This is a genomic window from Cupriavidus phytohabitans (genome assembly GCF_000426345.1).
In the GTDB taxonomy this organism is placed as follows: domain Bacteria; phylum Pseudomonadota; class Gammaproteobacteria; order Burkholderiales; family Burkholderiaceae; genus Cupriavidus.
In genome coordinates this window covers 1-56004 of record NZ_AUFE01000019.1, presented here as the reverse complement: position 1 = coordinate 56004, position 56004 = coordinate 1, and the positions used below count along the sequence as shown (strand labels likewise).

Sequence of the window (56004 nt, the reverse complement as noted above, 5' to 3'; positions counted from 1 at the left end):
TCGCGTCCATGCCCATGCGGCAGGTGCCCACGGGATGGTAGATGGTGTCGGCATGCGCGCGGATCATCTCGCGCACGTCGGCATCGTCGCTGCCATCGGCACGCAGGTGCGCGGAGTACAGCTCGCGCCCGCCGAAGCTGGCCAGCTGCGGCTGCGCGAAGATCCGGCGCACGATGCGCACGCCGGCCACCATGTCGTCGAGGTCGCGCACATCGCTGAGGTAGCGCGGATCGATCAGCGGCGCCTCGCGGATATCGGCCGATGCCAGGCGCACCTCGCCGCGGCTGCGCGGACGCAGCACGCACACATGGCAGGAATAGCCGTGGCCGAAGTTGAGCCGGCGCATGTGATTGTCGGCCATGCCAACGACGAAATGCAGCTGCAGGTCGGGCTCGGCCAGCTCTGGGCGGCTGCGGATAAAGCCACCGGCCTCGGCGAAGTTGCTCGACAGCATGCCGGTGCGTTCGCGCCGGTAGCGCAGGATTTCCGAGAGCAGGGTCATCAATCCGCTAAACGACACGCCGAACAACTCCGGCGCCGCCACGCGCTTGTGCAGGATGACGTCGAGATGGTCCTGCAGGTTGGCGCCTACGCCGGGCAGGTCGTGGACCACGTCGATGCCAAGCTCGCGCAGCTGCGCCGCGGGACCCACGCCCGACACCAGCAGCAATTGCGGCGAGCCGAAGGTGCCGGCGCAGACGATCACGTCGCGTCGTGCGCGCAGGAGCTGCTGGCGGCCGTCGCGCGCGACCAGCACACCGGCCGCATGGCGGCCCTCGAAGACGATGCGCAGCGCCTGCGTGCCGGTCAGCACCTGCAGGCGCGCGCGCCCGCCGTTGCAGGCCTTGTCGCGCGTATTGCCGCCGTGCAGGTAGGCGCGCGCCGCGTTCCAGCGCTCGCCCGCATGCTGCGTGACCTGATACCAGCCCACGCCTTCCTGCTCTTCGCCGTTGAAGTCGTCGTTGCGCAGGTAGCCCGCCTGCTGCGCCGCCTCGATAAAGCGCTCGGCGAAAGGATTGGGGGTGCGCAGGTCCGACACATGGAGCGGGCCATTGCCGCCATGCAGCGGGTCGTCTTCGCTGCCGGCCAGGCGTTCATTGCATTCCGCGCGGCGGAAATAAGGCAGCACGTCGTCCCATGACCAGCCGTCGCAGCCGGCGGCAGCCCAGTCGTCGTAATCGGCGGGCCGTCCGCGCGTGTAGATCATCGCGTTGATCGACGAGGAGCCGCCCAGTCCGCGCCCGCGCGGCTGGTAGCCCCGGCGTCCGTTCAGTCCCGGCTGTGGCACGGTCTCGTAAGCATAGTTGCGTGCGCCGGCGCGCGGCAGCATGGCGGCGCACGCGGCGGGTGTGCGTACCAGCACATGGTGGTCGTGCTGGCCGGCCTCGAGCAGGGCAATGGTGTCGTCCCCGCTGTCGGCCAGCCGTCCGGCCAGCGCACAGCCCGCCGATCCCGCGCCGACGATGACGTAGTCGTAGGTGGTTTCCATCTGTCTCCCCGCGTGTCCGCAGGCGGCGAGAGTCAGCCGGGCCAGCGGATGGCAAGCCGTGAAATTCAGTGTAGGCGCTAGCCTGAGCAGGGGTGAAGGGTTGCGGAGTGCCGGCGTGGACGGTCCAGGCGGGTTGGTTGAAATGCCGATGGGGAAGACGTCTTACATGGCCTCGGCCGGCATGCCGCTCTGCCGTGCGCGGGGATGGGCAGGTCTGGCGTGGTCCTGGGGCCGACGACCACCGCTGCCTCCCATGTGATGCGTGCGGCAGCCGGCGTACCTAACCGATGCGGGGGGATGACGCGATCGCTGCGCTACTGGCCTGCGGGTCAGGACACCAGCATCGGCCGCCCGAGCATGCGCGACAGCACGGCCTCGGGCGAGTGGGTGTGATCGGAGATCGCCTGCGGCTCGAGATAGATGGTCTGCTCCATCATCGCGCGCCCGCGCATGGCGGCGTGCAGCAACTGGTCGCTGAACACGATCCAGGTCGAACCGGGCGGAAAGTGGAACTCCTGTTGCGGCACGTCGCGCTGGTAGTCCAGATCGGCCTTGGCCAGGTCGTGCAGCTGCAGCATGCGGTGGTCGTATTCCGAGCGCTTGCGCTTGGTGATATGCAGCAGCTTCATCAGCGCCGCCTGTCCTGGCCACATGCCGTGCGTCTTCGGCACGAACTTCCGCGCAAAATCACCGAACGGCTCGCCCACGCGCCATACGCGCGGCGCGGCGGGGTCGATGTTGTGGAACACGCGCAGCAGGCGCTTGCCCAGCATCGGGTTGGACGGGAATGAATCGACGTGCAGCCGGGTGTCGTCCTTGCGCCAGCTGACCGGGCGGCCGGCGATTTCGCTCGGGCGCAGCGAGGTGCCGGCGCGGGTCATATGGGGGATGTATTCCGGGAACAGCGTGCGGATCAGCGACTCGCTGTTGTCGGCATAGCGGCGGATCAGGGTGTACAGGTCGGACAGGTCCTGCTGGGTGCCCTGGGCGCCGCGCACCGCGGTGTCGTTGGCGCGGAGGTTGATGTTCTTGGATTTGCCGTCGGAATAACGGGCATCCAGGAAGCGGTCCTCGCCGGGTTCGAAGTGGAATTTCAGGTTGGGGAAGTACAGTACTGCGCCTTGCTCCAGCTCGCGGCGAAGGGTGGCGCGTTCCTCGGGGGAGACCTGCGGTGCCCAGGAGGTGTAGGGCTGCGGGCGGATCAGGTCGAGGTTGCCTCCGGCCGCGGAGCGGGTCGACGCGGTGGCATTGGAAATGGCTGATGCTGCGGGCATGGCAGTCCTCTGGGGACGGGCCCCATAAAGGAAATTTGTGGTGGTTGGGATTTTACTACCTGGGTGTTTGGGTGGCGATTGGGGCGCAGGGGTAGGGGTTTTGCGTGGCGGGGTTCTGCTGGTGACATGCCGTCGGGTTTTGAAGCTGCTTTATCGCCGTTGGTGACATGCTGTCGGCCGTTGAACCGCCTGGTTCCGCCCTCCTGGGCGGGTCACTTTTTGTCCGAGCGACAAAAAGTAACCAAAAAGCGCGTCGCCTGAGCGGCTGGCTATCAAGTTGGCGGTGCGGGTGGTTCGGGCGGTGGTGATTTCCGTTCGATGTGGCTAGTGGTTCGAACCTGCTACGCCAGGTGAGTTTGGGATAGTGGCTGCGTCGACCCACTATTGAACGATCCCCATGCCGGGCGTAGGCCGCCTGCTGCCGGCGTCAACGCAGGAACGCCTGCGGCTGCGCTGCGCGCCGGCGGTATCCAGGATTTAGGGCTCGGGCACGGAGTGCGTCGCTGCGCTCGCACAGCGTTATCGCTTGCGATGCCGGACGTCAGCGCGGGCAGAATGTCGTGGCCGGTCCTGTCACGTTAGGGCCGGCGCGCAGCGCAGCCGTAGGCGTTCCTACCATGCCGCCAGCAGTAGGGGCCACCCACAGCTCTGGGCTCGTTCAAACATCGCGTCTATCCCCAGCCACGGTGGCGCACCACGGCGTCAGGCAGTCCTGCCCCGCAACGAAGCGGAGCCCCGTACGAAAGCCCCCGCCCACTACGATAAGAGTGGCCGCCCGCAGGGCCGTAAACGCGCTTTTTGGTTACTTTTTGCCGCTCGGGCAAAAAGTGACCCGCCCAGGAGGGCGGAACCAGGCGGTTCAACGGCCGACAGCATGTCATCAGCAGCGACAACGCAGCTTCAACAGCCGATAGCATGTCACCACCAGCCACCAGCGACCAACCACCAGAACAAAAACCCCACCAACCCTTGCGGGCCAGCGGGGCTTGCCGAAGTCAGAAGTGCCGGAGTCCAGGGCCTCTGAAGTACCGCTTACAGCCCAGCCGCAGCCCGCAGTGCAGCCGCCTTATCCGTAGCCTCCCACGAAAACTCAGGCTCTTCACGCCCAAAGTGGCCATAGGCCGCAGTCTTTTCATAGATAGGCCGCAGCAGATCCAGCATCTGCACAATCCCCTTCGGCCGCAGGTCAAAATGCTCCTGCACCAGCTCTGCAATCTTGGCATCCGGAATCTTGCCGGTACCTTCGGTGTAGACCGTCACGTTGATCGGACGCGCCACGCCGATGGCATAGCTCACCTGCACCTGGCACTGCCGCGCCAGGCCCGAAGCCACCACGTTCTTGGCCACGTAGCGCGCCGCATACGCAGCCGAGCGATCGACCTTGGACGGATCCTTGCCCGAGAACGCACCGCCACCATGCGGCGAAGCGCCACCATAGGTATCGACGATGATCTTGCGCCCGGTCAGACCGCAGTCGCCCTGGGGGCCGCCGATCACGAAACGCCCGGTCGGGTTCACCAGATACTTGGTTTCCTTCAGCATCTCGGCCGGCAGCACCGGCTTGATGATCTCTTCGATCACCGCTTCACGGATCTGCGCCTGGGTGATATCCGGCGAATGCTGCGTCGACAGCACCACGGTATCCACGCTGTGCGGCTTGCCGTCGACATAACGCACCGTCACCTGCGACTTGGCGTCCGGACGCAGCCAGGGCAGGCGGCCGTCGCGGCGCAGCAGCGACTGGCGTTCAACCAGGCGGTGCGCGTAATAGATCGGGAACGGCATCAGCTCCGGCGTCTCGTCGCAGGCGTAGCCAAACATCAGGCCCTGGTCGCCGGCGCCCTGGTTCAGGTAGTCGTCCGAGGCGCGGTCCACGCCCTGGGCGATGTCCGGGGACTGCTTGTCATAGGCCACCAGCACGGCGCAGCCCTTGTAATCGATGCCGTATTCAGTGTTGTCGTAACCGATGCGCTTGATCGTGTCGCGCGCGATCTGGATGTAGTCGACGTTGGCGGTCGTGGTGATTTCCCCTGCCAGCACCACCAGGCCGGTGTTGCAAAGCGTCTCGGCAGCCACACGCGCGTACTTGTCCTGCGCCAGGATGGCGTCCAGGACGGCGTCGGAAATCTGGTCGGCGACCTTGTCGGGATGGCCTTCGGAAACGGATTCCGAAGTAAAAAGGAAGTCGTTTGCCACGAACTTATTCTCCAGGTTGGCTATTGCGTGCCACCCGGTCGGGTTCATGGCGGCGACGCTTTAGCGGTATTTAAAACGGCCCGGTTAAAGCCGCATCGCCCCGCAAGTTGTCAGTTAACTCGGCGATACACGCTATTATACGCGCCTGCCGGGCTCGTTGCAGCGCGCCAAAGGCGCCGACGCAACAGCCGACGCAACACGCTGCCGCCACGGCATGCCGTTTGCCCGGATTACGGCAAGCCGGCGCGGAACTGAATTCCACGCCGGAGAAAAATGCGCCGGTTTTGACCTGTTGCAGCCCGGACTGCAATCCACGCCCGATGACCTTTCTTTTCTGGCTGATCTCCCGTTTCCCCCTGCGCGCGCTGCAGGCCGCAGGCGGCGCGCTCGGACTGCTGGCAGCACGGCTGCCCGGCCGCTATGGCCAGCGCCTGAACGAAAATTTCCGCCTGGCATTCCCCGACGCCACGCAGGCAATGATCGATGAAGCCGCCCGCTCCGCCGGGCGCATGATGATCGAGATGCCCTATTTCTGGAGCCGCAAGGAGATCGGCGCGCGGCTGCATGGCTTCGACGACTACATGTGGCCCGAATTGGCAAAGCTGCAGGCCCGCGGCAAAGGTCTCATCATCCTGACGCCCCACCTGGGCTGCTTTGAAGTGCTGCCGCAGTCCCACGCGCTGGTGCGCCCGGTCACGGCGCTGTTCAAGCCGCCGCACCAGCCCTGGCTGCGCGACTGGATCGAAAAGATGCGCACCCGGCCCAACATGCACATGGCGCCGGCCACGCCGCGCGGCGTGCGCATGCTGGTCAAGGCACTCAAGCGCGGCCAGGCGGTGGGCATCCTGCCGGACCAGGTACCCAGCGGCGGCGAGGGCAACTGGGCGCCGTTCTTCGGCAAACCGGCCTACACGATGGCGCTGGTGCACCGGCTGCAGCAGCTGACCAGCGCGCCGGTGGTTGCGGTCTTTGCGGAGCGGCTGCCGAAAGGCGCGGGCTATCGCGCCCACCTGCATGTGCTCAACGAGGGCGGCATGCTGCCGGACGACCCCGCCGAAGCGGCCGCGGTGATCAACCAGGCCGTCGAGACCCTGGTGAGACAGTGCCCCACGCAGTACCTGTGGGGGTACAGCCGCTACAAGGGGCCTGCCGCTGCCCCCAGCCGCAGTACCGAGCCGACCACTGACCAATCGATTTCATGAGCCGCGTGTTCACCTGGCTCGGCATCGGCCTGCTGACGGTGCTGGGCAAATTGCCATATCCGTTCGTTGCGCGCTTCGGCGAAGGGCTGGGCAGCCTGCTCTACCTGATCCCCAGCGAACGCCGCCGCGTGGTGCAGGCCAACCTGCGCCTGTGCTTCCCGGACAAGACCGAGGCCGAGATCGACGAACTGTCGCGCCAGAGCTTCCGCACCGTGTTCCGCAGCTTTGCCGAGCGCGGCATCTTCTGGACCGGCAGCGAAGCGCAGATGCGCCGCTGGGTGCGGATCGACGACCAGGCCGACCTGGCATCGCTGGATGGCACGCCGCACATCCTGGTCACGCTGCATCTGTCGGGCGTCGAGGCCGGCGCGATCCGGCTGACCATCCACCTGCGCGAGCACGTGGGACGTTCCGGCGCCTCGCTGTACACGAAACAGAAGAACGACCTGTTCGATGGCTTCCTCAAGCACGCGCGCGGCCGCTTCGGCGCCAACATGATTTCGCGCAACGACAGCGCGCGCGACATCCTGCGCTGCCTGAAGAAGGGCGAAGCGCTGCAGCTGATCGCCGACATGGACTTCGGCGAACGCGATTCGGAATTCGTGGCGTTCTTCGGCGTGCAGGCGCTGACGCTGACCTCGGTGTCGCGGCTGGCGCGCCTGACCGGGGCCAAGGTGGTGCCGATCTACACCGAGATGCTGCCCGACTACCAGGGCTACGTGCTGCGCATCCTGCCTGCCTGGGACAACTACCCAGGCGAGAGCGTCACCGACGACACGCGCCGCATGAACGCCTTCTTCGAGGACTGCATTCGCCCGCGCGTGCCTGAGTATTACTGGGTGCACAAGCGCTTCAAGCATCGCCTGCCGGGCGAACCCGAGATCTATTGAGCCTCCGCCGACGGCGGCAGCAACTTGCGCGAGCCGCGGCTACAATCCCCACCATGAAACTCCAGTTCACCAAGATGCATGGGGCCGGCAACGACTTTGTCGTGCTTGACGGCATCCACCAGCAGATCGACCTGACTCCCGCGCAATGGCGCGCGCTCGCCAGCCGGCATTTCGGCGTGGGCGCCGACCAGATGCTGGTGGTCGAGAAACCGTCGCGCAGCGATGTCGACTTCCGCTACCGCATCTTCAATGCCGACGGCAGCGAGGTCGAGCACTGCGGCAACGGCGCGCGCTGCTTCGTGCGTTTTGTCAGCGACAAGGGCATGACCGACAAGCGCTCGGTGCGCGTGGAGGTGATGAAGGGCGTGATCACGCTGACGCTGCAGGACGACGGCCAGGTTACCGTCGACATGGGCGCGCCCGAGCTGGCACCGGCCCAGGTGCCGTTCCGTGCCGAAGGCCTGCCGACCCGGGCTGAAGGCGTGGATACAACCTACGGCCTGGAGGTCAACGGCCGCACCGCATGGATCTCGGCCGTGTCGATGGGCAACCCGCACGCGGTGCAGGTGGTCGAGGACGTCGAGAACTTCCCGGTGCTGCAGGACGGTCCGGTGATCGAGCAGCACGCCGCCTTCCCCAACCGCGTCAATGCAGGCTTCATGCAGGTGCAGGATCGCAATACCATCCGCCTGCGCGTCTACGAGCGCGGTGCCGGCGAAACGCTGGCCTGCGGCACCGGCGCCTGCGCGGCGGTGGTCGCCGGCATCCGGCGCGGCCTGCTGGATTCGCCGGTCAGGGTGCATACCCACGGCGGCGACCTGACCATTGCCTGGGACGGCGGCGCCGAACCGGTGCGCATGACCGGCCCGGCGACCACGGTGTTCGAAGGCACCATTGACCTGGCGACCCTGCCGGCCTGACCATAGGGCCAGCGCGCCCCACGACGCAGCCCGCATCCGTTCCGGCCCAGGCGGGGCGCCCACTCCCTGATCTTGCAGGTCATACCGATGGAGCGCCCATGCCGCTGGACGATTTCCGCATCACGACGGGCAAGCGATTCCGCCTTGCCGACTTCCCCCCCGGCAGCAAGCCGCTGTCGCGCGGCAACAAGGCCGAGGACCTGGCTCTCATCGCCGAGTTGAGCGAGGGGCTGGACGCACAACAGGACATCTTCTACGCCGGGCACCGCCGCAAGCTGCTGGTCGTGCTGCAGGGCATGGATACCAGCGGCAAGGACGGCACGGTGCGCGGGGTGTTCCGCAGCTTCGATCCGCTCGGCATCCGCGTGGTCGGCTTCAAGGCGCCCACTGCCGATGAACTGGCGCACGACTACCTGTGGCGCATTCACCGGCAGGTGCCCAAGGCCGGCGAGATCGTGGTATTCAACCGCAGCCACTATGAAGACGTCCTGATCACCCGCGTGCACGGCTGGATCGACAATGCCGAAGCCGAACGCCGTTTCCGCCAGATCCGCGACTTCGAGGCAATGCTGACCGAGACCGGCACCACCATCGTCAAATGCTTCCTGCATATTTCGCGCGACGAGCAGAAGGCGCGGCTGGAGGCGCGGCTGGCAGACCCGGAAAAGCACTGGAAATTCGACACCACCGACCTCGCCGAGCGCAAGCACTGGAAGGCCTACATGGATGCGTACGAGGCCGCGATCATGGCGACCAGCACGCCGGAATGCCCGTGGTACGTGGTGCCGGCCGATTCCAAGACGCACCGCAATCTGATGGTGGCGGAGATCCTGACGCGGGTGTTCGAGGACCTGAAGCCCGCCTACCCGCCGCCCAAGCCCGAACTGGCGAAGGTCAGGGTCGAGTAGCGCGCTGGCAGACGGCTGGCCGCCCGCTCAGCCGCCGTTGCCGCGATGCACGTCGTGCGTGACGAACGGGTGCTCGCGGGTGGGCATCGCCAGCCATTGCGGATGGCGCAGCGTCTGGCGGATATCGTCCAGGCCGCTGGTCCAGTGCTCGTTCATGGTCAGCAGGCCGAACTGGTAGTCCTTGGCCATGTTTTCAAACGATTTGTCGCGGTAGATCAGCTGGATCACGTTACGGCGCGCGTCGCAGGCCTGTTCGGCGGCGCGCCGGTACCACTCGCTGTTGCGCTTTGACTGCGGCACCAGCGCCATCACCTCGTTGAGCATGCGGCGCATGTTCTGCTGCTCGCGCATGTAGTCCGTAATGGCGCGGGTGCGGCTGGAATAGCGGATCTCCTTCTCGCGCTCGGCGACGTCGACCAGGTCGTGCGGCAGCTTGCCGCGCGCGCTCCACAGGTCAACCTGGAAGATCAGCGCGTCGCGCCGCGGCTGCGCGGTCAGCACCTCGGCCAGCGGGGTGTTGGACACCAGGCCGCCATCCCAGTAGTACTCGCCGTCGATCTCCACCGCCGGAAAGCCCGGCGGCAGCGCGCCCGAGGCCATGAAATGCTCGGGGCAGAGCTTGTCGCGGGTGTTGTCGAAATAGGCGAAATTGCCCGTGCGCACATTGACCGCGCCCACCGACACCCGCATCAGGTCGGGGCGATGGTTGATCAGGTCGAAGTCGGCGAAGCGCTCCAGCGTCGCCTTCAGCGGTGAAGTGTCGTAGAAACTGGCGCGGGCGGGATCGGCATAGCGCATCACCAGCTCCGGCCAGCTGCGCGGCTGGAAGAAGCCGCGCTGGCCTTCGACCATGGCGCGCGTGGCATGCAGGCCGTCGAACCAGACGCGCAGCGGCTCGGGCCAGCTCTCGGCGCTATCGGTCAGCCAGTTGGGCGACAGGCTGGGCAGCCACGGCTGCGCGCAGATGTGTTCCCAGAACGCGCGCAACTGTTCGATGCGGCGCTCGGGCGGATTGCCGGCAATCACCGCGGCATTGAGCGCGCCGATGGAAATGCCCGCGACCCAGTTCGGGTAGATCCCGCCTTCGGCCAGGCCCTGGTATACGCCGGCCTGGTAGGCGCCAAGCGCACCGCCGCCCTGCAGCACCAGCGCGCGCACGGCATACGCTTCATGCGCGGGCCGGTCGGGCGCCTTGGCGTCCTGGCGCACAGGCTTGCGCGGGCGCACCTGCGCGCCGCGCTCGGCCAGCGAATCGCCGTTGCCGTTGGCCTTATTTGTTCCCCTTTGCGTTTCCTTCGCTGCCGTCGATGCGGGCTGCCGCCCTGCCCGTTCCTGCCGCTCTTTCGCCGCCACGCCACCGCCCCCCGCCGATTGGATAGTCCGCCTGCCCTGGATCGTTGCCGCGCCCGGCGCATGCGCGCGCGGGCGCAAGGCGCCGTCAGACGCCGTAACGCTGCCGGTACGCCGACACGGCCTCGCGCGAAGCCGCCAGCGACTGGTCCTGCGACGCGTCGAGGTAGGCCAGCAGGTCCTTCAGGCTGGCGATAGCAATCACGGGGATGCCGAATTCGCGCTGCACGTCCTGCACGGCCGAATGCGTGCCGACGTGGTCGGCGGTGCCGCTCTTTTCCATGCGGTCCAGCGCGATCAGCACGGCTGCCGGCTCGGCGCCGGCGGCGCGGATCAGGTTGACCGATTCACGCACCGAGGTGCCGGCGGAAATGACGTCGTCGACGATGACGACCTTGCCCTGCAGCCTGGCGCCGACCAGCGTGCCGCCTTCGCCATGGTCCTTGGCTTCCTTGCGGTTGTAGGCGAAGCCGACGTCACGTCCCATGCCGGCCAGTGCCACTGCCGTGGCAGAAGCCAGCGTGATGCCCTTGTAGGCCGGCCCGAACAGCACGTCGAACTGCACGCCCGAGGCCAGCAGGGTTTTGGCATAGAATTGCGCCACCTCGCCGAGCATCGCGCCCTGGTTGAACAGGCCCGCGTTGAAGAAATACGGCGACTTGCGGCCCGCCTTGGTGACGAATTCGCCGAACGACAGGACGCCGGCATCGAGCGCAAAGCGGATAAAGGTCTGGCTCAGGTCGGTGCCCTGCATGTGCTGGGGCACTGCGGCCGGCGTGTTCTGCTGCGTCATCATTTCTCTCTGAATTCAAAATTTCCCCGAATGTTACGGATTATCAGCGCCAACCTCAACGGCATCCGCTCCGCGTCCAAGAAGGGCTTTTTCGACTGGATGGGCAAGCAGGACGCAGACATGGTCTGCGTGCAGGAACTGAAGGCACAGGCCGCGGACATGACCGAAGCGTTCCTGGCGCCACATGGCTACCATGGCTTCTTCCACTTCGCGGAGAAGAAAGGCTACAGCGGCGTGGGCCTGTACACGCGACACAAGCCTGAGCGGGTCATCACCGGCTTCGGCAACGCGGAGTTCGACGGCGAAGGCCGCTATGTGGAAGTGCAGTACCCGCACCTGGCCGTGATCTCGGTGTACGTGCCCTCCGGTTCCAGCGGTGAGGAACGCCAGCTGGCCAAGTTCCGCTTCATGGAGGCCTTCCTGCCCCACCTGCTGCAGCTGAAGGCCAGCGGGCGCGAGATCGTGCTGTGCGGCGACGTCAACATCGCGCACAAGGAAATCGACATCAAGAACTGGAAGGGCAACCTGAAGAACTCCGGCTTCCTGCCGGAAGAACGCGCCTGGATCGGCGAGCTGTTCGAGGTCCATGGCTACGTCGATGTGTTCCGCAAGCTCGACCCGCGCCCGGACCAGTACACGTGGTGGAGCAACCGCGGCCAGGCCTATGCCAAGAACGTAGGGTGGCGTATCGATTACCACCTGGCAACGCCGAAGATCGCCGACACGGCACAGCTGTGCTCGATCTACAAGGATGAGAAGTTCAGCGACCATGCGCCGCTGTCGATCGATTACGACTATCCGCTCTGAGCCGTGGTAGTCAGACCACCCGGACTTCTTCGAGCAGTTCCGGGTGGCGATCGAGCAATTTCAGCAGCTTGACCATCGCCAGCGGGGGCCGCGAACCGTGCCAAACCGCAAGAATCCAATCGGTACAAACCCCTGCGACCGACCCCCATCCCCGCTACAATGCAGGTTCGCCCCTGCGCCCGGCAGGAGACGTTTCGCATTCCCCCGCATTTCATAGAGCGAGTCCGCCATGGTTTTCAAAGTGTTCGTCGATGGTCAGGAAGGCACGACCGGTCTCCGGCTGCTTGACTATCTTTCCGGTCGTTCCGACGTAGAACTGCTGCGTATTGCCGATGACAAGCGCAAGGATCCGGCCGAGCGAGCACGCTTCCTGAACGCCGCCGACGTCGCCTTCCTGTGCCTGCCCGACGTGGCCTCGCGCGAGGCGGTGTCGCTGGTGACCAACCCGGACACCTGCGTGATCGACGCCAGCACGGCGTTCCGCACTGCCGACAACTGGGCCTATGGCCTGCCGGAACTGGTGCGCGGCCAGCGCGAGAAGATCCGTGCGAGCAAGCGCATCGCCGTGCCGGGCTGCCACGCCAGCGCCTTCGTGCTGGCGGTGCGTCCGCTGGTGGATGCCGGCGTGCTGCCGCGCGACTACCCCGTGTCGGCGTTCTCGCTGACCGGCTACAGCGGCGGCGGCAAGAAGATGATTGCCGACTTCGAGGCCGGCGGTAACCCGAAGCTGAACAGCCCGCGTCCGTACGCGCTGGGGCTGCAGCACAAGCACCTGCCCGAGATGCGCGTGCAGGGCGGCCTGTCGTCGGACCCGATCTTCAACCCGATCGTCGGCAACTTCCTGAAGGGCCTGGCGGTGACGGTGCCAGTGTTCGCGGATCGGCTGGCGCGCAAGGTGAGCCCGGAGCAGATCGTCGACATCTACCGCAAGCACTATGAAGGCGAGCAGTTCGTGCGCGTGATGTCGTACAACAGCGACGACAACCTCGACGACGGTTTCTTCGACGTGCAGGCCAACAACGACACCAACCGGGTCGACCTGTTCGTGTTCGGCACGCCCGAGCGCCTGAACCTGGTCGCGCGCCTGGACAACCTGGGCAAGGGCGCGGCCGGCGCGGCGGTGCAATGCATGAACGTGCATGTCGGCGCCGACGAAGCCACCGGGCTGCAGGCCTGACAGCGCTGCTTCCTGGACACAAGAAAGCCGGCACTGCCGGCTTTTTTGTTGGACACCGGAAACCGGCGCGGCTTATACGCGCTGCAGCGCCCGCAACGCATCCACCAGTCCCGCTCCCTGGAATGCGCGCTCGCGCCCGAGGTCCATGGCCGCGTCGCACAGGATGGCCTTGACGGTCTCGGGCTGGCCCATCAGCTCATTGTTGCGCGACAGCAGCAGCGCGGCCACGCCGGACACATGCGGCGCGGCCATGCTGGTGCCATCCATCGACGCCAGCGTGCCGCCGGGCACGGTGGAGGTGATCTTCTCCCCGGGCGCCACCAGGTCGGGCTTGATGCGGCCATCGCCGGTGGGGCCGTGGCTGGAAAAATAAGAGATGCCATACCGGTAGGGATCGGTACGATGGGTCGCTCCCACCGTGATCACGGCGCGCGCATTGCCAGGATCGGTGATGGTCTGGCCGCGAAAGCCCGCTCCCATGTGCGCGGCCGCGTATTGCTCGTCATAGCCGTAGTTGCCAGCCGCCGCCACCACGATCACGCCGTTGGCCACCAGCCGGTCGCACTCGACGCACACCGGCGTGCTGCCGCAGGCGTAGTTGCGCACGTCGTGGTGCAGCGCCACGCTGAGGTTGACGCCGTGCACGTATTGCCGGTCGCGGCTCTGGTTGAGCCAGCGCACGTATTGCAGCGCGCCCAGGATGCCGAACTCGTCGCCCCTGCCCTGCGCATCGAAGATGCGCAGGTCCAGCAACTCGATGCACGGGCAGATGCCGCTGACATCGCCGCTTTCGGCAAGCTCGGGCGGCAGCGGCATGGGCTCCGGCCGCGCCAGGTAGGCTGACGACGGCCAGCCGGCGCCGATGATGCCGGCCACATGCGTGCCGTGGCTGCCGCCCGGCGGCACGTACTGCGCCGGGTCTTCCTGGCTGATCTCCAGCAGCGGCTCGATCACGGACCAGTCGATGATGCGGCCGTTGGCGAGATCGTCGGCGATCGTTGCGATGCGCGCCCTGAGCTCGGCCTCGCCGGGGCCGCGCTTGCCCTTGGGCATGGGCGGCAGGCGGCCGCTGGTGATGGCCGACAGGCGGGTGAAGTCCAGCGTCCTGACCACGCGCGACAGGCGCGGCGCGATCAGGCCGTCGCGAACCGGCAGCGCTCCCTCCAGCCTGGCGGGATCGAAGAACGCCGGATGGCGCGCATCGATGCCGGAATCGATCACCGCCCAGCGCACGCCCTGACCGCCGGTATCGAACACGCGGATGGCCGCATCCGCCTTCACGGTCTTGCGCGAGGCAAACACGGCGTGCTCGGCCGGCCGGTTGACGGAAATGCGCCATAGCGGCGCCACCGCCGCCACCTTCGCCGCATCCGCTGCACCGGCCGATCCTGCCGCCCGCGCCGCCTCGGCACCCTGCGGCGCCGCATGGTCGTCCTGCAGGCAGGCCCACAGCGTTTCAAGCACCTGCCGGCTCGCCTGCCGGATGCGCCGGGTCAGGCCGCCGGGTGGGAAGCTGTCGTCGTCCAGCCCGAGCAACGTCAGGGCAACATACTGCGCGGCGACATTGACCAGCCGTCCCAGCGCCTGGCCGGCCGGTGCCGCGATGCCGCCGAAGCGCGTCCGGGAAGCGGTGTAGCCGATGTCCATGAACCTCGCAATGGCTGTCTCGCTCGACACATGGGCCAGCACCGACTCGCCCAGCCAGCGCACGAAGGCGTCGCCCGTGAGGCTGCGCTCGAGCGCGTGGCGCGCGGCGCTTGACCAGCTGACGCCGGCCATCGGCAGCCGTACCTCCCGGTGCCACCATGCAGTCAGCGGCAGCAGCCTGAGCATGTCGAAGAAATCGATCTGCGCGAGCAGGTGCGATTCATTGGCCGCCAGGAAGCGCTGGCCGGCCGCCGCCGATGCCGGCTCGGCCAGCGCCGGCAGGCGCCGCAGGACCGCCGTGCGCAGGGCGGCAATGCCCGCGGCGTGGTGCGGGGTCAGCAACAGCCCGCGCGGCACCTCGAACGATTCTCCCGACGCATACAGCAGCCAGACTTCGGAGCTGACCGGCAGGTCGCTGGTAAAGCGGCCGGGCTCGGCCTCGCAGCCAGCGAAGATCAGCATATAGGCGGCCCGTTGCTCCGACGGGCTCATGCGGTTCAGGCTCATGCGGGTTCCCCTGCGGTTGTCGCATTGTCCTTCGATCCGGTGGCGGGGCCACCCTGATTGCCGGCGCCAGGCGACAGGAAACAGCCTAGCGCTTCAGCGGCTTGCTTCTGTCTTCGTCGCCCGCGTCGACGGGCGCATCGCCCAGTCCCGCCATATTGGCGCGGTACGGCGGCAACCTGTCGACCGGCGTATTGATCGCGCGTGCGTAGAGCGGCAGCACCTCGGGCATGTGCTTTTCCAGGTCGGCAATGCGGCTGCGCCCGGACGGGTGCGTCGACAGGAATTCAGTGCCCGACTGCGACACCTTGCCCATCTTCTGCCACAGCGTCACCGCGGCGCGCGGATCGAAGCCGGCGCGCGCGGCGACATCCATGCCGATCAGGTCGGCCTCGGTCTCGTCGGCCCGCGAGAAGCGCAGCGTCAGCAGGTGCGCGCCGGTGCCGAGCGCCATGTTGCCCAGGTTGCCGAAGCCGAACAGCTGCGAAATCACATTGGCGCCCAGGTTGGTGATCTCGGACTTGGCGGCGCGTTCGCGCGCATGCTCTTGCAGCGCATGCGCGATCTCGTGACCCATCACCATCGCGACCTCGTCGTCGGTCAGCTTGAGCTGGTCGAGCAAGCCCGTGTAGATGGCGATCTTGCCGCCCGGCATGCAGAACGCATTGACCTGCTTCGAGCCGATCAGGTTGATCTCCCACGGCCAGTTGCGCGCGCGCTCGTTCCAGCGCACGGTCTGCGGCAGCAGCCGCTTGCCGATCGCGCGCAGCCGCCTGAGCTGCGGGTTGTCGTCGCCTGCCAGCGCGCGCTTGGCGATGGCTTCCTGCTTGAGCTGCTCGTACTCCTGCGCGGCCTGCTGTTCGATCGCCTCGGCCGGCACGATGTTGCGCACCGCCGAGCCGCCGCGCTGGATGTTGATGCCGCCGGGCTCGCTGCCCTGCCCCTGCCCCTGCGCATGGGCAGGCATGCCCGGCGCGGCCAGCAACGCCGCCGCCAGCGCGAGCGCGCGGGCAAGCCGGACACGAATCGGATGCTGGAGACGTTGCTGGGGGCGGAGCATTTGCGGTTCCTCGGGCGCAGTAGATGGATCTTGGCCGCGGGCCGGAGCGATCCGCGGCAACGCTGCCGCAGCACAAGTGGCGGGGCGGCAAACGGGTGATGCAATAATACACGGCGCCCGCGCAGCCGCGCGGCGCTCCATCCCCCGCGCATCCATGACTTTCCAGGCCTATCTCGATATCTTCCGCAACCGTCGCATCGGCGCCATGCTGACCCTGGGCTTTGCCTCCGGGCTGCCGCTGGCGCTGACCTCCGGCACGCTGCAGGCCTGGATGACGGTCGAGGGCCTGGATATCAAGACCATCGGCTTTTTCTCGCTGGTGGGCCAGGCCTATATCTTCAAGTTCTTGTGGGCACCGCTGATGGACCGCTACACGCCGCCGCTGCTGGGCCGGCGCCGCGGCTGGCTGCTGGTGACGCAGCTGGGGCTGGTGGCGGGCATCGCCGCGATGGCGTTCTGCCCGCCGCGCGAGGCGCTGTGGACGCTGGCGGCGCTGGCCACGCTGGTGGCCTTCCTGTCGGCCTCGCAGGACATTGTCTTCGACGCCTACAGCACCGACGTGCTGCGCCCGCCCGAGCGCGGTGCCGGCGCGGCGGTCAAGGTGCTGGGCTACCGGCTGGCGATGCTGGTTTCCGGCGGCCTGGCGCTGTGGCTGGCCGACCGCGTGCTCGGCTGGCAGCAGACCTACCTGCTGATGGCGGCGCTGATGGGCGTGGGCATCCTGACCCTGCTGTGGGCGCCCGAGCCCGACATGCCCGCGCGCGCGCCGCGCTCGCTGGAAGAGGCCGTGGTCGGCCCGCTGCGCGATTTCTTCGCGCGGCCCGGCGCATGGTGGCTGCTGCTGTTGATCGTGCTGTACAAGCTGGGCGACGCCTTTGCCGGCAGCCTGTCGACCACCTTCCTGATCCGCGGCGTGGGCTTCTCGGCCGGCGAGGTCGGCATCGTCAACAAGACGCTGGGGCTGGCCGCCACCATCATCGGCGCGCTGTTCGGCGGCACGCTGATGGTGCGGCTGGGGCTGTACCGTTCGCTGATGGTGTTCGGCGTGCTGCAGGCGGTATCGAACCTGGGCTACTGGATCCTCGCCGTGACGCCCGCTCACCTGTGGACCATGGGCGCCACCATCGCGGTGGAAAACCTGTGCGGCGGCATGGGCACCGCGGCCTTCGTGGCGCTGCTGATGACGCTGTGCAACCGCTCGTTCTCGGCCACGCAGTACGCGCTGCTGTCGGCGCTGGCGTCGGTGGGCCGGGTCTACGTGGGGCCGACCTCGGGCTATATGGTCGAAGCCTGGGGCTGGGCACCGTTCTACCTCGGCACCGTGGTGGTGGCGCTGCCCGGCGTGATGCTGCTCTGGGTGATGCGCAACACCGTGCACCGATACGAAGCCCAGGCGCGCGAAGCGATCGCCTGAGCCCCGCCTGCGCTTATTCCTTGTAGTAGACGATCTGGTGCGAGCTGGCCAGCAGCCGTCCATCCGGGCTCCACAGCTGCGCGCGCTGGTCGAAATACCCCTGCCGGAACACCTGCGCCTGCGCGCTGGCCAGCACGTGGCGGTCGCCCAGCGCCGCCAGCGTAGGTGCATCGGCGTGGAAGTACGTCGTCATCGACACCGTGCCGGCCGGCACGAAGCCGGCGCGCTTGAGGAAGATGCGCGGGTAGAAGCTGTCCGCCCATGAAGCCACCGCGGCAAAGTCCGGCGTGCGCGCCGGCGCGTCGCGCAGCCAGAACTGGGTCAGGCTGTCGGGGTGCTCGGTGCCGGCCTCGGCGGTCGGCTTGGCGCCGCGCACCGGGCGCATGTCATAGGACTTGAGCCAGCGCACCGGCGCGAAGCCGCCCATCGCCGGCAGCGTGTCGGCACCCGGCACCTCGGGCATCACCGCCTCGCCGCAGGCCCAGGTCTCGCGCCGCACCGCGAACACGGCGGTGGCGGTGGTGGCCACGGCATCGCCCTGGCGCAGCGTCAGGTTCCAGTGCTGGGTCGAGCGGTTGGTCCGCACCGGCAGTGCCTCGATCTCGAACGGGCCTTCGGCGATCGGGCCGGCAAAGTTGACCGACAGCGCGATCGGGTCGCCCAGCCGTTGGGGGTGCAGCAGTGCCGCCTGCAGCAGCGTGGCAGCGGTGATGCCGCCGAACGGGCCGATCATGTTCCAGTAGGCCGGCGTGGTGCGGCCCAGGAAACGATGTTCGCCGGCCGCCTCCAGGGCGATGGCATCGTCGAACGCATGCAGCGCGACGGGAGCGGAGGCGGACAGGGCAGCAGCGGTAGCAGTCATGGCGAGGAAGCAAATAGAACGGTCGTTCGATAGCTGCCTACACTAACCGTAGTCAGGAGTTCGGTCAACCAGTCCTGTAGGCAAGCGGCCCGGACGGCACATCAGCCTTGTGCCCGGCGCCGCCATGGCAGGCTCCAGCCGAGCTGGTTGGCGACCACGCCCAGCAGCACCAGCAGCATGCCCGCGACCTGCAGCGGCCCGAGCACGACGCCGAACACCATCACGTCGATGACGATCGCCACCAGCGGATAGACAAACGACAGCGTCGCGATCGACACCACGCTCAGGCGCTGGAAGGCGCCATAAAGCAGGGTGTACATGACGCCGGTATGGACCAGCCCCAGCGCCAGCAGCGCGGCCCAGGTGCCGCTGTGATAGCTGCCGGCCGCGGGATGCGCCAGCGGTGCCAGCATCACCACACCAAGCACCATCTGCAAGCCGGCGATCTGTCCGGGCGGAATCGCCTGCAGCCGGCGCGTGGCCATGGTCGTGACCGCATACAGCAGTGCCGCCAGCAGCGCCAGGCCGATCCCGGCCAGCATCGCGGCGCCGGTGGCGCCGTGCTCAAGCCCGGTGATCAGCATCACGCCGGCAAAGGCCAGAACCAGCCACGGCAGCCTGGCGAACGGAAGCGGCTCGCGCTGCATCGCAGACGTCAGCAGCAGCAGGAAAAACGGCTGGGTATGGTAGACCACCGTGGCAATGGCAATGCCGCTGTAGGCATAGGCCGAGAACAGCGCCAGCCAGTTGAGCACCAGCGTGACCCCGCCCAGCGCCAGCCAGCACAGCTGCGCGCGGCTCATGCGCACCCAGCCACGCTGCAGCGTCAGCGTGCCCAACAGCGCGGCGTCGCCAAAGATGCAGCGGAAGAACACGACGTCCAGCGGCGGCTGCCCGCTGGTGACGACAAACCAGCCGATGGTGCCTGACAGCACCATGGCCGCGACCATGCGCCAGACGCCGCCGGGCAGGGATTGGGGGGAAGGCATGGGCACTCCGGAGATGCAATGGCGGCATTGTTCCACCTTGCCATCCACTCAACAATCCCGCCTAAGCTCAATTAGTATTTGAGTTGCAATCAAAGACCGGAGACGCTGCATGTCGGATACACCACTCAACGCGATGGCCGTCTTCGCCCGCGTGGTCGAATGCGGCAGCTTCTCCGCCGCGGCGCAGGATCTCGGCATGACGCCGTCGGGCGTCAGCCGGCACGTGTCGCGGCTGGAAGCGACGCTCGGCGCCAGCCTGCTGCAGCGGACCACGCGCGCCTTCGCACTCACCGAGCTGGGCCAGTCGGTCTACGCCGCCTGCGCGCGCATGACCGCCGCCGCGCGCGAGGTCACCGCGCTGGCCGGCGAGCACGGCGGCACGCCCCATGGCGTGCTGCGCGTCAGCGCGCCGGTCTCGTTCGGGCAGGCCTGGCTGGCGCCTCGCCTGCCGGCGCTGCTGAATAAATATCCTGGCCTCGACCTGCAGCTGACGCTGGCAGACCGCATGGTCGACCTGGTCGAGGAAGGCCTGGATGTGGCCGTGCGCATCGCGCGCGAGCTGGCGCCCGGCCTGGCGGCGCGGCCGCTGCGCGAGGTGCGCTACCGGCTGGTGGCCTCGCCGCGCTACCTGGCGCGGCACGGCACGCCCGCTGCGCCGGCCGACCTGCCGGCAGCGCGCTGCCTGTACCTGGGCTATGGCAACTTCGGCGAGCGCTGGACGCTGCGCCACCATGCCGGCGGCGAGGCCGTGGTGGTGCGCATCCCGCCGCGGCTGACGCTGAACAACAGCCTGGCGATCATGGCGATGGTGGAGCGCGACGCCGGCATCGGGCTGGTGCCGGACTTCTCGTTCGGCAGCGCGCTGGACGAGGGCCGCGTTGTCACCGTTCTGCCGGAGTGGGACATCCTGGAGCCCTATATCGGCACGGCCTACGCCGTGTACACGCCGACGCGCCACGTACCGCCAAAGGTGCGTGCCTTTGTAGACCACCTGGCCGCCACCGCCAACGAGCCGCCGGCCAGTGCCGGCGCGCTGCCGCAATAATGCAGCCGGCGGGCACCGTACACCGCGCGAGTTCAGGCCGCGCAGACCCGGTACACCGCCAGGCTGCCGCGCCAGTTGACGCCCCAGTTCACGGTAATGCCCTCGTGCATCACCACGCGGTCGATCACGCGCAAGCCGACCGTGGGCGCCAGTTCCTCGAAATCGCTGATGGTCAGCACGCGCACGTTGGGCGTGTTGTACCACTGGTAAGGCAGCGATTCCGACACCGGCATGCGCCCGCGGAACACCGACAGCCGGTGCGGCCAGTAGCCGAAGTTCGGGAACGACACAATGCACTCGCGCCCCACCCGCAGCGTGTCGCGCAGCACCTGCGCGGTGTTGTGGATGGTCTGCAGCGTCTGCGACAGGATCACCGTGTCGAAGCTCTTGTCCTCGAACAGCGCGAGCCCGCCCTCCAGGTCCTGCTGGATGACATGCACGCCCTTCTGCGCGCACGCCAGCACGCCTTCATCGCGGATCTCGATGCCGTAGGCCTGCACGTCGAGCTCGTCCTGCAGCACGCGCAGCAGGCTGCCGTCGCCGCAACCAAGGTCGAGCACGGTGGAGTTGGGTTCGATCCAGCGCGCAATCGCGCGAAAGTCGGGGCGCAGCGCCAGGATATTGGGATTGGCCAGGGCGTTCATGCGCCGATCTCCTCTGCGATGCGGTCGTAGTAGGCGCGCATCAGGTTGTGGTAGCGCGGGTCGTCGAGCAGGAAGGCATCGTGGCCGTGCGGCGCGTCGATCTCGGCGTATGAGACCGGGCGCTTGTTGTCCAGCAGCGCCTTGACCAGCTCGCGGCTGCGGCTGGGCGCGAAGCGCCAGTCGGTGCTGAAGCTCGCCACCAGGAAGCTCGCCTGCGTCTGCGCGATGGCGCGGGTCAGGTCCCCGCCGTAGGCCAGCGCCGGGTCGAAATAGTCCAGCGCGCGCGTGATCAGCAGGTAGGTGTTGGCGTCGAAGTACTCGGCGAACTTGTCGCCCTGGTAGCGCAGGTAGCTTTCCACCTGGAACTCGACGTCGAACGAGAAGCGGATATCGTCGGTCTTCAGCTCGCGGCCGAATTTCTCCGCCATGTCCTCGTCCGACAAGTAGGTGATATGGCCGATCATGCGCGCCACGCGCAGGCCGCGCTTGGGCTTGACGCCATGCGCATAGTAGTTGCCGCCGTGGAAGTCCGGATCGGACAGGATGGCGCTGCGCGCCACCTCGTTGAAGGCGATGTTCTGCGCCGACAGCTTGGGCGTCGATGCGACCACGATGCAGTGGCGCAGCCGGTCCGGGTACATCAGGCTCCAGGCCAGCGCCTGCATGCCGCCGAGGCTGCCGCCCATCACCGCGGCGAATTGCGTGATGCCGAACGCGTCGGCCACGCGCGCCTGCGCGTTGACCCAGTCCTCCACCGTCACCACCGGGAATGCCGCGCCATAAGGCTGGCCGGTCGCCGGGCTCACGCTCATTGGCCCGGTCGAGCCGAAACACGAGCCCAGGTTGTTCACGCCGATGACAAAGAAGCGGTTGGTATCGAGAGCCTTGCCGGGGCCGACCATGTTGTCCCACCAGCCCACGTCGCGCGGGTCGTCGGCATAGACACCGGCGACATGGTGCGAGGCATTGAGCGCGTGGCACACCAGCACCGCATTGGAACGCGCCGCGTTGAGCGTGCCGTAGGTCTCGACCATCAGGTCGTAGCCGGCGAGGGACGAGCCGTTGCGCAGCTTCAGCGGCTCGGCAAAATGCATGCGCTGCGGCGTGACCACGCCGACCGAATCGGGCGGCAAAGCGAGCGCTGTAGGCGAGTTAGGCGCGGCAGACGGCAGGGCGACATCAGTCATGGAATCCGGGCCCGCGGCGAACGGGCGTAAAAAAACCCGACCGGCATTTGCGTGGAAAAGCATCGCAGCCAAGTCGGGGATTCCGCGGGATTCCGCGTGCCGGCGCCAATCATTGTCGTGGTGACATGGGGCGCCGACCCAACCTCTTTAGCCGCATTTATAGTGGCAGCCCGGGCCGTGGTCCCTTGGCTGCCGCGCGCCCGCAAGCCAGTCATCAAATCGGCGCGACCGGGCAATTATAGAGCAATCGGCCCGGCGTGTCGGATTCAACCCAGCAGCACGCGCAAATGCGCCTCGGCATGGTCCGACGGCGACTTGCGGAAACCGCTCTTGGCATAGCGGTGCCACTGGCCCTGCACCGTCGCCATGATGAGCGCCGCACGCGCCGGGATATCGGCATCCGCCGGGAATTCAGCCTGCGTCACCGCCACCTTCAGGCACTGGCGCAGCGAAGCCTCGATGCGGTCCACCACCTGGTTGATGCGTTCCTGCAGCCGCTCGTGCTCGCCCACCAGTGCCTCGCCGGTCAGCACGCGCGTCATGCCAGGGTTCTTCTCGGCAAACGACAGCAGCATGCGCACGATCGCATGCGCCTGGCGCAGGCCGTGCTCTTCCTTGTCCGCGATCTGGTTGATCAGGCCGAACACGGTCTGCTCGATAAAGCCGATCAGGCCCTCGTACATCTGCGCCTTGCTGGCGAAGTGGCGGTACAGCGCCGCCTCGGACACGCTCAGGCGCGCGGCGAGCGCGGCCGTGGTGATCTTTTCCCCGCGCGGTTGCTCGAGCATGGTCGCCAGCGTCTGCAGGATCTGGATGCGGCGCTCGCCCGGGCGCGGGCGCTTGCGCGCCGGCGCGGCAGGCGCCGCGGTCGTGTCCGCGGGTGTGTCCGCGGGTGTGTCCGCGGGTGTGTCCGCGGGTGTGTCCATATCGTCGGCCCCGCCTGCAATGACTGCCTCCGGCTGGTCCCCGTTGCTTTGCGTCATGACCCGTTTCTCCGCATTCGTCGTTGGAGTTGATGCATCGATTGTACTTTTATGTCCACATAAGCCGGCCGGTTCGGCACGCGGGCCCGCACGAGCGGCACGTTGCCGGGCTGCGCCTGCGGTGCCTGCGGAGCCTGTGATTCCGCGGCCACCAGCGTGACCGAATGCTCCTGCGCGGCGTGGCCGGCGCGGCGGTCTTCTTCCGCCTCAAGCGTCGAGCGGACCGCCGCATCGCGCCGGCTGCCGTCGTCTTGCGCCGAAGCGGGCACGCCAGCCACATCATGCGGGCGCGACGGCGCCATGGTGCGCAGATAGCCGGTCACCCAGGCGGTGCGGATGCCGGTGCCGGCATAGCGCTTGAGGTGCGACACGGTATCTTCCACCAGCACCGCGCGATGCGGCGCCACACGTGCCTGCACCAGCAGCCGGCGCAGCATGCGGCGGTCCGGCTTGGGCCGCAGGTGGCCATGCACCCACATCTGCTCGATCGCCACCACGCGCTCGAAGCAGTGGCCGATGCCGGCGATTTCCAGCACCGCGCGCGCGTAGTCCTGCGGCGCGTTGGTGACCAGGAGCTTGCGCCCCGGCAGGCGCCGCAGGTGCGCCGCCAGCCCGCGCCGCACGCGCACCATCCCGGGCAGCGCCGGGAATTCATGCGCCGCGCGCAGGAAGTCGGCGGGATCGACGCCATGGTGCCGGATCATGCCGAGCAGCGTCGCGCCGTAGCGCTGCCAGTAGTCGACGCGCACGCGGCTGGCGGTGGCCTCGTCGCAATTGAGCACGCGCGCCACGTAGGCGGTCATCAGCCGGTTGATCGCCGGGAAGATCGCGTGCGAGGCGTCATGCAGAGTGTTGTCGAGGTCGAACAGCCAGACCGTGCGCCCCGAGTTGTCCCCGGCGGGACGGCGGCACAGGCGAGCGCGGACACGGCGCGGAGGAGGAAGACTGGAAGGCACGCCGGGCAGCTCGGAAGATGATGGGGGATGCCGGGGCGGCTGGTTCAAGCCTGCGCCGCCCCGGCGGCTCCGCTCAGTGCGAGCGGATCATGGTGCCGAACGCCTGCTCGGTCAGGATTTCCAGCAGCAGCGAATGCTCGATGCGGCCGTCGACGATGTGCACCGAATGGACGCCGCTCTTGGCCGCGTCCAGCGCCGACGAGATCTTCGGCAGCATGCCGCCGGAGATGGTGCCGTCGGCGAACAGCTCTTCGATCTCGCGCGCGGTCAGGTCGGTCAGCAGGTTGCCCTTCTTGTCCATCACGCCGGGGATGTTGGTCATCATCACCAGCTTCTCGGCCTTCAGGATCTCGGCCATCTTGCCGGCGACCACGTCGGCGTTGATGTTGTAGGCCTGGCCGTCGTCGGAGAAGCCGATCGGCGAGATCACCGGGATAAAGGCGTCGTCCTGCAGCGCCTTGACCACCGCCGGATTGATCGCCTCGATATCGCCCACGTAGCCGATATCGATGAAGGCGCCAGGGTTTTCGCGATCGGGCATCTGCAGGCGCTTGGCGCGGATCAGGCCGCCGTCCTTGCCGGTCAGGCCCACGGCCTGGCCGCCGTACTGGTTGATCAGCATCACGATGTCCTGCTGGACTTCGCCGCCCAGCACCCACTCGACCACTTCCATGGTCTCTTCGTCGGTGACGCGCATGCCTTGCACGAAGGTGCCGACCTTGCCGACCTTCTTCAGCGCTTCATCGATCTGCGGGCCGCCGCCGTGCACCACCACCGGGTTCATGCCGACCAGCTTCAGCAGGATCACGTCACGCGCGAAGCCATGCTTGAGCTTCTCTTCGGTCATGGCATTGCCGCCGTACTTGACCACGATGGTCTTGCCGTGGAACTTGCGGATATACGGCAGCGCCTCGGCGAGGATCTCGGCTTTCAGTGCGGGAGCGATGGCGGCCACCGCAGTCGCGGCAGGCCCGGGGTTGTCGGCGTTCATGGGGGACATCCGTGAGATTCAACAGGTATGATGGCTAACAGCCGCGTAGCCGGGGGCAAAGGCAACATTGCGCAACAGGGATCGCCCGAAAGTGCGCCATCCGGCTATGGCAGGCGCCGATTTTACAAGAAACCGCGCAGGGCGCGAGTTCCGCGGCCCGGGCAGGTCCGGCCATCCGCCGGCAAGCGCCGCACGGGGCACCACGGCGGCCCACCGGCGTCCCGTCCGCGCAACAGCTCGGGCAGGTCTTTGCCGTTTGTCCTGTCTCCGCCGTACCAGTTCCCGCCGTACCAGTTCCCGCCGCACCATGACCGATCCCGCCACCGTCCTGACCGGCCGGCTTCGCCCCGTCGAGCATTGCAGCCAATGCGGCGCCAGCTTCGTCTGCGGCTACGTCGCAGGGCTGCGCGAGTGCTGGTGCGCCAGCCAGCCGCTGCTGCCGGCACGGCGCATCGTGCCCGGCCAGCACTGCCTCTGTCCCGACTGCCTGGCGGCGCGCCAGCGCGACAATCAGGCGCCGGAGCCCGCCGAGGGCTGAATCGCCGGCACAGCGCCGGACGACGCGCCGGCGCTGCCCCACTGCATCACCAGCATCCCCGCCACGATCAGCGCGGCGCCCCCCAGCCGCGCCGGCGTCATGGTCCGCACCGCAAACCCGGCCAGGCCGAACTGGTCGACCGCCAGCGCGGCCAGCACCTGCCCCGCCACGACCGCGGCGATAAAGCCGGCCGCGCCCAGCTTCGGCGCCATCACCAGGGCTGCCGAAATATAGAACACGCCCAGCACCCCGCCGATCCAGGTCCACGCCGGCGCGCGCGCCAGCACCGACGCGGCGGGCATCGGGACGCGCAGCAGCCACAGCAGTGGCAGCAACGCCGCCAGGCTGACCAGCAGCGACACCAGCGTCGCCGCCAGCGGATGTCCCAGCGTACGCCCCAGCGTGGCGTTGGCACCCGCCTGGAACGGGATCACGGCACCTGCCAGCACGGCCGTCGCGAGGGGCAACAGCAAGGAAATCGGGAAGGAATTCGGCAATTGGATGCCTGACATGTCACGCTCCGTAGGGCAAACTGCGATGCCTGACAGTTTGAAATATCGCAAAGCGAATTCCCAATTCTGCTTTCATACGTTTAATATTCGCCGAATGAATAGCCTACGCGGAATCGACCTTAACCTGCTGGTGGTGCTTGAAGCACTGCTTGCCGAGCGCCACATTTCACGCGCCGCGCTGCGCCTGCACCTTAGCCAGCCGGCGGTCAGCCATGCGCTGGGGCGGCTGCGGCAGCTGCTCGACGATCCCATCCTGGTGCGCGGCAAGGGCGGGCTGGTGCTGAGCGCTCGCGCCCATGAACTGTCCGGCCCGCTGGCCGAAGCGCTGTCGCAGGTGCGCATCCTGCTGGGCCCGAGCGGCTTCCAGCCCGCCACGGCACGACGGACCTTCCGCCTCGCAATGTCCGACTACGGTGCGCTGGTAGTGCTGCCGCGGCTGCTGCGCGCCCTGCGCAAGGCCGCGCCCAATATTGACCTGGTGGTGTCGCAGGCGAGCCGCGAAGGCATGACCGCGCAGGTGGCCGATGGCGAGATCGACATGGCGCTGGGCGTGTTCAGCTACCAGCCCGAAGGCGTGCAGTCGGCCGAGTTGTTCCGGGAAAGCTATGCCTGCGCGGTGGATGCGGCCACGGTGCGGGACACGGGCCGGCTCGACCAGGTGGCCTACCTGGCACGTTCGCATGTGCTGGTGGCCACGCACAGCGAACGCATGGACGCGATCGATGCCGCGGTCGCCAGGCTCGGCGGGCGCCGCAAGATTGCCTGCGTGGTGCCGCACTGGAGCGTGGCGCCGGCGCTGATCGCCGGGACCAACCTGGTGCTGACCACGGCACGGCGCAGCCTGTCGGCGCTGGAGGAAGACCCGCGCTACGCCATCTTCGATCCGCCGTTCGCGCTGGAAGACTTCACCTTCAGCATGATCTGGCATGAGCGCACCGAGGCCGATCCGGCCCACGCCTGGCTGCGCGAGCGCGTGCTGGCGGCGGCGGCCAGTCAGGAATCCGAGGAGCCGATCAGCTTGCGCGGCTGACGCCGCCGCGAGGGCTTGGCGCCACCTGGCACCGGCGGTTGCGGCCTGGCGTCGCGGCGCCGCGCCGGCGGTGCGGGCGGTGCGGGCGGTGCAGTCGATGTGACGCCGCGGAAGACCAGTTTCTGGCGCGTGCCGTGCTGCTTGTTGGCCATGATGGCTGTCGGCCAGGAAGCTACGCCTGGCAACCTCTTCTGATCAGTGGTTGTGCGCGCCGTGGCCGGCATGGCTGCCGCCCGGCACCATGTCGCGCACTTCGGCGTTGACCTTCTGTTCGCTCACCTTGCCGCCCTGCTCGATCTTCAGCGTGATAGGCACGGTATCGCCCTTCTTGAGCTGGCTCTTCAGGCCCATCAGCATCACGTGGTAGCCGCCCGGCTTCAGTTCGACGTTCTGCATCTTGGGCAGGTCCAGCGACTTGACCTGCCGCATGCGCATCACGTTGTTCTCCATCTTCATCTCGTGGATCTCCGCGTCGCCCACCGGGGACGAAACGCCCACCAGCTTCGCGTTCTCGTGCGCATGCAGCACCATGAACGCGCCCGAAGCGGCCTGGGTCGGCACCGTGCCGCGCACCCAGGCGTTGCTGACGTCGACCTGGGCCAGCGCGGCCCCCGACGCCAGCGCCGTTGCGAGTGCGGCAATCGATGCGGCCAGCGTGGCCGCGCGGAATTTGGCTTGCATCTTTGTGTCTCTCCTGAAAGCAGACATTAGAACATGGCGCCGCGCACGGCGTGCAGGCCTGCCAGGGCATGCGCACGCCGGCCAAAGCCGGCTAGTCTGGCAGCTGCGGGACTGCGCCGCCAATGCGGCAAGGTGTCGCACGCGCCGGCACCTTCCGGCCGCATTGATACACTCGCGCCATGACCACCGCCACCGCCGTGTCCCGCTTGCCTGACCTGCCCTTCCTGTCGCCCCTGCCGGCCGCCAGTTCGCCGCGCCATGGCCAGGTGACGCTGCGCCGCCTGTTCTGGCTGCGCTGGGCGCTGCTGTCGGGGCAGGCGCTGACGTTGCTGGCATGCGACCCGATCGCCGGCATCCGCCTGCCGTATGGGCCGCTGATGGTGGTGCTCGGACTGCAGGCCCTGTTCAATCTGATTACCGCCCTGCGCCTGCGCCAGCACGCGCGGCGCAACAGCGCGCCCGGCGAAGCCGAACTGATGGGCCAGCTGCTGGTGGACCTGACCGCGCTGTCGGCGATCCTGTTCTACACCGGCGGCGCGACCAACCCCTTCGTGTCGTTCTACCTGCCCGGGCTGGCGATCGCCGCGGCCATCCTGCCGTGGCGGCAGGTGATCGCGCTGGCGGTGTATGCGCTCGCCTGCTACACGGTGCTGCTGTTCGACTACGTGCCGCTCGACCTGCACAACCCGGACAACGCGGTGAACTACCACCTGGCGGGCATGTGGCTGAACTTTGTCGTCAGCGCGGTGATGATCGCGATGTTCGTCGCGCGCCTGTCGGGCGTGCTGCGCCAGCGCGAGGCACAGCTGAACCTGGCGCGCGAGCAGCTGCTGCGCGAGGCGCGCGTGGAAGACCTCAACGGCCAGGCCGCCGCGGTGGCGCATGAGATCGGCACGCCGCTGGCGACGCTGGCGGTGATCGCCGGCGAGCTCCGAGCCGACGCATCCGACGCGGCCCTTGGCACCACGCCGATCCGCAGCTACCTGCCCGACCTGCAGACCGTCGAGCAGCAGCTGGCGCTGTGCCGCACCACGCTGGCGCGGCTGCGCGAGGACTCAGCCACGCTGGCGCCGCAGCGCCTGGACGCCTGGCTGCCGGCCTTTGCCGAGCGCTGGCAGCTGCGCCATCCCAACGCGAGCCTGCAGGCAAGCGCCACGCCGGGCGCCGGCGCGCAGCCGGTTGAGACCGCGCGCGTCGGCCAGATCCTGACCATCCTGCTCGACAACGCCGCGCGCGCGCAGCAGAACGCCGGCCGCTCCAGCCGGCCGCTGCAGCTGGAAATCGCCATGGAGCCGGGTCACGTGGCGCCTTGGCTGTGGTTCCGCGTCGCCGACCGTGGCGACGGCATTCCCGAGGCACTGCGCGGCCAGCTCGGCGAAATGCCCGTGGCCAGCCAGCATGGCGGCCAGGGCATCGGCCTGTACCTGGCGCAGAGTGGCGCGCGCCAGATGGGCGGCGAACTGGCCTGGCGCAACCGGTCGGGCGGCGGCACCGTGGCCGAGCTGCGGCTGCCCGCGCTGTCAACCCTGTCGGCGCCGCCTGCGCGCAGCGCATCCTGAACCCACGCGCCACTCCTGACCATGACCGACACCTTCCAACCGGTTCCCGAAGCCACCGCGCCGGCGGGCACGCCGTTCCTCGTCATCGACGACGACGAAGTCTTTGCCGGCACGCTGGCGCGCGCGCTCATGCGCCGCGGCTACGCCGTGCAAGTGGCCCATGATGGCCGCACCGCGCTCGCGCTGGCGGGCCGCACCGACTTTGCCTACGTCACGCTCGACCTGCACCTGGAGCCGCCACCCGAAGCCGGCAGCACCGCGCCGGCCGAGTCGGGCCTGCAGCTGGTCGCGCCGCTGCGCCAGGCGCTGCCGGACGCGCGCATCCTGATCCTGACCGGCTATGCCAGCATCGCCACCGCGGTGGCGGCGGTCAAGCAGGGCGCGGACGAGTACCTGGCCAAGCCGGCCAATGTCGATTCAATCTTGACGGCGCTGATGGCCGGCGTGTCGGAAGACGCGGCGCAGGCCGCGCTGGAAGAGCCGGTGCCGCTGTCGGTGGCGCGGCTCGAGTGGGAACATATCCAGCGCGTGCTGGCCGAGCATGGCGGCAACATCTCCGCCACGGCGCGGGCGCTGAACATGCACCGGCGTACCTTGCAGCGCAAGCTGGGGAAGCGGCCGGTGTCGCGGTAGAGGTAAAGCGGACGTTGATTGCGGCTGCCGCGTGATTACAGGCGCAGCTGCACGTGTTCCCAGTCCAGCCCTTCGCTGGCCTCGGCCGTGGCGCCCTGCGCGACGATGCGCATGGCATCGCCCGCATGCCGGTCCGACAGCGAGAACAGTGCGCCGGCATCGAGCGCCAGCGTCGCGGCGGCGGCCCTGGCGGCGCCGCGCGCGCTGGCCTGCGTGGCTTCGGCTGCCTGCACGGAAGGCACCGCGGGACGGATGCAAAGGAATGCCGTGGCCGCGGCCAGTGCGGCCAGCAGGCCTCCGGTGGCGAGCACCACGCGGGGGGTCTTGTAGTTGGCCATTGATTTCTCCTGCCAGTGGGTTGAGTAAGATGCGGTGGCTCCCGCACCGGTCAATCGACCGTCAAGGTGCGCAAGGGTCTCATTGCCGGACACGAGCGGCCAGCATGCTTACCAATCCTTACGATGCTTACCGCCATGTGGCAGGCCGATACGTACTGACAACAGAATCCGCTCGTGACAGGAACAGCAGAGGACAAAAAAAATGGGCGCACCGTAGTGCGCCCATTTTTCTTCCTGCCTGCCGAGCTTACAGCACGTAGCGCGACAAGTCTTCGTTGCCGGCCAGGTCGCCAAGGCGCTGGTCAACATAGGCCGCGTCGATCGTCACGGTCTCGCCCGACGATTTGGTGGCGTGGAAGGACAGGTCCTCCAGCAGCCTCTCCATCACCGTGTACAGGCGGCGCGCACCGATGTTCTCGACCTTCTCGTTGACCGAGAACGCGATCTCGGCAAGACGGCGGATGCCATCCGGCGCGAACACCAGGCTGACCTCTTCGGTGTTCAGCAGCGCCTGGTACTGTTTGGTCAGGCTGGCATCGGTCTGCGTCAGGATGGCCTCGAAGTCCTGCACCGACAGCGACTCCAGTTCCACGCGGATCGGGAAGCGGCCCTGCAGCTCGGGAATCAGGTCGCTCGGCTTGGACAGGTGGAACGCGCCCGAGGCAATGAACAGGATATGGTCGGTCTTGATCATGCCGTACTTGGTGTTCACCGTGGTGCCTTCCACCAGCGGCAGCAGGTCGCGCTGCACGCCCTGGCGCGACACCTCCCCACCGCCGATATCGCTGCGGCTGGCGATCTTGTCGATCTCGTCCAGGAACACGATGCCGTTCTGCTCCACATTGGCGATCGCCTTGTGCTTGAGCTCCTCGTCATTGACCAGCTTGGCGGCCTCTTCGTCGATCAGCAGCTTGAAGGCTTCCTTCACCTTCATCTTGCGGCGCGCCTTCTTGCCCTGGCCCAGGCCCGCGAACATCGAACGGATCTGCTCGGTCATGTCTTCCATGCCCGGCGGCCCCATGATGTCCATGCTCGGCACGCCGGCGGCGAGTTCCAGCTCGATTTCCTTGTCGTCGAGCTGGCCTTCGCGCAGCTTCTTGCGGAACACCTGGCGCGTGTTGGAATCCTTCTCTTCCGGCTGCGAGAAGCCGATGTCGCGCGGCGGCGGCAGCAGCACGTCGAGCAGGCGGTCCTCGGCCGCGTCCTCGGCCTTGGTGCGCACCTTCTTCATCTCGGATTCGCGCGTCTGCTTGATCGCCATTTCGGCGAGGTCGCGCACGATGGTGTCGACGTCGCGGCCGACATAGCCCACCTCGGTGAACTTGGTGGCTTCGATCTTGATGAACGGCGCGTCGGCCAGCTTGGCCAGGCGGCGCGCGATCTCGGTCTTGCCGACACCGGTCGGGCCGATCATCAGGATGTTCTTGGGCGTGATTTCCTGGCGCAGCGGCTCGGCCACCTGCTGGCGGCGCCAGCGGTTGCGCAGCGCCACCGCCACGGCCTTCTTGGCCTTGTCCTGGCCGATGATGTGCTTGTCGAGTTCGGAAACGATTTCCGACGGGGTCATGGTGTGCGACATGGTATCCGTTCAGTAGGGTGCGCGTTGCCGCCTTCGCTTATTCCAGCGTCTCGATGACGAAGTTGGTATTGGTGTAGATGCAGAGCTCGCCGGCGATGGTCAGCGCTTTCTCGACCACGTCCTTCGGCGGCAGCTCGGTGTTGTCCATCAGCGCCTTCGCGGCCGACTGCGCATAGGCGCCGCCCGAGCCGATCGCGGCAATGCCCCCCTCGGGGTCGAGCACGTCGCCGTTGCCGGTGATGACCAGCGTGGTATCGCGGTCGGCGGTGATCAGCATGGCTTCCAGCCGGCGCAGCGCGCGGTCCGAACGCCAGTCCTTGGCCAGGTCCACCGCGGCGCGGGTCAGGTTGCCCTGGTACTTCTCCAGCTTGGCCTCGAAGCGGTCCAGCAGCGAGAATGCGTCGGCCGTGCTGCCGGCAAACCCGACCAGCACCTTGCCGTTGTAGATGCGGCGCACCTTGCGCGCGGTGCCCTTCATCACGATATTGCCGAGAGTGACCTGACCATCACCGCCAAGTGCGACCTGGTTGCCGCGGCGAACGCTGACGATGGTAGTGCCGTGATACTGTTCCATGGTGGCTTCCGTGAATATGTCACGACCGTAGTTGGCGACGCCCCCGGCCGGTTTCAAGCCCTTTCGTGCGCCGGGCCACACAGGCGGCGCGCACAGGCGGCGCGCCGCGCGGGCGTCTGACCAATATAGGACGCCGGGCGCGGCCCTGCCGGGGTGCCCAGTGCGCCCGTGTGTACCCCTCTGCCAAGAACAAAAAGGGCCATGCGTTGCCGCATGGCCCTTCTGTGGCGCCCGACGCATCACTTCAGGCGATGCGCCCCGGCAGTCCGGTCAGTCCGCGTAGACGCCAGCCTTCTTGATCACCGGGGTCCACTTGTTGATCTCGGCGGTCAGCAAGGTGCGCAGCGAATCCGGCGTGGCGCGCTGGGCCGGTACGGCCTCGGCACCCAGTTCCGCCATCTTGGCGCGGAAGGCCGGGTCGGCCACGGCCTTCTGCAGCGCAGCAGACAGCTTGTCGATCACCGGCTTGGGCGTGCCCTTGGGGGCGTACATGGCGTGCCAGATCTTGACTTCCACGCCCGGCATGCCCTGCTCGCCCGCGGTCGGGATGTCCTTGAACGCTTCCACGCGGCGCGCCTGCATGGCCGCGTACGGCTTGAGCGCGCCCGCCTTGAGCTGGCCGGCGATATTGGTAGTCTGGTCGCAGATCAGGTTGACCTGGCCGCCCAGGATGTCAGTCAGCGCCGGCGCCGTGCCCTTGTACGGCACGGTGGTCAGCTCGGTCTGGATCGCGCTCTGGAACAGCAGGCCGCACAGGTGCGACGCCGAGCCGAGTCCGGCATTCGCCATCGACAGCTTGCTGGCGTTGGCCTTGATGTACGGCACCAGGTCCTTGAAGCTGTTCGGCGGCAGTTGCTTGTTGCCGACCAGGATCATCGGCACGTCGGCGATTTCACCGACCATCTCGAAGTCCTTCAGCGGATCGAAGCCCAGGTTGCGGTACAGCGCCGGGGCCGTGGCCATGCCGATATGGTGGATCAGCACGGTGTGGCCGTCGTTCTTGGCCTGGAGCACTTTCTTGGCACCGATGGTGCCGCCGGCGCCGCCGAGGTTCTCGATGACGATGGTCGCGCCCAGGTGCTTGGACATGATCCTGGTCAGCTCGCGCGCGAGCTTGTCGGTCGGGCCGCCCGCGGCGAACGGCACCACCGCCGACACCGGCTTGCTGCCCGGGAACTCCTGGGCGTATACGCCCGACGCCACACCCATCGCGCTGACTGCCAGCGCGGCCGCGATCGTCTTTGCCACTCGTTTCATGCTCTCTTCTCCTGGTTCCTTCAATACCCGTCATGCAATGCATTGCCGCCGGCTTGGCCCCTGCTCGTGCGGGGGCGCTCTGGCGCGGTCTCACTGGCCGCGCTTGGACCATGACCGGCTGGCGCCGCTGTCCCCTGCCGTAAACCGCAAGGGCGGGGGATGATGTTAGCAACTCCAGACAAAGCGCAGGTATAGGGGCTAACCCGCCTGCAATCTGCGGCATATGGCGGGAAATCGGGAAAACAGGCAGGGATCCGCCATGAAGGCACGCCTTTGCGACATGCGGCGCTACTCAACGGAAAAAACCGAGCATTTCCTCAAGTAGCGGTTCGGGGGCTTCTTCCGGGAGATAGTGCCCGCACGGCAGGGCCTTGCCGCTGACGTCGGCGGCCACCTCCTGCCACAGCCCGAGCGGCTCGAAGCAGCGCGCCACCACGCCGTGGTCGCCCCACAGCACGCGCAGCGGCAGCGCCAGCCGGCGTCCGGCCTCGCGGTCGGCGCGGTCGTGCTCCAGGTCGATGGTGGCGGCGGCGCGGTAGTCCTCGCACATGGCGTGCACCCGCGCCGGGTCGCGCATGGCCGCCACGTAGGCGGCCATCGCGTCCGGGGCGAACGGGCTCGGGCCGGCCTGGCGCAGGCCGACCAGCTTCTGCAGATAGAACTCGGGCTCGGCGTTGATCAGCGTCTCGGGGAACGGCGCGGGCTGGATCAGGAAGAACCAGTGCCAGTAGGCCGCGGCGAAGGCCATGCTGGTGCGCTCGTACATGGCCAGCGTGGGCGCGATGTCGAGCAGCATGGCGCGGCTCACGGTTTCGGGGTGGTCGGCGCAGAGCCTGTGCGCCACGCGCGCGCCGCGGTCGTGGCCGCACAGCGCAAAGCGCGTGAAGCCTAACTTCGCCATCAGCTCGGCCTGGTCCTGCGCCATGGTGCGCTTGCTGTAGCGCTCATGCCCGGCGTTGCCCGGCGGCGCCGAGCTGCTGCCGTAGCCGCGCAGGTCGGTGGCGATCACGGTGAAATGGTCTGCCAGCGCCGGCGCCACCCGGTGCCAGATCAGGTGGCTCTGCGGATGGCCGTGCAGCAGCAGCAGCGGCGGGCCGGAGCCGCCCTGCACGCCGGCGATCTCGACCTCGCCGATGCGGTGCCGGAAGGGTTCGAAATTGGGGAACAGCAGCGCGCTGGCGTCGTTCAGCATGGCTTGTCTCGCTTCTGGGTCGCTTGTCGATCATAGGCGCAAACCCCGCCCTCGGCGCCGCCCATACCCCCCGGCGCCTCCATGGACCGTTGCAACTGAATTGCATCAACCGTGGGCCTATGGTTAAATCGGCCCATGACCCGCATTACCCCGGACGGGCCGGCCGCCGCACCGGCGCCCGCCATCCTCGAAGCCGCCCACGAGCGCCTGCGCCAGCTGGGCGCGCGCGTGACGCAGCCACGGCTGTGCATCCTGGCCTGCCTGATCGGCAGTGACGAAGCGCTGACCCACCAGGCCGTGATCGACCGCCTGCCCGAGCAGGGCGAGACCATCGACCGCGTCACCGTGTACCGCGTGCTGGACTGGCTGGTGGAGCAAGGCGTGGCGCAGAAGCGGGCCGGCAACGACCGCGTGTTCCGCTTCAGCCTGGTCGAGCACGAGGCCGCGCGCGCGCAGGAACACCGCCAGCACAGCCATTTCCACTGCACCCGCTGCGACCGCACTTTCTGCCTGGACGACGCCAGCGCCCCGGCCCAGCCAGCCGCGCCGCGCGTACCCAGCGGCTTTGCCATCGAACATGTCGAACTGACCGTGAACGGCGTCTGCGCCGAGTGCGGCAAGCGTACACCCGCCGCCCACTGACCGGCACTCTCATATCCCGGAGAACAACAAATGTCCAAACTGACCCCGGTCACGATCCTGACCGGCTTCCTCGGCAGCGGCAAGACCACCCTGCTCAAGCGCATCCTGAACGAGCGGCACGGCATGAAGATCGCCGTGATCGAGAATGAGTTCGGCGAGGAAAACATCGACAACGAGATCCTGGTGCAGGACGGCCGCGAGCAGATCGTGCAAATGAGCAACGGCTGCATCTGCTGCACCATCCGCGGCGACCTGGTGCAGGCGCTGTCCGGTCTGCTGACGCGCCGCGACGCCGGCGAAATCGACTTCGACCGCGTGGTGATCGAGACCACCGGCGTGGCCAACCCGGGCCCGGTGGCGCAGACCTTCTTCATGGACGAGGAAATCGCGTCGCGCTACCTGCTCGACGCGGTGATCACGCTGGTCGACGCCAAGCACGCGCACATGCAGCTGGACAAGCAGGAAGAGGCGCAGCGCCAGGTGGGCTTTGCCGACGCCATCTTCATCACCAAGTCCGACCTGGTGAGCGGGGACGACGTGGCCGAGCTGCGCCACCGCCTGCTGCACATGAACCCGCGCGCGCCGATCCGCACCGCCAATTTCGGCGAGACGCCGATCGACACCATCTTCGACCTGCGCGGCTTCAACCTCAACGAGAAGCTGGAGCTCGACCCCGAATTCCTGCGCGCCGACGAGCATGATCACGACCACGATCATGACCACGAACACGGCGAGCAGTGCGGTGCCGACTGCGGCCACGATCACGACCACGGCCACCACCATGGCCACGGGCACCACCACCATCACCACCACCATACCGACCGCATCGCGTCGTTCGTCTTCCGCAGCGGCAAGCCCTTCCACTACGGCAAGCTGGAGGAATTCCTGTCGGGGATCCTGGCGGTGTACGGGGAAAAACTGCTGCGCTACAAGGGCGTACTATATATGGAGGGCGTGGACCGGAAAGTGGTGTTCCAGGGCGTCCACCAGCTGATGGGCAGCGATATCGGCGCCAAGTGGGGAGACGAGACGCCAGGCACCAAGATGGTGTTTATCGGCGTGGACCTGCCCCGGGATGCCATCCTCAAGGGCCTGGAGAACTGCCTGGCCTGAGTGCACGGGCCGCCGCACGGGCGCCCCTATCTCCGGACACCGCCGCGCGGCCACCCCCGTTCGGGGTACCGGGGAAATACCGAAGTGCAGGCTGGCTTTCCCCCGTATCTCGGAAAAATTTGTTCAAGTACAATAGGCCGGATTTGATACCGGTGGCGCACCTTTTTCCCGCCGCCGGTATGGCCCGCCGACAGGCGGGCCGCAGGGCGGCGGTCGTCGTCATCACGAGGCAGGCCGCCGGGCAGGTGCGGTCGCAGTGCTTCGTGCGGAGACCGCCTTTCCGCTTGGGGTGCCTCGGCACGCGCCGTCACTGACTGACGCGAGAGAGAGGTGTCCCATGACAGCCGCAACGAAGACGAAAGAAAGCCGCAGCAAGACAGGTAGTGCAGCGGCAGAGACGCTCAAGGCGCAGCCTGTGAAGGCCGCGCCCGCTCCCCGCGGCAGTACGGCGAACGCCGAAGCGGGCGCAACGAAGGGAGGCCCGCGAAGCAGCAAGACTGCAGCCAGCCAGAGTGAAACGACCGTGGCGCGCAAGCGCACGGACAGCGAATCCGAGCGGATCCAGACACCGCCGGCCGCCTCAACAAGAGAATCAGCAGCAACCATGAGCAGCAACAAACTTCTGACTGAAGCTGAAATCCTGAAGATGAGCGACAAGGATTACATGAACGAAGCGCAGCTCGCCTTCTTCAAGAATCGCCTTGAGCAGCTGCGTGACGAAATCCTGAAGAACGCTGACCAGACCACGGAACACCTGCGCGAAACGGTCATCGTGCCGGATCCGGCCGACCGCGCCACCATCGAGGAAGAGCATGCGCTGGAACTGCGCACGCGCGACCGCGAGCGCAAGCTGCTGAAGAAGGTCGAGCAGTCGCTGCAGCGCATCGAGTCCGGCGACTACGGCTGGTGCGAGGAAACCGGCGAGCCGATCGGCGTGCCGCGCCTGCTGGCCCGGCCCACCGCGACGCTGTCGCTGGAAGCGCAGCAACGCCGCGAACTGCGCCAGAAGCTGTTCGGGGACTGATCCCCGGGCGCGCCGGCCTGGCCGGCGCTGCCGCGACACGACGGCCCGGTCTGACCGGGCCGTTTGCATTGGCGCGCGCCCGTCGGGCGCTGCCGCACTTGTCGTGGCGCGGCCACGGCCTACCATGGTGAGAATCGTCCCGCTGTCGCCGGGCGGGGCTTTCTGGTAAATTCGCAACTTTGTTGCAACAACCGGATGCGTGCCTGTCTGCGGCCCGTGCTTGGGCCGCCGGTTCGCCACCTTTCCACTCTCCTGCCATGGCTGATCGCCTGCCCGTCACCGTGCTGTCCGGCTTTACCGGCGCCGGCAAGACCACGCTGCTGAACCACCTGCTCGCGCAAGGCGCCGGCGGGCGCGTGGCCGTGCTGGTCTGCGGCGCGCAGGACGGCCAGACGGTGGCGCCGCTGCCGCCCGGCTGCGAGGTCACCGTGCTGCCGGAGGCTGACACACTGATGGCGGAAGCTGCGAAGCTGGCCGCGCAAGGCCGCTTCGATGCGCTGCTGGTCGAGGCCGACGGCCGGGATGACCCGCTCGCCATCGCCGAGGGCTTCCTGTTCGAGACCGAGCACGGCGGCGGCCCCGATGCCGCGCTGCAGCCCGACACGCTGGTGACGGTGATCGATGCGGCCACCTTCCTCGCCGACCTCAACGACGCCGATTTCCTGGCCGACCGCGGCCTGGCGCAGGGGCCGGAAGACGACCGCACCGTCGCGGAAGTGCTGGCCGCACAGGTCGAGTTCTGCGACGTCATCGTGCTGAACAAGGCCGATCTCGCCAGTGCCGATGAACTGGCGCGGCTGCGCGCGGTGCTGCATGCGCTGAACCCGCGCGCCGGGATCGTCGAGGCCAGCTTCGGCAACGTGCCGCCGCAGCGCATGTCCGGCACCGGCCGCTTCGACTTCGCCGCCACCGCCGATGGTCCCGGCTGGCTGGCTGCTCTGCAGGGTATGGCGCCGGAGCCGGACAGCGGCGTGTCGACGCTGGTGTACCGGCGGCGCCGCCCGTTCCATCCGCAGCGCTTTGCCGACCTGATCCATACCGAATGGCTGCGCGAACACGGCAGCGTGCTGCGCTCCAGGGGCCTGTTCTGGCTGGCCAGCCGCATGGACACCGCCGGCGACTGGAACCAGGCCGGCGGCGTGTGCCGCCACGGCGGCGCCGGCGCCTGGTGGTCTGCGCTGGACCCGGCCGAATGGCCAACCGATGACGCGGACCGCGCCGGGATCGAGGCCGACATGCAGGTCGACGGCGCTCCGGCACCGTTTGGCGACCGCCGCCAGGAACTGGTGCTGATTGGCGGGGACCTGGACACTGCCGCGCTGGCGGCGCGGCTCGATGCCTGCCTGCTGGACGATGCCGAGATGGCGGCAGGCACGCAGGCGTGGGCGGACTACGCGGATCCGTTCCCGGCGTGGATCGACGAACTGGACAAGGACCATGAGCACGACCATGGTCACCATCACGAGCATGGCGACAGCTGCGGATGCGGCGACACCGCCCACGATCATGGCAACCACCGCGGCGGCCATGCGCACTGACTGGCTCGAGCGCCTGCGCACGCACGGCCCGGGCTTGTGGCTCGCGCTGTGGCTGTCGCTTTGCCTGCTGCTGGCACAGCATGCCGGGCTGAGCCACCGCATCGTGCACGGCGGATTGCCTGCGACTAGCGCAGCCAGTCTGGCTGCGGCCGACGGCAGCACCGACGCCGATACCGACTCCCACCCACTGGCGCAGAAACTCAGCGGCCACTCCTGCGTGCTGTTCGACGGCGCCACGGTGGCCGACACGCTATGCGCCAAGCTGCCGCTGCCGCGGCTCGCCTTCGGCAAGCCGGTCAAGCCGGCCAACCTCGCCTGGCGCTGGCCCGACCTGCCCGCCGCCCACCCCTTCCATTCGCGCGCGCCACCGGCACCGGCCATCGCCCTCGCTTGATCCGGGATGCGGCCATCGCCGCGTGCCCGGCTTTCGAATTTTCCTGAGCTGAACGCCTGCCGCCCGACTGGTGCGGCCGTCCCATATGGGATGGCACGCGCCCTGCCGCGCCCTGCAGCCGTGCCCAGCCCGGGGCTGATTGCCACTGCTTCGTTACGCGCGCCATGTCCAAACAGAACTGCCCGAAAAACAGCGCCCCCCGCCTGACCCCGCTTGCGGCCATTGCCGCCTCCCTGACTGCTTCCCTCGCCGCGCTGGCGGCGCCCGCGCACGCGCAGACCGCCACGCCTGCGGCCACTGCCGAGAGCGCCCCTGCCACCGCCACCGCCACCGCCACCGCCACCGCCACCGCCACCGCCACCGCCACCGGCACGCTGCGCGAAGTGGTCGTCACCGCCAACCCGCTCGGCAGCGAACTGAACGACATGGTCGCGCCGGTTTCGACGCTCGGCGGCGACGCACTGGCCGTGCGCCAGGCCAGCACGCTGGGCGAGACACTCGACAAGCTGCCCGGCGTGTCGTCGACGTATTTCGGCCCCAACGCCAGCCGCCCGGTGATCCGCGGCCTGGATGGCGACCGCATCAAGGTGCTGCAGAATGGCGGCAGCACCATTGACGCCTCGACCCTCTCCTATGACCATGCGGTGGCGCTGGATCCGCTGGTGGCCGAGCGCATCGAGGTGGTGCGCGGCCCGGCGGCGCTGATGTACGGCGGCAATGCCATCGGCGGCGTGGTCAACGTGATCGACAACCGTATCCCCAAGGAGCCGATCGAAGGCGTCGGCGGCGCCGTGGACGCCAGCGGCACCATCGGCGGCGACCAGGCCCGCAATGCCAGCGCGCTGATCGAGGCCGGCAACGGCCAGTTCGCGGTCCATGCCGATGCCTTCGCGCGCAAGACCAGCGACCTGCGCATTCCCGGCTACGCCCGCAGCGACCGCCTGCGCGCCGCCGAGCCGCTGCCCGAGGGCGAAAGCGAGGCCTACGGCCGCCTGCCCAACACCAGCGCCGACCAGCAGGGCGGCTCGCTGGGCGGCTCCTACACCTGGGCCGACGGCTTCATCGGCGCCAACTACAGCGCCTACCGCAATGACTACGGCACGCCCGCCGAGGAGGACGTGCGGCTGAAGATGAAGCAGGACCGCTTCGCGCTGGAAGGCGAGGCGCGCAACCTGGCCGGCAGCACCGGCGGCTGGTTCGAATCGGTCAAGGGCAAGTTCGGCTACACCGACTACGAGCACAAGGAAATCGAGGACGGCGAGACCGGCACGATCTTCAAGAACCGCGGCTGGGACGCGCGCTTCGAGGCCAGGCACGCCAGGATCGGCAACATGACGGGGGTGATCGGCACGCAGTTCGGCCATACCGACTTCTCCGCGCTGGGCGAGGAAGCGTTCGTGCCGAGCACCAATACCGACAACGCCGCGCTGTTCCTGTTCGAAGAGCTGCCGCTGACCGCGTCGGGCGACCTCAAGCTGAACTTCGGCGGCCGGCTCGACCACAGCAGCATCAAGGCCAGCGCCAACGGCAACGACCGCTTTGCCGACGCCAACCGCAGCTTCAACGCGACCAGCGCTTCGGCCGGCCTGCTGTACAAGGTCAACCCGGCGTGGTCGCTGACCAGCAACCTCTCCTACACCGAGCGCGCGCCGACCTTCTACGAGCTGTACGCCAACGGCCCGCACGTGGCCACCGGCTCGTGGGAGGTGGGCGACCCCAACGCCAACAAGGAACGCGCCACCTCGATCGACCTGGGCGTGCGCTTCAAGTCGGGGGCGCACAGCGCGAGCGTGTCGGGCTACTACAGCCGCTTTGCCAACTACCTGGCGCTGTCGGCCACGGGCCGCGCGCGCGATGAGGCCGGCGACGTCGTCGCCGCCGGCAGCCCGGATTCGCTGCCGGAATTCCAGTACCTGGGCGTGCCGGCCACGCTGTATGGTTTCGAGGCCGAAGGCAAGACGCGGCTGCTGCAGAAGATGCTGACCAGCAGCGACACACTCGATTTCGAGGCGCGCGCCGACTACGTGCGTGGCGAGAACCGCGACACCGGCGAGCCGCTGCCGCGGCTGGCACCGCTGCGGCTGGGCGGCGCGCTGGTGTATGGCGCGGGGCCGTGGGGCGCGCGCGTGGATGTCACGTATGCGGCCAAGCAGACGCGCGTGCCGGCCAACGACACCCCGACCGATGCCTATACGCTGCTGAGCCTGGCGCTGACCTACAAGTTCAAGGTGGCCGGGACGCAGACGCTGGTGTATTTGCGCGGGGATAACCTGACCAACCAGGATGCGCGCAATGCGACGTCGCTCCTGCGGGATATCGCGCCGCTGGCGGGCAGGAGTGTGAAGGTGGGGTTCAGGACGTCGTTCTGAGGCTGGCCTGCGAGCGCCAATTGTGTGCTCCCTCTCCCGCAAGCGGGAGAGGGGAGCAAACCAGCAGGGTGGTGACTACCTCAATCCTTGTTCACCACCCACTCCCCCTCCACCGCCAGCGCCCCGGCGCCCGCCAGCGCCCGCACCGTCTGCGCGGAAATCTGCGCCATCTCCTGCCCCGGCATGAACCGGTCGCGTATCCGCACCATCAACGGCGCCTCCGCCATCCACTGCGCCAGTTCCCCCTGCGTCATCCGCTGCTGCTCCAGCAGCTTGAACTTCACCAGCACCTTGACCGCATGGCTGGCATTGCGCGCGGGATCGGCGCTCAGGTGACGCAGCCGCGCGGTCGCGCGCTCGACGGCGGCATCGACGTCGGTAAACATACGGCCGTGGCCGGGAATCACCAGCCGCGCATCGAGTTCCGCGATGCGCGCCAGCACCGCCGCCTGCTCGGTGAAGCCGCTTTCACCTTCCAATTCGGGAAAGATCACGCCGAAGCCGTTTTCCCACAACGCATCGCCGGAAATCAGGATGCGCGGCCCCGGTGCGAACAACATCACCGCATGCGGGTCATGGCCCGGCGCGGCCACGACCTGCCAGTCGATGCCGCCCAGCCTCACCGCGTCGCCATCGTGCAGCACGCTGTCGAAGCCGAAGCGGTCGCACTGCTGCCCGGTGGCACGATAGGTTAGCGCCTCGGTGTCCCACGCTGCCACGGCCGCGGCTTCGGCGGCCGGAATCGCGGTGCGTGGCTGCCAGCGCGCCTGCAGCGCGGCATTGCCACCACAGTGATCGGAATGCAGGTGGGTGTTGATGATGCGCGCCAGCGGCCTCCCCTGCAGCGCAGACGCGACCAGCGCCACGGTCTGGGGCGCATGCGTGACGTAGCCGGTGTCGACCAGCGCGGTATCGTCGCCATCGACGAACAGGATGTTGTTGGCCGACAGCCAGCCGCGCTCGAACACCTGCATGGTCTCGGGCAACCTAGGCATCGATGCTTCGCTCAAGGGGGTGTCTCCTCGCCCGCCAGCCAGGTGGGGCGCTGGGGCAGTTGCGCCCAGGTGCTGCGCTTGTCTTCGTCGCTGGCCGATGACCAGCCGGCGATCTCTTCGATAGTGCGCAGGCAGCCCTCGCAGTAGCCGCTGGCCGCGTCCATGCGGCAGACGTTGCGGCACGGCGAGGGCACCGGCGTTTCCAGCCGTTCGGCCTGTGCCGCGAGTTCCGCGGCCAATGCCGCAAGCGTGGCTGGCGCGCGCGCTTCAGGCATGCTTCTGCTGGCGCGCGGCCTTGGCCGCCACCTTTTCGTTGAAACGGCCCGCGTCGATCAGGTGGCGCTCGTGCACGCCCTCGGAAATCTTGTCCTCGCCGTCCCAGGCGCTCAGTTCAAAGCGCAGGCGGCGGCCGTCCACCTCGACCAGCTGGCCCTTGACCGTCACCGTCATGCCCGGCGGCGTCGGCGCCAGGTGCGAGAAGCTGACCAGCGTGCCGAGCGACTGCTCGCGCGGCCAGTCCAGGTGCTCGCGCAGCATCTGCAGGCAGGCGCATTCCATGATGCCGACCAGGTAGCCGGTGGCCAGCACGTCGGGCATCTCCGGGCAGCCGGGGATATCGTCGTACAGGCGCGGCACGGTGGCCTTGGGGGGCACCGTGTATTGCCAGCTGAAGGCCAGCCCTGGACGTAGCCCGGATGGCAGCTCTGATTTCATGCCGGCGCTCCGGCGGCCACGTCGGCAACCTCCGCGCCGGTCATCTGCTGCAGTTGCTGCGGCGTCAGGTTGAACACAGCATGCGGATGGCCGGCGGCAGCCCACAGGCTGTCGTAGCGGAACAGGTCCTGGTCGAGCAGCATCACCGGCGCGACCGCATGGCCGATCGGGCAGACGCCGCCGATGGCATAGCCGGTCTTCTCGCGCACGAAGCGCGCATCGGCCTTGCCCAGCGCGCCCACACGCGCCGCCACCTTGGCCTCGTCGACGCGGTTGCTGCCGCTGGCGATCACCAGCACCGGCGCATCGTCCTCGACGCGGCGGAAGATGATCGACTTGGCGATCTCCGCCACGCTGCAGCCCAGCCCCGCCGCGGCTTCGGCGGAGGTCTTGCCGGTGGCGGGCAGCATCACCACCGGGCGGTCGTGGCCGAGCCCGGCCAGCAGGTCCGCCACGCGCTGCGCGGATTCGGGCAGCGCTTCGTTACTTGCCGTCATGCGTTCTCCTTGTTTTTCGAGCTCAGGCGCAGGCCGGCGCCGCATCGCTGGCGGCGGCCCATTTGGTCAGCAGCGCCCGGCCCACGCGAGAGCTGTTGGCGCGGCCGATCGCCTGCGAGATGTAGTCGCCGGTGCGCACCACCGCCTCCAGGTCGATGCCGGTATGGATGCCCATGCCGTGCAGCATGTACAGCACGTCTTCGGTCGCCACATTGCCGGTCGCGCCCTTGGCATACGGGCAGCCGCCCAGCCCGGCGACCGAGGCGTGGAAAATCGAGATGCCCACTTCCAGGCTGGCCAGGATGTTGGACAGCGCCTGGCCGTAGGTGTCGTGGAAATGGCCCGAGAGCCGGTCCAGCGCGAACTCGGCGGCGGCCGCCCGCATCACTTCCTGCACGCGCACCGGCGTGCCCACGCCGATGGTGTCGGCGATATCGATCTCGTCGCAGCCCAGCTCGCGCATGCGGCGCACCACGTCGACCACGGCACTGACCGGAACCTCGCCCTGGTAGGGGCAGCCCAGCGCGCACGAGATGCTGCCGCGCAGGCGCACGCCCTTCTCTTTCGCGGCGGCGGCGACCGGCTCGAAGCGCTGGATCGACTCGGCGATCGAGCAGTTGATGTTCTTCTGCGAGAACGCTTCGCTGGCGGCGCCGAAGATCACTACCTCGTCGGCGCCGGCCGCGACGGCGCCTTCGAAGCCTTTCATGTTCGGCGTCAGCACCGAATACAGCGTGCCGGGCCGACGCTGGATGCGGGCCATCACATCCGCGCCGTCGGCCATCTGCGGCACCCACTTGGGCGAGACGAACGAGGCGGCCTCGATATTGACGAAGCCGGCGTCGGTCAGCTGGTTGACCAGCGCGACCTTGACGTCGGTCGGCACCATGGCCTTTTCATTCTGCAGGCCGTCGCGCGGGCCGACTTCGACGATCTTCACATAGTTCGGGATGGTCATGACCGTCTCCTGTCTGTTATTCGTTGTGGTGTGCCGGCGCTCAGTACCCGCGCTGCAGGTCGACCACGCCGGCGATGGGCTGGCCCGCGCGCAGCGCGCGGATCTTGCCGGCGATCTGGGCGATGCTGTCCTCGCGCAGCGTCAGCGCCGAGATATGCGGCGTCACCGTGATGCGCGGCTCCTGCCAGAACGGATGATCCGCCGGCAGCGGCTCGGTGCGGAACACGTCTAGCGTGGCGCCCGCGACCTGGCCCGACTGGACCGCGGCCAGCAGGTCTTCCTCGACCAGGTGCTGGCCGCGCGCCACGTTGATCACATAGGCGCCCTGCGCCAGCCGCGCGAACAGGCCGGCGTTCAGGATGTTCTCGGTCTGCGGTGTCAGCGGCAGCACATTGACCAGCACGCGCAGGCCGTTCAGGAACGGCGCCTGGCCCGCATCGCCATAGAACCCGTTGACGCCTTCGATCGCGCGCGCGGTGCGGCTCCAGCCGCGCACCGGGAAGCCGAAGCCGGCCAGCGTGCGGGCGATATGCGTGCCGAGCGTGCCCACGCCCATCACGCCGATGGTGAAGTCGGCGCGGCGATGCGGCTTGAGGAATTTCCAGTTGCCGGCGCGCTCCTGCGCCTCATAGGCGTCGAGCTTGCGGAAATAGCGCAGCACGGCGTGGGTGACGTACTCGGCCATCTGCGCGGCCATGCCGGCATCGTCCAGCCGCACGATCGGCACGCCGGCAGGCAACGCATCGGGCGCCTCGTCGCGCAGCCGCAGAATGCCGTCGACGCCGGCGCCAAGGTTGAAGACCGCCTTCAGGTCGGTGCGGCCGCGCAGCATCTCCACCGGCGGGCGCCACACCACGGCGTAGTCGGCGGGCTCGCCGCGGCTGCCCTCCCAGGTCACGCATTCGGCTTCGGGCAAGGCCTCGGCAAAGCCTTCGATCCACGGGTCATAGCGGCCGTCGGGGACGTACAACTGCAACTTCATCATGTCTCCAGGGGGAGGTTGCGGGGGCGAAGCGGCGTCCATTGCCATTTCCGCGTGCGCGGGAATGAGGGCAGGAGTTGATCGCTCAAAAGGGTATTTTGGCAGAGGAATGCGATCGGGGTCAGGCATCGGCCCAAACCCCGTCCGTAGCGCGGCGCTTAGTTGCCCTCGAACGCCAGCAGTTGCGCCCCTTCAGCAACCTGTTCGCCCACCCCGTAGAGCACCTCGCTGACCACGCCGTCGGCCGGCGCGCTGATGGTGTGCTCCATCTTCATCGCTTCCATCACCAGCAGCGGCGTGCCGCGCGTGACCGTGCTGCCGGCTTCGACCATCACCGCGATGACCTTGCCCGGCATCGGCGCGGTCAGCTTGCCCCCCTCGCTTTCGGATTCGCCGGCATGGGCCAGCGGGTCGAGCCACGCCAGCGCAACATGCCGCCCGGCATAGAACACATGGAAGGTCTCGCCGTCACTGTGCACCTGCCCATGCGCACGGCGGGTGCCGAGGTTGACGCGCAGGTCGTCGGCCTGGCAGGTACTGGCGAAAGGCGCCGCCTGGTCGGCGTAGATCAGCGTGCTGCCGCGCGCGTTGGTGTTCAGCGTCACGTCGAGCACATGGTCGCCGTAGCCGAAGCGCAGCTGGCGCGAGACGCCGCCGTTGAGCCGCCACGCCCCGCCGTGGGTCCACGGCGAGTGCGGATCGGCGGCGTCGATGCGCAGTTCGCGCGCCTCGCGGTCCAGCAGCGCGGCCACGGCCAGCGCGATGATTTCCATGCCAACCGGCGCCGGCGGCGGAAACAGGGTCTTCTCGTTGCGCTCGATCAGTCCGGTATCGAGGTCGGCGGTGCGGAACGCTTCCGACTTCACCAGCCGCTGCAGGAACGCGACGTTGGTCGACAGGCCCACCACGTGATAGGCGGCCAGCGCCTGGCGCATGCGCGCCAGCGCCTCGTCGCGGTCCTTGCCCCAGACGATCAGCTTGGCGATCATCGGGTCGTAGTACGGGCTGATGGTGTCGCCCTCGCGCACGCCGGCATCGATGCGGATACCGGCCGGGCCATGGGCATCCTCGCCGCGCATGAACTGCACCGCCGGCGGCGTGCGCAGGAAGCGCAGCGTGCCGGTGGAGGGCAGGAACTGCTTGTCGGGGTTCTCGGCGTAGATGCGCGCTTCCAGCGCGTGGCCGTCGATGCGCAACTGGTCCTGCGCCAGCGGCAGCGGCTCGCCGGCGGCGACGCGCAGCTGCCATTCGACCAGGTCTTGCCCGGTGATCATCTCGGTCACGGGGTGCTCGACCTGCAGGCGCGTGTTCATCTCCATGAAGTAGAAAGAACCGTCCTGGTTGGCGATAAACTCTACCGTGCCGGCACCAACGTAGCCCACGGCCTTGGCGGCGGCCACTGCGGCTTCGCCCATCGCGCGGCGGCGTTCCTCCGTCATACCCGGTGCCGGCGCCTCTTCCAGCACCTTCTGGTGCCGGCGCTGCACCGAGCAGTCGCGCTCGAACAGGTAGACGCAGTTGCCGTGCGTATCGGCAAACACCTGGATCTCGATATGGCGCGGACGGGTCAGGTATTTCTCCACCAGCACCTTGTCGTCGCCGAAGCTGGCGCTGGCCTCGCGCTTGACCGATGCCAGCGCGGCCTCGAAGGCATCGCCCGACTCGACCACGCGCATGCCCTTGCCGCCACCGCCCGCGCTGGCCTTGAGCAGCACCGGGTAGCCGATGCGGTCAGCCTCGCGGCGCAGCAGCGCCGGGTCCTGGTCTTCGCCGTGGTAGCCCGGCACCAGCGGTACGGCAGCGCGCTCCATCAACTGCTTGGCCGCGCTCTTGCTACCCATCGCGTAGATGGCGGAAGCCGGCGGGCCGATGAAGACCAGCCCCGCGGCGGCGCAGGCCTCGGCGAAGGCTTCGTTTTCCGACAGGAAGCCGTAGCCCGGGTGGATCGCCTGGGCGCCGGTTTCCTTCGCCATTTCAATGATGTGATCGGCGCGCAGGTAGCTGTCGCGCGCGGCGGCGCCGCCGATATGGACGGCTTCGTCGCAGAAGGCGACGTGGCGCGCATCGGCGTCGGCATCCGAGTACACCGCGACGGTGCGGATGCCGAGCCGGCGGCAGGTGGCGGCGACACGGCAGGCGATCTCGCCGCGGTTGGCGATCAGGATCTTGCTGAACATGGCTCCCTCCTTGTTATGCCGTTATCGGCATCTTACGGCGGGGAGGTGTCCAATGGGTTAATTCCGCGTCGCTATCTCGCGCAACCATGCCGCGTGACTATTCCGCGTGATTACCCCGCGTAACCCTCCGCGCGGATGTCCAGGCGGGCCAGCAGGGCGCGATCGCGGTCGGCTTGCGGGTTGCCGGTGGTCAGCAGCTTTTCGCCGTAGAAGATCGAATTGGCGCCGGCCATGAAGCACAGCGCCTGCAAGGCCTCATCCATGGCCTCGCGGCCGGCGGACAGGCGCACCATCGCCCCGGGCATGGTGATGCGGGCCACGGCAATGGTGCGGACGAACTCGAACGGGTCCAGCGCCTCGGTGCCGGCCAGTGGCGTGCCTTCGACCTGGACCAGGTTGTTGATGGGCACCGACTCCGGGTACGGGTCCATATTGGCCAGCTGGGCGATCAGGCCGGCGCGGGCCTCGCGCGATTCGCCCATGCCGACGATGCCGCCGCAGCAGACGTTGATGCCGGCGTCGCGCACGTGGCCGATGGTGTCGAGCCGGTCCTGGTAGGTGCGCGTGGTGATGATCTTGCCGTAGAACTCGGGCGAGGTATCCAGGTTGTGGTTGTAGTAGTCCAGCCCGGCTTCCTTGAGCTGCCGCGCCTGCTCCGCCTTGAGCATGCCCAGCGTGACGCAGGTCTCCAGGCCCATCGCCTTGACCTCGCGCACCATGTCCATCACGGGCTCGAGGTGGCGGTCCTTGGGGCTGCGCCAGGCGGCGCCCATGCAGAAGCGCGTGGCACCGTTGGCCTTGGCGGCGCGCGCGGCGTCGAGCACCTCGTCCAGCGCCATCAGCTTCTCGGCCTTGACGCCGGCGTCGTGGTGCGCGCTTTGCGGGCAATAGCCGCAGTCCTCCTCGCAGCCGCCGGTCTTGATCGACAGCAGCGTCGACAGCTGCACGGTGTTGGCGTCGAAGTTCTCGCGATGCACCTGCTGGGCGCGGAACAGCAGGTCGTTGAACGGCAGCGCGAACAGTGCGGCGACGTCGTCGACGCGCCATTTGGCGTCGTCGGGCAATGCGTGCTGGCGGGCGGTCTGGCGCAGCGATTCGGCGGAGATGGTGGTAACGGTGTGGGCTTGGGTCATGTTGTTTTCAGTCGGATTCTGGTTCAGGCAGCGAGGCTGGCGGCCTCGGCCCGGGATTTGGCGGTGGCGGCAAACAGCGGCGCGAGGTCTAGGCGCGTAGCGGCGGCGGCGGGGTCGAGTTGCCAGGGCAGCTCGCCCAGGCACGGCGCGTCCAGCGATGCATGCAGCGTGGCGATGTTCTCGTCGGCGAGCAGCATGTCGGGGTCGACCCGGTTGGCGATCCAGCCGGCCAGCACCAGGCCGCGCGCGCGGACCGCTTCGGCGGTCAGCACCGCGTGGTTGAGGCACCCCAGGCGGATGCCGACCACCATCACCACCGGCAGGCCCAGCATCACGGCCAGGTCGGCGGTGCTCCAGCGCACGGCGCCGGCGTCGAGCGGAACGTGGAACCCGCCCACGCCCTCCACCACCACGGCATCGGCCTGGCGGCGCAGCGCGTCGAACGCTTCGCGGATCGGCGCGCGCGTGATGCGCACCCCTTCGTGCGCCGCCGCCAGGTGCGGCGAGCACGGCGTGCGCAGCAGGAACGGGCAGGTATGGCCGAGCGGCACCGTCACCGAACTGGCGGCGCGCAGCTGGGCCACGTCGTCGTTGTGCCAGTGGCCGTCGCGCCATTCGCTGCCGCTGGCGACCGGCTTCATGCCCGCGGTGCGGTAGCCGGCGCCGTGGAGCGCATGCAGCAGCGTGGCGCTGGCGTGGGTCTTGCCGACGCCGGTATCGGTGCCGGTCACAAAGCACGCGAAATTGCGCGGCGCAATCATGCAGCCTCCTTGCGCGGCATCGCCCCGGACAGGGCGTCGAGCAGGCGGCGCACGTCGGCTTCGTCGTGCGCGGCGCACAGCGTGATGCGCAGCCGCGCCGTGCCCTCCGGCACGGTCGGCGGCCGGATCGCGCCGACGCGGATGCCGCCGGCCTCCAGCGCCGCCGACAGCGCCAGCGACGCCGCGTTGTCGCCAATGATCAGCGGCTGGATCGCGGTCTGGCTCTCGCCCAGCGACCAGCCGGCGCTGGCGGCCAGCCGTGCCAGGCCTTCGCGCAGCAATGCAATGCAGCGCATCAGTTGCGCACGGCGTTGCCGGCCTTCCTCGCCTTCGATGATCGCCAGGCTCGCCAGCAATGCATGCGCCACCGCAGGCGGCGCGGCCGTGGTGTAGATATACGGCCGCGCGGTGTTGACCAGATGCTCGATCACGGTCTCATGCGCGGCGACGAACGCGCCCGCCACGCCGGCGGCCTTGCCCAGCGTACCGATATAGACAAAGCGCTCGGACGACAGCCCCAGCGCTTCCAGCACGCCGTGGCCCTGCTCACCCAGCACGCCGAAGCCATGCGCGTCGTCGACGATGATCCACGCGTCGTAGCGCTCGGCCAGCTCCAGCAGCCGGCGCAGCGGCGCGACGTTGCCGTCCATGCTGAACACGCTGTCGGTGACGATCAGCTTGCGCTCGCTGGTGCTCGCCGCCAGCAGCGCTTCCAGCGCGGCGGTGTCGCAATGCGGATAGCGCTGCACGTCGGCGCGTGCCAGCCGTGCGCCGTCGATGAGCGAGGCGTGGTTGAGCGATTCGCAGAACAGCGTCGCGCCGGCCGTGCCCAACGCGGTCAGCACCGCCATGTTGGCCATGTAGCCGGTGCAGAAGTACAGCGTCTGCGCGTGCGGGATATGCGGCGCGAACCAGCGTGCCAACTCTTCCTCCAGCTGCGCATGCGCGAGCGAGTGGCCGCTGACCAGGTGTGACGCGCCGCTGCCGGCACCGTAGCGGTGCGCGCCTTCCGCCAGCGCGGCGATCACCTGCGGATGGTTGGCCAGTCCGAGGTAATCGTTGCTGCAGAACGTCAGCAGCGATTGGGGTTGCACGTCGACGACGCCCACCACCTGATGCGGCGCGCACGCGGTGTGGGCGATGCGGCGGCGGCGCGTCAGGGCCAGTTGCTGGCGCTGCGCGGCGGCCTGTTTCAGTTGTTCAAGCAGCATGGCGGACCTCCGCGCTGGTGGTGGTGACATCGTCGAGCGTGGCCAGTAGTTGCTGGCCCAGCCAGTGCGCCTGGGCGGCATCGAAGACATAGGGCGGCAGCACATACAACGTATTGCCGATCGGGCGAACCAGCAGTTCGCGTGCCCGCGCGGCATGGTGGAAGCGCGCGGAGAAATCGGCGCTTGCCACATCGTCGCGCACGTCGGCGGCCCAGATCAGCCCGCGCTGGCGCACGTGCTGCAGGCGCGCGTCGGCAGCCAGCGGCGCCATCGCTTCGGCCAGCCAGCGGGCGCGTTCGCGGTTCTGTTCGATCACATTGTCCTGCTCGAACAGGTCGAGCGTGGCCAGCGCGGCGCGGCAGGCCAGCGGGTTGCCGGTGTACGAGTGCGAATGCAGGAAGCTGCGCGCCAGTTCGTCGGCGATGAAGGCACGCTGGATTTCCGGGCGCGACAGCACCAGCGACAGCGGCAGGTAGCCGCCGCTGATGCCCTTGGACAGGCACAGGAAATCGGGCCACGCATGCGCGGGCAGCGCAGCCTCGGTGCGCCGCGACTGCTCCCATGCGAAGAAGGTGCCGGTGCGTCCGCAGCCGACCGCGATCTCGTCGGCGATCAGGTGCACCCGGTAGCGATCGCACAACGCGCGCGCGCCGTCGAGATAAGACGGGTCATGCATCGCCATGCCGGCGGCGCCCTGCACCAGCGGCTCGACGATCAGCGCGGCAATCTGGCCGGCGCGCTCGCGCAGCAGCGTTTCCAGCTCCGCCAGCGCGCGCGCGGCCACGTCGGCGGCCGACTCGCCGCCCACGGCCTGGCGCGCGTCGGGCGACATCACCACATGCGCGCGGCGGATCAGCGGGTCGTAGGCGTCGCGGAAGATTTCCACGTCGGTCACCGCCAGTGCGCCAACGGTCTCGCCGTGGTAGCCGTTGCGCAGGCAGACGAACTCGCGCTTGGCAGGCAGCCCGGTGTTGCGCCAGTAGTGGAAGCTCATCTTCAGCGCGATCTCGACCGCCGAGGCGCCATCCGAGGCGTAGAACACATTGCCGAGCGCGCCGCCGCTCAGCGCGGACAGGCGCTCGGCCAGTTCGACCGCGGGGGCGTGGGTGCAGCCGGCGAGCATCACATGCCCGAGCGTCTCCAGCTGGCCCGCCAGCGCGGCGTTGATGCGCGGGTTGGCATGGCCGAACAGGTTGACCCACCACGAACTGGTGGCGTCGAAATAGCGGCGGCCGTCGGCATCGAACAGCCACGGGCCTTCGCCGCGCACAATCGCCAGCGGCAGGGCGTCGTCATCGGGGCGCAGGCGGGTGCAGGGGTGCCAGACCGCATTGCGGCTGCGCTGGCCCAGCGACTGCTCGCCGCCTGGGGAAAGGGACAGGTGATCCAAGGTAGCCCTCCTTTGTTGACCGTCTGCGTGCGCATTGCTGCAACGCGGCTGACGGTTGGGAGGGTCATGTTAGGAACGTCCGCGCGGGATTGGCAATGAAGGCGATTTTTTTGTTTTGGGCGCCGGTTCGCGTGATTTCGACGATTTTATAGGGGTGAAGCATGGAACTTGGGAGTTGCGTGCCGCGATCTCCACGCAAAATGGATGGAGGTTTTTTTGAGGCCTGGCTCCGTTGACGCTCCGGCCCTCTCCCCCGGCCCCTCTCCCGCGAGCGGGAGAGGGGAGCAAACAAGCGTGGGAGAAGCCGTTGGAGGGTTCGCCAGCGATAGCGCTAAGCGAGCGCAGCGATGCGTTCCATGCCCGAGCACATGACCTGCGATGCTGACGGCGCGCAGCGCAGCCGTAGGCGTCCCTACGTTGACGTCAGCAGCAGGGACTATCCACAGCTCGGGGCTGGTCCGAAAACTGCGTCAATCCCGGGCCACCATGGCGCACCACGGCGGCAGGCAGCCCTGCTATGTGAGGAAGCGCAGCCCCGTACGAAAGCCCCCGCACACTACGATAAGAGTGGCCGCCCGCCCAGGGCAGTAACGCGCTTTTTGGTTACTTTTCGTCGCTCGGACAAAAAGTGACCCGCCCAGGAGGGCGGAACCAGGCATATCAAGCACTACCAGATACCAGCCGCAGGCAAGGCATCCAAATCATCGCCCCCCTCAGGCCGGCCGCCACGACGGCGTCCGCTTTTCCAGGAACGACCTCACCCCTTCCTTCCCTTCCTCCGACGCCCGGATCTTCGCAATCCGATCCGCCGTATCCGCCAGCAGGTCGTCATCGATCACCTGCCCCGCAATATCCTGCACCAGCCGCTTGCTCTCGCGCACGGCATTGGGGCTGTTGCCGACCAGCGCGGTCGCCAGCTCGGCCACCTTGGCGTCGAGCGCCTCGGCCGGCACCACCGCATGCACGAAGCCCAGCCGCAGCGCCTCGGCCGAATCGAAACGCTCCGCGGTGATGAAGTAACGGCGCGCCGCCTGCTCGCCCATGGCGCGGATCACGTAGGGGCTGATGGTGGCGGGAAGCAGCCCCAGCCGCGCCTCGGACAGGCAGAAATGCGCGTGCTCGGCGGCCACCGCGATGTCGCACGCGGCGACCAGCCCCATGCCGCCGGCGTAGGTGTCGCCCTGGATGCGCGCAATCACCGGGCGCGGGCACGACCACACCGTATACAGCATCTGCGCCAGCGTCAGCGCGTCTGCCCGGTTCTGGTCGTCGGAGTAGCCGGCCATCTTCTTCATCCAGTTCAGGTCGGCGCCCGCACAGAAGGCCGGCCCGTTGCCGGCCAGCACGATGGCGCGCACCTCGTCCATGTCGCCGAGTGCGCGGAAGGCGCCGGTGACTTCCGCGATCACGGTCTCGTTGAAGGCATTGCGCACGTCTGGCCGGTTCAGCGTCACGGTGGCGACGTGGTTGGCGATATTGACGGTGAGGGTGGTGAATTCCATGGTTCGCTCCGTTGGCGGATGTCTGAATGGTTAGCGGGTGCGGCTCAGGAGCCGGTCTCGAACGGCAGGCCGAGCGAGTGGAAGAAGGCGGCGACCTCGGGCAGCCACAACGGGATGCCTTCGCGCGCGCTGAACAGCCGGTGCGAGTCGTTGGCGAACTCGCCCACGTCGAACAGCCGCGCATTGGCCGCTTCGCCTTTGGCCTGCGCCTTGTATGCGTTGAACATGCGGCCGGGCAATGGCACCGGCCAGTAGCTGTCGTTGTCGCCGTACACCCATAGCGACGGGTAGCGCGCCGCGCTGCCGTAGCTGGCGAAGGCGTCGACCAGCCGGCCTTCCCAGTCCGCGCAGTTCAGGTTGCGCAGCCCGCCGGCAAAGTTGACCACGCCGCGCACGCCGGGATAGCCGATGGTGCTGAAGGCCATGGTGGTCAGCCCGCCTTGCGATTGCCCGATCACCACGATGCGCTCCATGTCGATATAGGGGAGCGTGGCCATGTAGTCGAGCGTGGCGACCACGTCGTCGGCCTGCATCATGCCGTTGGACTCGATGTCGCAGCTGCCGCCCACGTAGGCGCCGCCCGAGCGCGCGAAGCCCTGCCGCATCGGCAGCACCACCACGTAGCCGCGGCGCAGGAACTCGGCGCTCTGCGCCGCGAAACGTGCGCGCCCCTGCGTGAAAGGGCGGCCAGGCGCCTTGCCGTGGTTGATCACCACCAGCGGAAACGGCCCTTCTCCCGGCGGCTTGAACACCGTGGCTTCCAGGTCGATGCGCGACGGGATCGCGGCCTTGGGCAGCATCACCACCTGCTCGGTAAAGCGCATGCGCGGCGCGGCCTGCCCGGCGCCGGCCCCCGTCTGCGCCGGCGCCGGCAAGGCCGGCAGCAAGGCGAGCACCGTGGCAAGGCAGGAAAGCAGACGGGTCACGCAACGCATGGAAGTGGAAGCCCAAAAAACCGATGAAGCCGATGAAACCAGACAAAGCGATGAAGAAGATAGAGCCGATGCCGTGACGGCGTTACATGCGGAACACGCCGAACTTCATATCCTCGATCGGCGCGTTCAGGCTGGCCGACAGGCCCAGCCCCAGCACCGTGCGCGTCTGCGCGGGATCGATCACGCCGTCGTCCCACAGCCGCGCGCTGGCGTAGTACGGGTGGCCCTGGTGCTCGTACTGGTCGCGGATCGGCTGCTTGAAGGCATCCTCTTCCTCCGCGCTCCACTTGCCGCCCCTGGCCTCGATGCCATCGCGGCGCACCGTCGCCAGCACGCTCGCGGCCTGCTCGCCGCCCATCACCGAGATGCGCGCGTTCGGCCACATCCACAGGAAGCGCGGCGAATACGCACGGCCGCACATGCCATAGTTGCCGGCCCCGAACGAGCCGCCGATGATCACCGTGAACTTGGGCACCTGCGCGGTCGCC

53 protein-coding genes and 1 pseudogene (1 of these 54 only partly in view) are annotated in these 56004 nt (G+C 68.0%); 18 read left to right on the top strand and 36 right to left on the bottom strand.

All coding sequences use genetic code 11. The annotated features are described in order from the left end of the window. From K309_RS0115880 to metK, 3 genes are all read right to left on the bottom strand, one after another. Window positions 1-1489, bottom strand: partial view of a GMC family oxidoreductase gene (locus K309_RS0115880; RefSeq protein WP_029047352.1) — the 5' portion only. The gene continues 191 nt to the left of window position 1, outside the view; 1489 of the gene's 1680 nt are visible here — the first part of the coding sequence; its start codon is at window positions 1487-1489; the stop codon falls past the left edge of the window. A gap of 329 nt (window positions 1490-1818) precedes the next feature. Further along, window positions 1819-2763 carry a Kdo hydroxylase KdoO gene (gene kdoO, locus K309_RS0115875; RefSeq protein WP_029047351.1) on the bottom strand — a complete coding sequence of 315 codons (945 nt, stop codon included), beginning with the start codon at window positions 2761-2763 and terminating at the stop codon, window positions 1819-1821. A gap of 1032 nt (window positions 2764-3795) precedes the next feature. Continuing rightward, complete coding sequence (gene metK, locus K309_RS0115870; protein ID WP_029047350.1) at window positions 3796-4959, bottom strand: methionine adenosyltransferase; 1164 nt, start codon at window positions 4957-4959, stop codon at window positions 3796-3798. Between the two features lie 320 nt (window positions 4960-5279). Here metK and K309_RS0115865 point away from each other — a divergent pair, with 320 nt between their 5' ends. The 4 genes from K309_RS0115865 (at window position 5280) to K309_RS0115850 (ending at window position 8879) form a co-directional block, all read left to right on the top strand. After that, complete coding sequence (locus K309_RS0115865) at window positions 5280-6161, top strand: lysophospholipid acyltransferase family protein (RefSeq protein ID WP_029047349.1); 882 nt, start codon at window positions 5280-5282, stop codon at window positions 6159-6161. Continuing rightward, window positions 6158-7051, top strand: a complete 894-nt coding sequence (locus K309_RS0115860; protein WP_029047348.1) for a lipid A biosynthesis lauroyl acyltransferase — start codon at window positions 6158-6160, stop codon at window positions 7049-7051. The genes K309_RS0115865 and K309_RS0115860 overlap by 4 nt, the downstream gene beginning before the upstream one ends. Window positions 7052-7104: 53 nt before the next feature. Further along, a complete protein-coding gene (gene dapF, locus K309_RS0115855) occupies window positions 7105-7971 on the top strand; it encodes a diaminopimelate epimerase (RefSeq protein ID WP_029047347.1) in 867 nt (288 codons plus the stop codon). Between the two features lie 98 nt (window positions 7972-8069). Continuing rightward, window positions 8070-8879, top strand: coding sequence for a polyphosphate kinase 2 family protein (locus K309_RS0115850; RefSeq protein WP_029047346.1), 810 nt, complete (start codon window positions 8070-8072; stop codon window positions 8877-8879). 27 nt (window positions 8880-8906) lie between these two features. Here K309_RS0115850 and K309_RS0115845 read toward each other — a convergent pair whose 3' ends face one another. Next, the gene (locus K309_RS0115845; RefSeq protein WP_029047345.1) at window positions 8907-10232 is read right to left on the bottom strand and encodes a patatin-like phospholipase family protein; all 1326 of its coding nucleotides are present in this window, start codon (window positions 10230-10232) and stop codon (window positions 8907-8909) included. Between the two features lie 85 nt (window positions 10233-10317). Continuing rightward, window positions 10318-11022, bottom strand: a complete 705-nt coding sequence (gene pyrE, locus K309_RS0115840; protein ID WP_035877648.1) for an orotate phosphoribosyltransferase — start codon at window positions 11020-11022, stop codon at window positions 10318-10320. Window positions 11023-11052: 30 nt separating this feature from the next. Between pyrE and K309_RS0115835 the strand changes: the two genes are divergently transcribed. Beyond that, a complete protein-coding gene (locus K309_RS0115835; RefSeq protein ID WP_029047343.1) occupies window positions 11053-11829 on the top strand; it encodes an exodeoxyribonuclease III in 777 nt (258 codons plus the stop codon). A 10-nt stretch (window positions 11830-11839) separates the two neighbouring features. Here the strand turns inward: K309_RS0115835 and K309_RS39985 are convergent. Then, window positions 11840-11923 (bottom strand): annotated as a pseudogene (locus K309_RS39985) (type II toxin-antitoxin system MqsA family antitoxin); the annotation flags it as partial. 135 nt (window positions 11924-12058) lie between these two features. On the opposite strand from K309_RS39985, the gene argC reads away from it, so the two are divergent. Further along, window positions 12059-13006 carry an N-acetyl-gamma-glutamyl-phosphate reductase gene (gene argC / locus K309_RS0115830; RefSeq protein WP_029047342.1) on the top strand — a complete coding sequence of 316 codons (948 nt, stop codon included), beginning with the start codon at window positions 12059-12061 and terminating at the stop codon, window positions 13004-13006. A 72-nt stretch (window positions 13007-13078) separates the two neighbouring features. Here the strand turns inward: argC and K309_RS0115825 are convergent, their stop codons facing one another. Together K309_RS0115825 and K309_RS0115820 are read right to left on the bottom strand one after the other, a co-directional pair. Continuing rightward, entirely contained in the window at window positions 13079-15160 is a 2082-nt protein-coding gene (locus K309_RS0115825) for a S8 family peptidase (protein ID WP_029047341.1), read from the bottom strand. Window positions 15161-15245: 85 nt separating this feature from the next. Further along, window positions 15246-16217: a M48 family metallopeptidase gene (locus K309_RS0115820; RefSeq protein WP_029047340.1), complete on the bottom strand. Its 972-nt coding sequence runs from the start codon at window positions 16215-16217 to the stop codon at window positions 15246-15248. Window positions 16218-16371: 154 nt separating this feature from the next. Between K309_RS0115820 and K309_RS0115815 the strand changes: the two genes are divergently transcribed. After that, complete coding sequence (locus K309_RS0115815) at window positions 16372-17631, top strand: muropeptide transporter (protein WP_029047339.1); 1260 nt, start codon at window positions 16372-16374, stop codon at window positions 17629-17631. A 13-nt stretch (window positions 17632-17644) separates the two neighbouring features. On the opposite strand, the gene K309_RS0115810 is transcribed toward K309_RS0115815, so the two are convergent. Both K309_RS0115810 and K309_RS0115805 read right to left on the bottom strand, forming a co-directional pair. Continuing rightward, complete coding sequence (locus tag K309_RS0115810) at window positions 17645-18493, bottom strand: acyl-CoA thioesterase (protein ID WP_029047338.1); 849 nt, start codon at window positions 18491-18493, stop codon at window positions 17645-17647. A gap of 101 nt (window positions 18494-18594) precedes the next feature. Next, complete coding sequence (locus tag K309_RS0115805) at window positions 18595-19482, bottom strand: DMT family transporter (protein WP_029047337.1); 888 nt, start codon at window positions 19480-19482, stop codon at window positions 18595-18597. A 109-nt stretch (window positions 19483-19591) separates the two neighbouring features. On the opposite strand from K309_RS0115805, the gene K309_RS0115800 reads away from it, so the two are divergent. Further along, a complete protein-coding gene (locus K309_RS0115800) occupies window positions 19592-20527 on the top strand; it encodes a LysR family transcriptional regulator (protein WP_029047336.1) in 936 nt (311 codons plus the stop codon). Between the two features lie 32 nt (window positions 20528-20559). On the opposite strand, the gene metW is transcribed toward K309_RS0115800, so the two are convergent. From metW to argB, 5 genes are all read right to left on the bottom strand, one after another. Continuing rightward, window positions 20560-21171: a methionine biosynthesis protein MetW gene (metW, locus tag K309_RS0115795; RefSeq protein ID WP_029047335.1), complete on the bottom strand. Its 612-nt coding sequence runs from the start codon at window positions 21169-21171 to the stop codon at window positions 20560-20562. Next, window positions 21168-22358 (bottom strand): homoserine O-succinyltransferase MetX, encoded by a 1191-nt coding sequence (gene metX / locus K309_RS0115790; RefSeq protein ID WP_029047334.1) that lies wholly within the window; start codon window positions 22356-22358, stop codon window positions 21168-21170. Before metX ends, metW begins: the two co-directional genes overlap by 4 nt. 266 nt (window positions 22359-22624) lie before the next feature. Then, window positions 22625-23341 (bottom strand): nucleoid occlusion factor SlmA, encoded by a 717-nt coding sequence (gene slmA / locus K309_RS0115785; protein WP_029047333.1) that lies wholly within the window; start codon window positions 23339-23341, stop codon window positions 22625-22627. Then, complete coding sequence (locus tag K309_RS0115780; protein WP_029047332.1) at window positions 23338-24297, bottom strand: pyrimidine 5'-nucleotidase; 960 nt, start codon at window positions 24295-24297, stop codon at window positions 23338-23340. Before K309_RS0115780 ends, slmA begins: the two co-directional genes overlap by 4 nt. Window positions 24298-24370: 73 nt before the next feature. Then, on the bottom strand, window positions 24371-25288 hold the full coding sequence (gene argB, locus K309_RS0115775) for an acetylglutamate kinase (protein WP_084254770.1): 918 nt from the start codon (window positions 25286-25288) through the stop codon (window positions 24371-24373). Window positions 25289-25595: 307 nt separating this feature from the next. Between argB and K309_RS0115770 the strand changes: the two genes are divergently transcribed. Further along, window positions 25596-25826 carry a cysteine-rich CWC family protein gene (locus K309_RS0115770; protein WP_029047330.1) on the top strand — a complete coding sequence of 77 codons (231 nt, stop codon included), beginning with the start codon at window positions 25596-25598 and terminating at the stop codon, window positions 25824-25826. On the opposite strand, the gene K309_RS0115765 is transcribed toward K309_RS0115770, so the two are convergent. After that, on the bottom strand, window positions 25799-26338 hold the full coding sequence (locus K309_RS0115765; RefSeq protein ID WP_029047329.1) for a DMT family transporter: 540 nt from the start codon (window positions 26336-26338) through the stop codon (window positions 25799-25801). The two genes, K309_RS0115770 and K309_RS0115765, sit on opposite strands and share 28 nt — an antisense overlap. Window positions 26339-26432: 94 nt before the next feature. Between K309_RS0115765 and K309_RS0115760 the strand changes: the two genes are divergently transcribed. Then, window positions 26433-27368 (top strand): LysR family transcriptional regulator, encoded by a 936-nt coding sequence (locus K309_RS0115760; RefSeq protein WP_029047328.1) that lies wholly within the window; start codon window positions 26433-26435, stop codon window positions 27366-27368. 195 nt (window positions 27369-27563) lie between these two features. Here the strand turns inward: K309_RS0115760 and K309_RS0115750 are convergent, their stop codons facing one another. Further along, window positions 27564-28049, bottom strand: a complete 486-nt coding sequence (locus tag K309_RS0115750) for a copper chaperone PCu(A)C (RefSeq protein ID WP_029047326.1) — start codon at window positions 28047-28049, stop codon at window positions 27564-27566. 179 nt (window positions 28050-28228) lie between these two features. Here K309_RS0115750 and K309_RS0115745 point away from each other — a divergent pair, with 179 nt between their 5' ends. Further along, complete coding sequence (locus tag K309_RS0115745; protein WP_029047325.1) at window positions 28229-29608, top strand: ATP-binding protein; 1380 nt, start codon at window positions 28229-28231, stop codon at window positions 29606-29608. A 21-nt stretch (window positions 29609-29629) separates the two neighbouring features. After that, the gene (locus tag K309_RS0115740; protein WP_029047324.1) at window positions 29630-30241 is read left to right on the top strand and encodes a response regulator transcription factor; all 612 of its coding nucleotides are present in this window, start codon (window positions 29630-29632) and stop codon (window positions 30239-30241) included. A gap of 35 nt (window positions 30242-30276) precedes the next feature. Here the strand turns inward: K309_RS0115740 and K309_RS0115735 are convergent, their stop codons facing one another. The 5 genes from K309_RS0115735 to K309_RS0115715 all read right to left on the bottom strand — a co-directional run bounded on the left by K309_RS0115735 (window position 30277) and on the right by K309_RS0115715 (window position 35181). After that, window positions 30277-30579: a hypothetical protein gene (locus tag K309_RS0115735; RefSeq protein ID WP_029047323.1), complete on the bottom strand. Its 303-nt coding sequence runs from the start codon at window positions 30577-30579 to the stop codon at window positions 30277-30279. 247 nt (window positions 30580-30826) lie between these two features. Then, on the bottom strand, window positions 30827-32158 hold the full coding sequence (gene hslU, locus K309_RS0115730; protein ID WP_029047322.1) for an ATP-dependent protease ATPase subunit HslU: 1332 nt from the start codon (window positions 32156-32158) through the stop codon (window positions 30827-30829). Between the two features lie 37 nt (window positions 32159-32195). Further along, window positions 32196-32732, bottom strand: coding sequence for an ATP-dependent protease subunit HslV (hslV, locus tag K309_RS0115725; RefSeq protein ID WP_018313707.1), 537 nt, complete (start codon window positions 32730-32732; stop codon window positions 32196-32198). 270 nt (window positions 32733-33002) lie between these two features. Next, window positions 33003-33989, bottom strand: a complete 987-nt coding sequence (locus tag K309_RS0115720; RefSeq protein ID WP_029047321.1) for a tripartite tricarboxylate transporter substrate-binding protein — start codon at window positions 33987-33989, stop codon at window positions 33003-33005. Window positions 33990-34281: 292 nt separating this feature from the next. After that, complete coding sequence (locus tag K309_RS0115715) at window positions 34282-35181, bottom strand: alpha/beta fold hydrolase (RefSeq protein WP_029047320.1); 900 nt, start codon at window positions 35179-35181, stop codon at window positions 34282-34284. 135 nt (window positions 35182-35316) lie between these two features. Here K309_RS0115715 and K309_RS0115710 point away from each other — a divergent pair, with 135 nt between their 5' ends. From K309_RS0115710 to K309_RS0115680, 6 genes are all read left to right on the top strand, one after another. Next, complete coding sequence (locus K309_RS0115710) at window positions 35317-35823, top strand: Fur family transcriptional regulator (RefSeq protein WP_029047319.1); 507 nt, start codon at window positions 35317-35319, stop codon at window positions 35821-35823. A 30-nt stretch (window positions 35824-35853) separates the two neighbouring features. Beyond that, the gene (locus K309_RS0115705) at window positions 35854-36936 is read left to right on the top strand and encodes a CobW family GTP-binding protein (protein ID WP_029047318.1); all 1083 of its coding nucleotides are present in this window, start codon (window positions 35854-35856) and stop codon (window positions 36934-36936) included. 337 nt (window positions 36937-37273) lie between these two features. Next, on the top strand, window positions 37274-37960 hold the full coding sequence (dksA, locus tag K309_RS43965; protein WP_369796434.1) for an RNA polymerase-binding protein DksA: 687 nt from the start codon (window positions 37274-37276) through the stop codon (window positions 37958-37960). 257 nt (window positions 37961-38217) lie between these two features. After that, window positions 38218-39498, top strand: coding sequence for a CobW family GTP-binding protein (locus K309_RS0115690; RefSeq protein WP_029047316.1), 1281 nt, complete (start codon window positions 38218-38220; stop codon window positions 39496-39498). Beyond that, window positions 39467-39892 carry a hypothetical protein gene (locus K309_RS0115685; RefSeq protein WP_232232400.1) on the top strand — a complete coding sequence of 142 codons (426 nt, stop codon included), beginning with the start codon at window positions 39467-39469 and terminating at the stop codon, window positions 39890-39892. Before K309_RS0115690 ends, K309_RS0115685 begins: the two co-directional genes overlap by 32 nt. 164 nt (window positions 39893-40056) lie before the next feature. After that, window positions 40057-42261 (top strand): TonB-dependent receptor, encoded by a 2205-nt coding sequence (locus K309_RS0115680; protein WP_029047314.1) that lies wholly within the window; start codon window positions 40057-40059, stop codon window positions 42259-42261. Window positions 42262-42341: 80 nt separating this feature from the next. Here K309_RS0115680 and K309_RS0115675 read toward each other — a convergent pair whose 3' ends face one another. From K309_RS0115675 to K309_RS36650, 14 genes are all read right to left on the bottom strand, one after another. Then, window positions 42342-43256 carry an MBL fold metallo-hydrolase gene (locus K309_RS0115675; protein ID WP_035877644.1) on the bottom strand — a complete coding sequence of 305 codons (915 nt, stop codon included), beginning with the start codon at window positions 43254-43256 and terminating at the stop codon, window positions 42342-42344. An 11-nt stretch (window positions 43257-43267) separates the two neighbouring features. After that, window positions 43268-43531 carry a DUF1289 domain-containing protein gene (locus K309_RS0115670; RefSeq protein ID WP_051320481.1) on the bottom strand — a complete coding sequence of 88 codons (264 nt, stop codon included), beginning with the start codon at window positions 43529-43531 and terminating at the stop codon, window positions 43268-43270. Then, window positions 43524-43970 (bottom strand): thioesterase family protein, encoded by a 447-nt coding sequence (locus K309_RS0115665; RefSeq protein ID WP_035877629.1) that lies wholly within the window; start codon window positions 43968-43970, stop codon window positions 43524-43526. The genes K309_RS0115670 and K309_RS0115665 overlap by 8 nt, the downstream gene beginning before the upstream one ends. Continuing rightward, window positions 43967-44467, bottom strand: a complete 501-nt coding sequence (locus tag K309_RS0115660; protein WP_029047310.1) for a YbaK/EbsC family protein — start codon at window positions 44465-44467, stop codon at window positions 43967-43969. Before K309_RS0115660 ends, K309_RS0115665 begins: the two co-directional genes overlap by 4 nt. Window positions 44468-44489: 22 nt before the next feature. Then, window positions 44490-45425, bottom strand: a complete 936-nt coding sequence (locus K309_RS0115655) for a hydroxymethylglutaryl-CoA lyase (protein WP_029047309.1) — start codon at window positions 45423-45425, stop codon at window positions 44490-44492. Window positions 45426-45465: 40 nt separating this feature from the next. Then, window positions 45466-46407, bottom strand: coding sequence for a 2-hydroxyacid dehydrogenase (locus K309_RS0115650; RefSeq protein ID WP_029047308.1), 942 nt, complete (start codon window positions 46405-46407; stop codon window positions 45466-45468). Window positions 46408-46565: 158 nt separating this feature from the next. After that, complete coding sequence (locus tag K309_RS0115645) at window positions 46566-48584, bottom strand: acetyl/propionyl/methylcrotonyl-CoA carboxylase subunit alpha (protein ID WP_029047307.1); 2019 nt, start codon at window positions 48582-48584, stop codon at window positions 46566-46568. Between the two features lie 110 nt (window positions 48585-48694). Further along, window positions 48695-49717 (bottom strand): biotin synthase BioB, encoded by a 1023-nt coding sequence (gene bioB, locus K309_RS0115640; protein WP_029047306.1) that lies wholly within the window; start codon window positions 49715-49717, stop codon window positions 48695-48697. 23 nt (window positions 49718-49740) lie between these two features. Beyond that, on the bottom strand, window positions 49741-50478 hold the full coding sequence (gene bioD, locus K309_RS0115635; RefSeq protein WP_029047305.1) for a dethiobiotin synthase: 738 nt from the start codon (window positions 50476-50478) through the stop codon (window positions 49741-49743). After that, window positions 50475-51689, bottom strand: coding sequence for an 8-amino-7-oxononanoate synthase (bioF, locus tag K309_RS0115630; protein WP_029047304.1), 1215 nt, complete (start codon window positions 51687-51689; stop codon window positions 50475-50477). Before bioF ends, bioD begins: the two co-directional genes overlap by 4 nt. Continuing rightward, the gene (gene bioA / locus K309_RS0115625; protein WP_029047303.1) at window positions 51679-53079 is read right to left on the bottom strand and encodes an adenosylmethionine--8-amino-7-oxononanoate transaminase; all 1401 of its coding nucleotides are present in this window, start codon (window positions 53077-53079) and stop codon (window positions 51679-51681) included. The genes bioF and bioA overlap by 11 nt, the downstream gene beginning before the upstream one ends. Before the next feature lie 713 nt (window positions 53080-53792). Continuing rightward, the gene (locus tag K309_RS0115620) at window positions 53793-54581 is read right to left on the bottom strand and encodes an enoyl-CoA hydratase/isomerase family protein (RefSeq protein WP_029047302.1); all 789 of its coding nucleotides are present in this window, start codon (window positions 54579-54581) and stop codon (window positions 53793-53795) included. A gap of 44 nt (window positions 54582-54625) precedes the next feature. Then, entirely contained in the window at window positions 54626-55516 is an 891-nt protein-coding gene (locus tag K309_RS0115615; RefSeq protein ID WP_029047301.1) for a dienelactone hydrolase family protein, read from the bottom strand. Between the two features lie 82 nt (window positions 55517-55598). After that, window positions 55599-56004: carboxyl transferase domain-containing protein (locus K309_RS36650; protein WP_035877624.1), on the bottom strand; the 406-nt coding region annotated here is incomplete at its 5' end.

Excerpts from the sequence above, each read along its gene's own strand:
- kdoO (WP_029047351.1), bottom strand. The coding sequence starts at position 2,763 with ATGCCCGCAGCATCAGCCATTTCCAATGCCACCGCGTCGACCCGCTCC.
- K309_RS0115665 (WP_035877629.1), bottom strand. The coding sequence starts at position 43,970 with ATGAAATCAGAGCTGCCATCCGGGCTACGTCCAGGGCTGGCCTTCAGC.
- pyrE (WP_035877648.1), bottom strand. The coding sequence starts at position 11,022 with ATGACGCAGCAGAACACGCCGGCCGCAGTGCCCCAGCACATGCAGGGC.
- K309_RS0115825 (WP_029047341.1), bottom strand. The coding sequence starts at position 15,160 with ATGAGCCTGAACCGCATGAGCCCGTCGGAGCAACGGGCCGCCTATATG.
- hslU (WP_029047322.1), bottom strand. The coding sequence starts at position 32,158 with ATGTCGCACACCATGACCCCGTCGGAAATCGTTTCCGAACTCGACAAG.
- bioF (WP_029047304.1), bottom strand. The coding sequence starts at position 51,689 with ATGCTGCTTGAACAACTGAAACAGGCCGCCGCGCAGCGCCAGCAACTG.
- K309_RS0115745 (WP_029047325.1), top strand. The coding sequence starts at position 28,229 with ATGACCACCGCCACCGCCGTGTCCCGCTTGCCTGACCTGCCCTTCCTG.
- K309_RS0115820 (WP_029047340.1), bottom strand. The coding sequence starts at position 16,217 with ATGCTCCGCCCCCAGCAACGTCTCCAGCATCCGATTCGTGTCCGGCTT.
- K309_RS0115680 (WP_029047314.1), top strand. The coding sequence starts at position 40,057 with ATGTCCAAACAGAACTGCCCGAAAAACAGCGCCCCCCGCCTGACCCCG.
- K309_RS0115715 (WP_029047320.1), bottom strand. The coding sequence starts at position 35,181 with ATGCTGAACGACGCCAGCGCGCTGCTGTTCCCCAATTTCGAACCCTTC.
- metX (WP_029047334.1), bottom strand. The coding sequence starts at position 22,358 with ATGACTGATGTCGCCCTGCCGTCTGCCGCGCCTAACTCGCCTACAGCG.
- K309_RS0115835 (WP_029047343.1), top strand. The coding sequence starts at position 11,053 with ATGTTACGGATTATCAGCGCCAACCTCAACGGCATCCGCTCCGCGTCC.
- dapF (WP_029047347.1), top strand. The coding sequence starts at position 7,105 with ATGAAACTCCAGTTCACCAAGATGCATGGGGCCGGCAACGACTTTGTC.
- K309_RS0115860 (WP_029047348.1), top strand. The coding sequence starts at position 6,158 with ATGAGCCGCGTGTTCACCTGGCTCGGCATCGGCCTGCTGACGGTGCTG.
- K309_RS0115815 (WP_029047339.1), top strand. The coding sequence starts at position 16,372 with ATGACTTTCCAGGCCTATCTCGATATCTTCCGCAACCGTCGCATCGGC.
- hslV (WP_018313707.1), bottom strand. The coding sequence starts at position 32,732 with ATGGAACAGTATCACGGCACTACCATCGTCAGCGTTCGCCGCGGCAAC.
- K309_RS0115805 (WP_029047337.1), bottom strand. The coding sequence starts at position 19,482 with ATGCCTTCCCCCCAATCCCTGCCCGGCGGCGTCTGGCGCATGGTCGCG.
- K309_RS0115810 (WP_029047338.1), bottom strand. The coding sequence starts at position 18,493 with ATGACTGCTACCGCTGCTGCCCTGTCCGCCTCCGCTCCCGTCGCGCTG.
- K309_RS0115720 (WP_029047321.1), bottom strand. The coding sequence starts at position 33,989 with ATGAAACGAGTGGCAAAGACGATCGCGGCCGCGCTGGCAGTCAGCGCG.
- K309_RS0115685 (WP_232232400.1), top strand. The coding sequence starts at position 39,467 with ATGGCAACCACCGCGGCGGCCATGCGCACTGACTGGCTCGAGCGCCTG.
- K309_RS0115670 (WP_051320481.1), bottom strand. The coding sequence starts at position 43,531 with ATGCCTGAAGCGCGCGCGCCAGCCACGCTTGCGGCATTGGCCGCGGAA.
- K309_RS0115655 (WP_029047309.1), bottom strand. The coding sequence starts at position 45,425 with ATGACCATCCCGAACTATGTGAAGATCGTCGAAGTCGGCCCGCGCGAC.
- K309_RS0115705 (WP_029047318.1), top strand. The coding sequence starts at position 35,854 with ATGTCCAAACTGACCCCGGTCACGATCCTGACCGGCTTCCTCGGCAGC.
- K309_RS0115735 (WP_029047323.1), bottom strand. The coding sequence starts at position 30,579 with ATGGCCAACTACAAGACCCCCCGCGTGGTGCTCGCCACCGGAGGCCTG.
- bioB (WP_029047306.1), bottom strand. The coding sequence starts at position 49,717 with ATGACCCAAGCCCACACCGTTACCACCATCTCCGCCGAATCGCTGCGC.
- K309_RS0115690 (WP_029047316.1), top strand. The coding sequence starts at position 38,218 with ATGGCTGATCGCCTGCCCGTCACCGTGCTGTCCGGCTTTACCGGCGCC.
- K309_RS0115850 (WP_029047346.1), top strand. The coding sequence starts at position 8,070 with ATGCCGCTGGACGATTTCCGCATCACGACGGGCAAGCGATTCCGCCTT.
- argB (WP_084254770.1), bottom strand. The coding sequence starts at position 25,288 with ATGAACGCCGACAACCCCGGGCCTGCCGCGACTGCGGTGGCCGCCATC.
- K309_RS0115660 (WP_029047310.1), bottom strand. The coding sequence starts at position 44,467 with ATGACGGCAAGTAACGAAGCGCTGCCCGAATCCGCGCAGCGCGTGGCG.
- metW (WP_029047335.1), bottom strand. The coding sequence starts at position 21,171 with ATGAACGCCCTGGCCAATCCCAATATCCTGGCGCTGCGCCCCGACTTT.
- dksA (WP_369796434.1), top strand. The coding sequence starts at position 37,274 with ATGACAGCCGCAACGAAGACGAAAGAAAGCCGCAGCAAGACAGGTAGT.
- K309_RS0115760 (WP_029047328.1), top strand. The coding sequence starts at position 26,433 with ATGAATAGCCTACGCGGAATCGACCTTAACCTGCTGGTGGTGCTTGAA.
- K309_RS0115675 (WP_035877644.1), bottom strand. The coding sequence starts at position 43,256 with ATGCCTAGGTTGCCCGAGACCATGCAGGTGTTCGAGCGCGGCTGGCTG.
- K309_RS0115750 (WP_029047326.1), bottom strand. The coding sequence starts at position 28,049 with ATGCAAGCCAAATTCCGCGCGGCCACGCTGGCCGCATCGATTGCCGCA.
- K309_RS0115740 (WP_029047324.1), top strand. The coding sequence starts at position 29,630 with ATGACCGACACCTTCCAACCGGTTCCCGAAGCCACCGCGCCGGCGGGC.
- K309_RS0115615 (WP_029047301.1), bottom strand. The coding sequence starts at position 55,516 with ATGCGTTGCGTGACCCGTCTGCTTTCCTGCCTTGCCACGGTGCTCGCC.
- argC (WP_029047342.1), top strand. The coding sequence starts at position 12,059 with ATGGTTTTCAAAGTGTTCGTCGATGGTCAGGAAGGCACGACCGGTCTC.
- K309_RS0115620 (WP_029047302.1), bottom strand. The coding sequence starts at position 54,581 with ATGGAATTCACCACCCTCACCGTCAATATCGCCAACCACGTCGCCACC.
- K309_RS0115865 (WP_029047349.1), top strand. The coding sequence starts at position 5,280 with ATGACCTTTCTTTTCTGGCTGATCTCCCGTTTCCCCCTGCGCGCGCTG.
- K309_RS0115765 (WP_029047329.1), bottom strand. The coding sequence starts at position 26,338 with ATGTCAGGCATCCAATTGCCGAATTCCTTCCCGATTTCCTTGCTGTTG.
- K309_RS0115650 (WP_029047308.1), bottom strand. The coding sequence starts at position 46,407 with ATGAAGTTGCAGTTGTACGTCCCCGACGGCCGCTATGACCCGTGGATC.
- bioD (WP_029047305.1), bottom strand. The coding sequence starts at position 50,478 with ATGATTGCGCCGCGCAATTTCGCGTGCTTTGTGACCGGCACCGATACC.
- K309_RS0115710 (WP_029047319.1), top strand. The coding sequence starts at position 35,317 with ATGACCCGCATTACCCCGGACGGGCCGGCCGCCGCACCGGCGCCCGCC.
- slmA (WP_029047333.1), bottom strand. The coding sequence starts at position 23,341 with ATGACGCAAAGCAACGGGGACCAGCCGGAGGCAGTCATTGCAGGCGGG.
- K309_RS0115800 (WP_029047336.1), top strand. The coding sequence starts at position 19,592 with ATGTCGGATACACCACTCAACGCGATGGCCGTCTTCGCCCGCGTGGTC.
- K309_RS0115645 (WP_029047307.1), bottom strand. The coding sequence starts at position 48,584 with ATGTTCAGCAAGATCCTGATCGCCAACCGCGGCGAGATCGCCTGCCGT.
- K309_RS0115770 (WP_029047330.1), top strand. The coding sequence starts at position 25,596 with ATGACCGATCCCGCCACCGTCCTGACCGGCCGGCTTCGCCCCGTCGAG.